At 41.8% G+C, this 44928-nt stretch carries 43 protein-coding genes, 1 pseudogene and 1 other annotated feature; of the genes and pseudogenes, 26 read left to right on the forward strand and 18 right to left on the reverse strand.

Annotated features, from left to right (window positions below; all coding sequences use genetic code 11):
• The 4 genes and pseudogenes from AB5Z52_RS05845 to AB5Z52_RS05860 form a co-directional block, all read right to left on the reverse strand.
• Window positions 1–559, reverse strand: a pseudogene (locus AB5Z52_RS05845) (ISL3-like element ISEfa5 family transposase); the annotation flags it as partial.
• A 143-nt stretch (window positions 560–702) separates the two neighbouring features.
• Window positions 703–1278: a class I SAM-dependent methyltransferase gene (locus AB5Z52_RS05850; RefSeq protein ID WP_005472914.1), complete on the reverse strand. Its 576-nt coding sequence runs from the start codon at window positions 1276–1278 to the stop codon at window positions 703–705.
• Window positions 1253–2236, reverse strand: coding sequence for a TIGR01212 family radical SAM protein (locus AB5Z52_RS05855; RefSeq protein WP_003128408.1), 984 nt, complete (start codon window positions 2234–2236; stop codon window positions 1253–1255). The genes AB5Z52_RS05850 and AB5Z52_RS05855 overlap by 26 nt, the downstream gene beginning before the upstream one ends.
• A 24-nt stretch (window positions 2237–2260) precedes the next feature.
• Window positions 2261–2911 (reverse strand): phosphatase PAP2 family protein, encoded by a 651-nt coding sequence (locus tag AB5Z52_RS05860; protein ID WP_003128409.1) that lies wholly within the window; start codon window positions 2909–2911, stop codon window positions 2261–2263.
• Window positions 2912–3172: 261 nt separating this feature from the next.
• Here AB5Z52_RS05860 and AB5Z52_RS05865 point away from each other — a divergent pair, with 261 nt between their 5' ends.
• Window positions 3173–4843: a LysM peptidoglycan-binding domain-containing protein gene (locus tag AB5Z52_RS05865; protein WP_005472912.1), complete on the forward strand. Its 1671-nt coding sequence runs from the start codon at window positions 3173–3175 to the stop codon at window positions 4841–4843.
• A 44-nt stretch (window positions 4844–4887) separates the two neighbouring features.
• Window positions 4888–5114 (forward strand) — a binding site (T-box leader).
• Between the two features lie 88 nt (window positions 5115–5202).
• Window positions 5203–7617 carry a leucine--tRNA ligase gene (gene leuS, locus AB5Z52_RS05870; protein ID WP_003128411.1) on the forward strand — a complete coding sequence of 805 codons (2415 nt, stop codon included), beginning with the start codon at window positions 5203–5205 and terminating at the stop codon, window positions 7615–7617.
• Window positions 7618–7972: 355 nt separating this feature from the next.
• Here leuS and AB5Z52_RS05875 read toward each other — a convergent pair whose 3' ends face one another.
• A complete protein-coding gene (locus AB5Z52_RS05875; RefSeq protein WP_003128412.1) occupies window positions 7973–8203 on the reverse strand; it encodes a hypothetical protein in 231 nt (76 codons plus the stop codon).
• Between the two features lie 230 nt (window positions 8204–8433).
• On the opposite strand from AB5Z52_RS05875, the gene AB5Z52_RS05880 reads away from it, so the two are divergent.
• Window positions 8434–8733, forward strand: coding sequence for a DUF5960 family protein (locus AB5Z52_RS05880; RefSeq protein WP_005472910.1), 300 nt, complete (start codon window positions 8434–8436; stop codon window positions 8731–8733).
• 140 nt (window positions 8734–8873) lie between these two features.
• Here the strand turns inward: AB5Z52_RS05880 and murE are convergent, their stop codons facing one another.
• On the reverse strand, window positions 8874–10388 hold the full coding sequence (murE, locus tag AB5Z52_RS05885; protein WP_003128415.1) for a UDP-N-acetylmuramyl-tripeptide synthetase: 1515 nt from the start codon (window positions 10386–10388) through the stop codon (window positions 8874–8876).
• Between the two features lie 196 nt (window positions 10389–10584).
• Between murE and AB5Z52_RS05890 the strand changes: the two genes are divergently transcribed.
• Window positions 10585–12231 (forward strand): polysaccharide biosynthesis protein, encoded by a 1647-nt coding sequence (locus AB5Z52_RS05890; protein ID WP_003128416.1) that lies wholly within the window; start codon window positions 10585–10587, stop codon window positions 12229–12231.
• 90 nt (window positions 12232–12321) lie between these two features.
• Window positions 12322–13047, forward strand: a complete 726-nt coding sequence (locus AB5Z52_RS05895; RefSeq protein ID WP_003128417.1) for a pseudouridine synthase — start codon at window positions 12322–12324, stop codon at window positions 13045–13047.
• A 92-nt stretch (window positions 13048–13139) separates the two neighbouring features.
• On the opposite strand, the gene AB5Z52_RS05900 is transcribed toward AB5Z52_RS05895, so the two are convergent.
• A complete protein-coding gene (locus tag AB5Z52_RS05900) occupies window positions 13140–13991 on the reverse strand; it encodes an RluA family pseudouridine synthase (RefSeq protein ID WP_003128418.1) in 852 nt (283 codons plus the stop codon).
• A gap of 193 nt (window positions 13992–14184) precedes the next feature.
• Between AB5Z52_RS05900 and AB5Z52_RS05905 the strand changes: the two genes are divergently transcribed.
• The 5 genes from AB5Z52_RS05905 to AB5Z52_RS05925 all read left to right on the forward strand — a co-directional run bounded on the left by AB5Z52_RS05905 (window position 14185) and on the right by AB5Z52_RS05925 (window position 21831).
• Window positions 14185–16341: a PBP1A family penicillin-binding protein gene (locus AB5Z52_RS05905; RefSeq protein WP_003128419.1), complete on the forward strand. Its 2157-nt coding sequence runs from the start codon at window positions 14185–14187 to the stop codon at window positions 16339–16341.
• Between the two features lie 70 nt (window positions 16342–16411).
• Window positions 16412–16753, forward strand: coding sequence for a YlbF family regulator (locus AB5Z52_RS05910; RefSeq protein ID WP_003128420.1), 342 nt, complete (start codon window positions 16412–16414; stop codon window positions 16751–16753).
• Between the two features lie 260 nt (window positions 16754–17013).
• Window positions 17014–18201, forward strand: coding sequence for a DNA repair exonuclease (locus AB5Z52_RS05915; protein ID WP_003128421.1), 1188 nt, complete (start codon window positions 17014–17016; stop codon window positions 18199–18201).
• The gene (locus AB5Z52_RS05920; protein WP_005472902.1) at window positions 18198–20858 is read left to right on the forward strand and encodes an AAA family ATPase; all 2661 of its coding nucleotides are present in this window, start codon (window positions 18198–18200) and stop codon (window positions 20856–20858) included. The genes AB5Z52_RS05915 and AB5Z52_RS05920 overlap by 4 nt, the downstream gene beginning before the upstream one ends.
• A gap of 28 nt (window positions 20859–20886) precedes the next feature.
• Window positions 20887–21831, forward strand: coding sequence for a 3'-5' exoribonuclease YhaM family protein (locus AB5Z52_RS05925; RefSeq protein WP_003128424.1), 945 nt, complete (start codon window positions 20887–20889; stop codon window positions 21829–21831).
• A 38-nt stretch (window positions 21832–21869) separates the two neighbouring features.
• Here AB5Z52_RS05925 and AB5Z52_RS05930 read toward each other — a convergent pair whose 3' ends face one another.
• The 3 genes from AB5Z52_RS05930 to AB5Z52_RS05940 form a co-directional block, all read right to left on the reverse strand.
• Entirely contained in the window at window positions 21870–22898 is a 1029-nt protein-coding gene (locus AB5Z52_RS05930) for a peptidylprolyl isomerase (protein WP_003128425.1), read from the reverse strand.
• A gap of 127 nt (window positions 22899–23025) precedes the next feature.
• The gene (locus AB5Z52_RS05935) at window positions 23026–23391 is read right to left on the reverse strand and encodes a YtxH domain-containing protein (protein WP_021149029.1); all 366 of its coding nucleotides are present in this window, start codon (window positions 23389–23391) and stop codon (window positions 23026–23028) included.
• Complete coding sequence (locus AB5Z52_RS05940; RefSeq protein ID WP_005472896.1) at window positions 23392–23817, reverse strand: HIT family protein; 426 nt, start codon at window positions 23815–23817, stop codon at window positions 23392–23394. It lies immediately after the preceding gene.
• Window positions 23818–24013: 196 nt separating this feature from the next.
• Here AB5Z52_RS05940 and AB5Z52_RS05945 point away from each other — a divergent pair, with 196 nt between their 5' ends.
• The 14 genes from AB5Z52_RS05945 (at window position 24014) to AB5Z52_RS06010 (ending at window position 34303) form a co-directional block, all read left to right on the forward strand.
• Entirely contained in the window at window positions 24014–24493 is a 480-nt protein-coding gene (locus AB5Z52_RS05945) for a hypothetical protein (protein WP_003128429.1), read from the forward strand.
• Between the two features lie 74 nt (window positions 24494–24567).
• The gene (locus AB5Z52_RS05950; RefSeq protein ID WP_368243106.1) at window positions 24568–25302 is read left to right on the forward strand and encodes an ABC transporter ATP-binding protein; all 735 of its coding nucleotides are present in this window, start codon (window positions 24568–24570) and stop codon (window positions 25300–25302) included.
• The gene (locus AB5Z52_RS05955; protein ID WP_029487323.1) at window positions 25299–26510 is read left to right on the forward strand and encodes an ABC transporter permease; all 1212 of its coding nucleotides are present in this window, start codon (window positions 25299–25301) and stop codon (window positions 26508–26510) included. The genes AB5Z52_RS05950 and AB5Z52_RS05955 overlap by 4 nt, the downstream gene beginning before the upstream one ends.
• Before the next feature lie 104 nt (window positions 26511–26614).
• Window positions 26615–27394, forward strand: a complete 780-nt coding sequence (locus AB5Z52_RS05960) for a phosphotransferase family protein (RefSeq protein WP_003128432.1) — start codon at window positions 26615–26617, stop codon at window positions 27392–27394.
• Between the two features lie 53 nt (window positions 27395–27447).
• Window positions 27448–28110 carry a tRNA (guanosine(46)-N7)-methyltransferase TrmB gene (trmB, locus tag AB5Z52_RS05965; RefSeq protein WP_003128433.1) on the forward strand — a complete coding sequence of 221 codons (663 nt, stop codon included), beginning with the start codon at window positions 27448–27450 and terminating at the stop codon, window positions 28108–28110.
• A gap of 111 nt (window positions 28111–28221) precedes the next feature.
• Window positions 28222–29163, forward strand: a complete 942-nt coding sequence (gene comGA, locus AB5Z52_RS05970) for a competence type IV pilus ATPase ComGA (protein WP_005472888.1) — start codon at window positions 28222–28224, stop codon at window positions 29161–29163.
• Window positions 29138–30169 (forward strand): competence type IV pilus assembly protein ComGB, encoded by a 1032-nt coding sequence (gene comGB / locus AB5Z52_RS05975; RefSeq protein WP_005472886.1) that lies wholly within the window; start codon window positions 29138–29140, stop codon window positions 30167–30169. The genes comGA and comGB overlap by 26 nt, the downstream gene beginning before the upstream one ends.
• Window positions 30166–30441: a competence type IV pilus major pilin ComGC gene (gene comGC, locus AB5Z52_RS05980; protein ID WP_029487321.1), complete on the forward strand. Its 276-nt coding sequence runs from the start codon at window positions 30166–30168 to the stop codon at window positions 30439–30441. The genes comGB and comGC overlap by 4 nt, the downstream gene beginning before the upstream one ends.
• Complete coding sequence (gene comGD / locus AB5Z52_RS05985) at window positions 30410–30889, forward strand: competence type IV pilus minor pilin ComGD (RefSeq protein WP_003128438.1); 480 nt, start codon at window positions 30410–30412, stop codon at window positions 30887–30889. Before comGC ends, comGD begins: the two co-directional genes overlap by 32 nt.
• Window positions 30890–30899: 10 nt before the next feature.
• A complete protein-coding gene (locus AB5Z52_RS05990) occupies window positions 30900–31181 on the forward strand; it encodes a hypothetical protein (RefSeq protein WP_005472881.1) in 282 nt (93 codons plus the stop codon).
• The gene (gene comGF, locus AB5Z52_RS05995) at window positions 31171–31584 is read left to right on the forward strand and encodes a competence type IV pilus minor pilin ComGF (RefSeq protein WP_003128440.1); all 414 of its coding nucleotides are present in this window, start codon (window positions 31171–31173) and stop codon (window positions 31582–31584) included. The genes AB5Z52_RS05990 and comGF overlap by 11 nt, the downstream gene beginning before the upstream one ends.
• A complete protein-coding gene (gene comGG, locus AB5Z52_RS06000; protein WP_029487318.1) occupies window positions 31559–31912 on the forward strand; it encodes a competence type IV pilus minor pilin ComGG in 354 nt (117 codons plus the stop codon). Before comGF ends, comGG begins: the two co-directional genes overlap by 26 nt.
• A 174-nt stretch (window positions 31913–32086) precedes the next feature.
• Window positions 32087–33094 (forward strand): class I SAM-dependent methyltransferase, encoded by a 1008-nt coding sequence (locus tag AB5Z52_RS06005; RefSeq protein WP_003128442.1) that lies wholly within the window; start codon window positions 32087–32089, stop codon window positions 33092–33094.
• Window positions 33095–33118: 24 nt separating this feature from the next.
• Complete coding sequence (locus AB5Z52_RS06010; protein WP_003128443.1) at window positions 33119–34303, forward strand: acetate/propionate family kinase; 1185 nt, start codon at window positions 33119–33121, stop codon at window positions 34301–34303.
• A 213-nt stretch (window positions 34304–34516) separates the two neighbouring features.
• On the opposite strand, the gene AB5Z52_RS06015 is transcribed toward AB5Z52_RS06010, so the two are convergent.
• From AB5Z52_RS06015 to AB5Z52_RS06035, 5 genes are read right to left on the reverse strand one after another with little or no spacing between them, the layout of a single operon-like run.
• Window positions 34517–34828, reverse strand: coding sequence for a DUF1048 domain-containing protein (locus AB5Z52_RS06015; RefSeq protein ID WP_005472877.1), 312 nt, complete (start codon window positions 34826–34828; stop codon window positions 34517–34519).
• 9 nt (window positions 34829–34837) lie between these two features.
• Complete coding sequence (locus AB5Z52_RS06020; RefSeq protein WP_161667420.1) at window positions 34838–35179, reverse strand: DUF1048 domain-containing protein; 342 nt, start codon at window positions 35177–35179, stop codon at window positions 34838–34840.
• Window positions 35180–35189: 10 nt separating this feature from the next.
• A complete protein-coding gene (locus AB5Z52_RS06025; RefSeq protein ID WP_005472875.1) occupies window positions 35190–35969 on the reverse strand; it encodes an ABC transporter permease in 780 nt (259 codons plus the stop codon).
• Window positions 35970–35972: 3 nt separating this feature from the next.
• Window positions 35973–36875, reverse strand: a complete 903-nt coding sequence (locus AB5Z52_RS06030; protein WP_021149041.1) for an ABC transporter ATP-binding protein — start codon at window positions 36873–36875, stop codon at window positions 35973–35975.
• A gap of 9 nt (window positions 36876–36884) precedes the next feature.
• The gene (locus tag AB5Z52_RS06035) at window positions 36885–37226 is read right to left on the reverse strand and encodes a PadR family transcriptional regulator (RefSeq protein ID WP_005472869.1); all 342 of its coding nucleotides are present in this window, start codon (window positions 37224–37226) and stop codon (window positions 36885–36887) included.
• A 991-nt stretch (window positions 37227–38217) separates the two neighbouring features.
• Between AB5Z52_RS06035 and AB5Z52_RS06040 the strand changes: the two genes are divergently transcribed.
• Both AB5Z52_RS06040 and AB5Z52_RS06045 read left to right on the forward strand, forming a co-directional pair.
• A complete protein-coding gene (locus AB5Z52_RS06040) occupies window positions 38218–39678 on the forward strand; it encodes a peptide MFS transporter (RefSeq protein WP_003128449.1) in 1461 nt (486 codons plus the stop codon).
• A gap of 99 nt (window positions 39679–39777) precedes the next feature.
• Window positions 39778–40635 carry a radical SAM protein gene (locus tag AB5Z52_RS06045; protein ID WP_003128450.1) on the forward strand — a complete coding sequence of 286 codons (858 nt, stop codon included), beginning with the start codon at window positions 39778–39780 and terminating at the stop codon, window positions 40633–40635.
• A 172-nt stretch (window positions 40636–40807) separates the two neighbouring features.
• Here AB5Z52_RS06045 and abc-f read toward each other — a convergent pair whose 3' ends face one another.
• The 3 genes from abc-f to AB5Z52_RS06060 form a co-directional block, all read right to left on the reverse strand.
• Window positions 40808–42391 carry a ribosomal protection-like ABC-F family protein gene (gene abc-f, locus AB5Z52_RS06050; protein ID WP_021149043.1) on the reverse strand — a complete coding sequence of 528 codons (1584 nt, stop codon included), beginning with the start codon at window positions 42389–42391 and terminating at the stop codon, window positions 40808–40810.
• A gap of 104 nt (window positions 42392–42495) precedes the next feature.
• Entirely contained in the window at window positions 42496–42624 is a 129-nt protein-coding gene (locus tag AB5Z52_RS06055) for a hypothetical protein (RefSeq protein ID WP_005472862.1), read from the reverse strand.
• 59 nt (window positions 42625–42683) lie between these two features.
• Window positions 42684–44690: a KUP/HAK/KT family potassium transporter gene (locus AB5Z52_RS06060; protein WP_288551396.1), complete on the reverse strand. Its 2007-nt coding sequence runs from the start codon at window positions 44688–44690 to the stop codon at window positions 42684–42686.
• Between the last annotated feature and the right edge of the window lie 238 nt (window positions 44691–44928).

The following is a 44928-nucleotide window of genomic DNA, read 5'->3' on the forward strand; positions in this document are numbered from 1 at the left end:
CGCAAATAAAGCTCATTTTATCTTCTATGGAAGCGTGCGAACGAAATTCATCAACCATCAATACTCTGGGGAGAATCCTCTTAGATTGCTTTGGTAAGTAGCTTTTAAACTCTTTCAACGTACGAATAACGGTGGTCAAAGATACCTGACAATTTTTCGCAATAAAAGATAAAGATACTTTTTCAGTCAGTAAAGAAGCAATTTTATATCTGACATGATTCGCGATTGAATGTCTGGGTTGAACAAAATAACTTTGAGCCGTCCAATGGGTTCGACAGTTTTTACAGGTATAGCGCTGCTTTTTTAAGCGCATAACCAAAGGCATGTGATTGTATTGTTCAAAGCGGACAATCGTTTCCTTCTTCCCATTTTTCACTACAATTACTTTCCCGTTTCCATCTACCACAGTAGAACCACAATTTCTACAGGTATGGGGAGCAGGTGAGAAAACAGCATCGACGATCAACGTCTTTTTCTTCTGAAAGGTCTCGTAAGAGACCTCTGTAATCATCAAATCTTTCTCTATTAATCGCAGCATTTTTTTGATAGAATCATTCATATAGCATATCGTCCTCTCAGTTGTTTATTTTGTCGTGATTTAATCATACTAGAGAACGATATGTTTTTTAATACCTAAAATAAAAATGGGGCTGAAGAATCAATTCTGATTCATCAGTCCCATAAATTATAGAGCCAGAATAGTCAACGGTTCTCTGATGTTTTTTTTCGTTCGATACAAAACAGGACTGGTGGTTGGTTGCGCTGATTGATGAATTGATAGGACAGCACGTTAAATTGCGCTTGTGGTAATTGACGACAAAAGCGATGAACAGCTTCTAACTCTTCAGGTCCGCCTTCGTGGCCATAATAGCATACAAGGATGATCCGACCGCAAGGAACAATACGTTGGATCAATGCTTGCAGTGCCTGTTCGGTCGTCTCAGGTAAAGTAATGATTTTTTTATCGCTCTTTGGTAAGTAACCTAGATTGAAAATAGCTGCATGAACGGCATCAGGGACGTAATCCGCTACTGTTTCATGTCCTTGGTGGATCAGTTCAACTTGCGGCAGGAGTCCTTTTGCTAACAAGCGTTCTTTTGTTGTTGTTACTGCTTGTTCCTGAATATCAAAGGCATAGACTTTGCCTTCAGGTCCGACTAGTGTTGCCAACAGCTCGGTATCATGGCCATTTCCCATGGTGGCATCAACTACGGTCTGTCCCGGTTTGACGACTTCTTGTAAAAGGGTGTGGCTATAACGCATGGCTGTTTGTAGCATAGATAGCCTCTTTTCTAACATCAAATTTTCCTTGATAGGAGTCGCGGCGCAACATTTCTTTATCGATCTCATTCAAGACTTCCCATTTTTTGAGACTCCACATAGGTCCAATCAAAGCATCCCAAGGAGCGTCACCTGTCAGACGATGAATGATGATCTCCGCAGGAATCATTTCTAGTTGGTCGCAAATCAAAGAGACATAAGTCTCTCTTTGCATCAATTGCAGCTTGCCTTCATGATAGTCCCGGAGCATGCGGGTATTTCGCATCAAATGCAAGAGATGGAGTTTGATCCCTTGAATATCTGAGTCCAAGATTGTTTTCCGCACATTTTCCCGCATCATTTCTAATGTTTCACCAGGGAGTCCATTGATCAAATGGGTACAAACCTGAATGCCATGTTTTCTCAATTTAGCGACACCATCAAGATATGTTTGATAATCATGCGCACGGTTGATTGCGTTGCTGGTGGTTTCAAAGGTTGTTTGTAACCCTAACTCCACCCACAAATAAAAGCGTTGGTTCAATTCAGCTAGATAGTCTACCACATCGTCTGGAAGACAGTCAGGACGTGTACCGATAGAAACACCAACGACACCTGGCATGGTCAAAACTTGTTCAAACCGCTCTCGAATGACTGCAGCTGGGGCATGGGTATTGGTGAAATTTTGGAAATAAACGATGTACTTATCGACATGAGGCCATTTTTTGTGCATCACATCGATTTCTTTATGAAATTGAACGGGCAGCGGGGCTTCAGGTGCAACGATCATGTCGCCTGAACCAGATACGCTGCAAAAGGTACAACCACCTTTTGCAACAGTACCATCTCGATTGGGACAGTCGAAGCCAGCATCGATCGGTACTTTAAATATTTTTTCACCAAATTCCTGACGCAATGCATAATTCCAAGAATGGTAACGTTTATGCTGATTTTCGGCATAGGGGAATGAATTCATGGATTTTACCTTCTTTTCTTTTTTCTAAGATTGTTTTTGTTGGAAACGCCAGACAAAACGCTTTTCTAAATAGTACGGATAGGTCAGTAACAGCCAAGAGAGTCCCACACAAAATCCGCCGAGTACGTCGCTAGGAAAGTGAACACCTAGATAGATCCGACTGATACCGATCAGAAAAATCAGTAAGCCAAGCAAGATTCTCATACCCCAGCGTAACGCTTGTGACTGGAAAAAGACAGGAATCAGCAAAAGTAAGGTTCCATAAAATACCATGCTGCCAGTGGAGTGTCCGCTAGGAAAACTAGAGCTTGTCTCCAACACTAAATGTTCCAGTGTAGGTCTTTCTCGCATAAAGAATAATTTAATCAACGGATTGAAGACCGCTGAGATGCCAATCGTACCGAAACTGAGCCACAGTGCTTCGGAATAGAAGCGATTGATAAGCAACACGACCAATACAACAATGAAAAGCAGTCCAATCGTTACTGGATTAGCAAACTTGGTCACCCATAGGAAAAAGTCAGTCAAAAAAGGATAACCGCTACGGATCAAACGAGTGCTACTTTCATCGAAAGGATTCAGCCAAGTTGGATAGAATTTGACAACATAGCCTAAAAAGGCAAAAAGCAGCAAAAAACAGCTGCCGGCGAATTGATAATACAGTTTTTTGTTCATAAAAAAATCCTCATTTCTACAGGCAAACATAGTGAGTCTATTATACCATTTATCTTGGAGGGACAAAAGACAGTGGTGCAGGGGTGTTTCTTGAGGGACAATATTGTATAACAAGAAATTATCGCTTACTTCTTCTTTCGAATAATGTACGTTAGATTACAAAGAGTTTACAGTTTGGCGAAAAGAAGGAAATAACTTTTATAAAATCTTAAGAAATTGTATACTAAACGTAGGAAAAAAATAGAAGACGGAGGAACGTTCATGAACATGAGTTTATCGCGCAAAGAGCGTCGCAGAGAAGGACAGTCCAGTGAATTTTATCAAACGATGAGAAAAAGTGCCGCTGTTGTAGGGACAACCATAACCGCTTGCTCAGTAGTAGCGCCTTTGCTGACTCCAGTTCAAGCGGATGCCGTAGAAAATACTGTGGTGAGAAGTAACTTTGCTGCACCTAATACAGCAGCATTCATTACAGAAATCGCAACTTATGCACAGCCTGTTGCCCAAGCAAATGATCTTTATGCTTCAGTCATGATCGCACAAGCCATTCTTGAAAGCGGCTGGGGAAGAAGTGCCCTGTCCCAATCACCTAACCATAATCTTTTTGGAATCAAGGGCAGTCATAATGGTCAGACAGTCTATATGAATACAGCAGAGTATTTAAACAATCAATGGTTGACTATGAAAGAACCCTTCAAAAAATACCCTTCTTACAAAGAATCTTTTGAAGACAACGCACGAACATTAAGAAATGTTTCGCTAGGAAACGGTAATTATTATTATGCAGGTGCTTGGAAGAGCAATACGTCTTCTTACCGTGATGCAACCCAATGGTTGACGGGGCGTTACGCAACAGCTCCCAACTATGCTTCTTCATTGAATACGGTGATACAGCAGTATGGCTTGACTAAATATGATACACCAGCTTCAGGCAATGCCGGTGGTGGAGCAACGGTCAGTACGCCTAATACCGCTACAAATCCTGTCAGCAAGCCAGCAGCGACATCGTCAGTTTCTTCTGGTAGTCAAGGCTATACAGTTGCGTCAGGGGATTCTGTCTGGGGAATCGCTAATAAATTCGGCATCACAATGGATCAGCTATGTAGCTGGAACAATATTCGCAATAATTTTATCTACCCAGGACAAAAACTGACGATCAATGGTGGTACTGCCAAACAAACGACGAATACAGGGACCATATCTACCACGACAGCAAGTGCTGGTAGTTATACTGTTGCTTCAGGGGACTCGGTTTGGAGTGTGGCGAACAAGCATAGTATCACGATGGACCAATTGCGCAACTGGAACAATATCAAAAATGACTTTATTTATCCTGGTCAACACTTAGTCGTAAAAAATGATACTGGGTCAAAAAGTCAGGCCAACAAGACTACAGCAATAAGTTCTGTAACCAATGCCGGTAGTTATACCGTTGCTTCAGGGGACTCGGTTTGGAGTGTGGCGAATAAGCATGGCATCACGATGGATCAATTGCGCAGCTGGAACAATATCAAAAATGACTTTATTTATCCTGGTCAACGCTTAGTCGTAAAAAATTCTGGAAATAAACAGACAAGTAGCCCGACCACAGCTTCTACGAGCATTTCTTCATCAGCTGGCAGTCAAAAGTATACCGTTGCTTCAGGGGACTCGGTTTGGTCGATTGCTAATAAATTTGGTATCACGATGGACCAATTCCGCAGTTGGAACAATATCAAAAATGATTACGTCTATCCTGGTCAAAGCGTACGGGTCAGCGGTACGGCAACGGCTGCGAATCAGACGGCAAGTACGAGCAACTATACCGTAGTATCTGGCGATTCTGTCTGGGGAATTGCGGATAAATTTGGTATTTCCAGAGATCAATTTATTCAATGGAATAACATTAAAGACAACTTTGTTTATCCTGGCCAAAGCGTTCGCGTAAAATAGATTGCTATTCCGCTGTTTTTTTGATAGGATAAGTGCAAAGAATCTTTCACATTTGAGAAGGAATAGTAGAAACGTGTTGGAATCAAGAGAGTGCATGGCTGGTGGAAATGCACAGAAGACCTTTCGAACTCGCCTTCAAGTGATATTTGACTGAAATGAGTGTTTCTCAGAACCGCTCAAAGTAGGCAGATACGGCGATGGTCGTTAACACATCGAGGTCTGTTTCATAACAGATAAAATTAGGTGGTACCACGTTTATAACGTCCTATAAAAATCAATAGTGATTTTTATAGGACTTTTTTTTAAGTTCTGCTGATTTTTGATCAAGTCAGAGCACCAATTTTTAGGAGGCGTCCATAGTGAACTACAATCACAAAGAAATTGAAAAAAAATGGCAAAAATATTGGGCTAAGAAAAATGAGTTCAATACCCACGATCAACCGGATAAACCAAAGTTTTATGCGTTAGACATGTTCCCATACCCTTCTGGACAAGGATTGCACGTAGGGCATCCAGAAGGATATACAGCGACGGATATTCTAAGCCGCTTCAAGCGCAGCCAAGGATTCAACGTTCTTCATCCCATGGGTTGGGATGCTTTTGGGTTGCCTGCTGAACAATATGCATTGGATACCGGGAATGATCCGGCCGAGTTTACGAAAAAAAATATTGAAACATTCCGTCGTCAAATCAATTCACTGGGGTTTAGTTACGATTGGAATCGTGAGATCAACACGACAGATCCTGAGTACTATAAATGGACGCAATGGATTTTTACCAAACTTTATGAAAAAGGATTGGCTTATGAAGCCGAGGTTCCTGTCAATTGGGTTCCAGAGTTAGGAACGGTTATAGCCAATGAAGAAGTGATCGATGGCAAAAGTGAACGCGGCGGCTACGATGTTATTCGCAAACCTATGCGTCAGTGGATGTTGAAGATCACGGCTTATGCGGATCGCTTGCTAGATGATCTAGAAGAAGTTGATTGGCCTGAGAGCATCAAAGAAATGCAGCGGAATTGGATCGGTCGTTCTGTGGGTGCCAATGTCACCTTCAAAGTAGCGGGTAGCGATGCAGCATTCACCGTCTTTACGACACGACCAGATACATTGTTCGGTGCCACTTATACGGTTTTGGCTCCTGAACATGAGTTGGTACAAGCCATCACTACACCGGAGCAAAAAGCAGCGGTTGAGGCATATGTTGCAGAAACAGCGAAGAAGTCCGATTTGAATCGGACCGATTTGTCTAAAGAAAAGACGGGTGTCTTCACAGGGGCCTATGCGGTCAATCCAGCGAATGGGAAAGAAGTGCCAATTTGGATTGCTGACTATGTGTTGGCTTCATATGGTACTGGTGCGATCATGGCTGTGCCAGCTCATGACGAACGTGACCATGAATTTGCAAAAGCTTTTGGGTTAGAAATCATTCCTGTTCTGGCTGGAGGAGACGTTGAAGAAGCTGCTTATACTGAAGACGGTCCTCATATCAATTCAGAGTTTCTGGATGGTCTAGATAAAGAAGCAGCAATTGAAAAAATGAACCACTGGTTAGAAGAACAAGGAGTCGGTAAAAAAGAAATCAGCTACCGTCTGCGAGACTGGCTGTTTTCTCGGCAGCGTTACTGGGGTGAGCCTATCCCGATCATTCATTGGGAAGACGGTACTACAACCACTCTTCCGGAAGATCAATTGCCACTACGCTTGCCAAAAACCGATAATATCAAGCCAAGTGGTACAGGTGAATCGCCATTGGCGAATGTCAGCGAGTGGGTCAATGTCGTTGATCCAGAAACAGGCATGAAGGGACGTCGTGAAACGAATACGATGCCACAATGGGCGGGGAGCTCTTGGTACTTCTTGCGGTTTATCGACCCTCACAATAAAAATCGCTTAGCCGATTTTGACAAATTGAAACGCTGGTTACCAGTAGATATCTATATCGGTGGGGCAGAACATGCGGTGCTTCATTTACTTTATGCTCGTTTCTGGCATAAGTTCCTTTATGATCTTGGTGTCGTACCGACAAAAGAACCATTCCAGAAATTATTCAATCAAGGGATGATCCTTGGGGAAAACAATGAAAAAATGTCGAAGTCTCGCGGAAACGTCGTAAATCCGGATGATGTCATCGAACAATACGGAGCAGATACACTGCGCATGTATGAAATGTTCATGGGTCCATTAGATGCATCGATCGCATGGAATGAAAACGGCTTGGAAGGCAGCCGTAAATTCCTAGACCGCGTCTGGCGTTTGATCGTGGATGAAAATGGCAAAATGCGTGATCGAATTACTACATTCAATGATGGCAAACTAAGTAAAGTTTACAACCAAACAGTTAAAAAAGTTACCGAAGATTTTGAACAGCTTCATTTCAACACGGCTATTTCACAGCTGATGGTCTTTGTGAACGAAGCATATAAGTCCGATGCACTACCATATGAATATGTTGCTGGATTTGTCCAATTGTTGGCACCGATTGCCCCTCATATCGGTGAAGAACTATGGGCAATTCTCGGAAATAAAGAGGGCATCTCTTATGTGCCATGGCCAACTTATGATGAAAGTGCGCTAGTCGAAGATGAAATCGAAGTGGTATTCCAAGTGAACGGCAAAGTTCGTGCAAAAGCCAAAGTTCCTGCGGATGCAGACAAAGCGACGCTCGAACAGTTAGCTCAATCAAATGAACTGGTAAAAGAACAATTGAATGGAAAAACGATTCGCAAAATCATCGTTGTACCAAATAAATTAGTCAATATCGTCGCTAATTAATTGAAAAGAGGGACTGTGCCATAAGTCTCCTACAAGTAAAACTATCCGAACATTAACTATTATTGCTCCTGCGGTGCAGGGACTCCTCGTCGCAAAAGTCAGAGGAATCTATCCTAGCAATAGACTATTATTCGGTTTAACTTGTTGGATGATGACTTATGGCACAGTCCCTCTAAACATGTCTAAACGGTCGGAGCAGATGCAACTCCGAGAAATAAGTCGAAATACCCAAAAATTTGAAAAGCAATTTCTGTGTATTCCTCCTTATTTCTCGGAGTTTAACACTTCTGTCCCCGCTTTTTTTGTACAAAAAAGCAGCGGTTCAGCTGATGCAAACATCAACTGCCGCTGCATACTATTTTTTGCGAATAATGCCGTAAAACAATACAGCTGTAGCCACTAATGGAATGAAGATCACCAATAGAAAGCCATTTGGATATGTTGCGCGAGTGAAGATTTCTGTGGAAGTATCATTTGTGCCGATCAAGTGGTTTGCTACTAAAAATTGTCCGACCAATGCGATCATTGCTAGAAAACCTACTGTTGCCCCTGTTCCAAAGAAGATTTTTTTCTTTGTGCTGTTCATTGCGTCTGCCCCTTTAATATTCTCTATGTCCCATTATACAAAAAATGAAAAAGTCTTCAATGCGATTTTGTCAAATCATTGATTCGTAATACACTTGAAATGAATTTGACATATTTTTCTAGTCAGCTGACTCTTTCTAAGTGAAACGGCAATCAAATCATTCGCTGAACTAAGAGGGGTCTCGTATAATAGAATTAACGCAAATGAAAGCGCAGAAAGAAGGAATAAAAATGGACTATCAATCTTTTGAAGGTCAAGAGGCTTTTTTCAATGATTATCAACGAGTAGCAAAAGCAGGTTACCAAGAAGAAGAAGTGATCGATGACGTGCTGGAACAGCTGAATCAGCAATTGACTGCGGACCAGCTAATTTACCGAGTGGAAGCGGAAAAAACGAAAGACGGCGAAGTCTTTCTGTTTCCTTTCAGCAAATTCATGTATACCGAAGATTTGGACGCAGCAATCTCGACAGAATTTCGCTATGATGGTGCTCCTTATGTCTATGAAACCTATGAGGATGAACAACCATAATTTTCAGCAAGGTATTTAAATCAAGAACTTTTTAAGAGGCATTTGCATAGACACAAAAATAAACACCCAAAGGATGACCCGCTTGATGCTGTCATTCTTTGGGTGTTTGTTGTTAACGGATAGGTGAGGCAATGAAAAAATCAAAGCAAACGCTGAGCGATCTGCAAATCACCTTCATAAGGTTCTTTTTGACCATTGACTTTCAAATATTGCTCAGCGCCTTTACCAGCTAGAATCACGATATCTTGACTAGCGGCTTCAGCAACCGCTGATTGGACCGCAAGGCTGCGGTCCATCTGTTCTTCAATAATGACAGTAGGTGCAGTGATCGCAGCGGCTATCTCGGCAGCGATAGCACGAGGATCCTCAAAGTTAGGGTCATCAGAAGTTAAATAGACTTTATCTGCATACTCAGAAAGCGCTCGACCCATGTCAGGACGTCGTGATTCTGCTTTGCCGCCGGCACTGCCGGTCACAAAAATCAGCCGTCCTTTTGGCCGCAATGTATGGGCTAGCTCACTCAGTGACTTAAAGCTTAAGTAGTTGTGGGCATAATCAACGATGATTAATGCGCCATTTTGTTTTTCCAGAACGATCATTCGTCCTGGAATCGTTACATTAGGCAAGACAGATTGTGCTTCTTCTTGGGTAGCTCCCGCAAGACAAGCAGCAACGATTGCAGCAGTAGCATTGTCGTGATTGAATTCTCCTAGCAAAGCCAACTGATAGTCGCCATTCACAAGAAGAATATCTTTTTCAGAATGGATGCGGAATGATTTAGGATCGCCCGATTCCGCTGGTAATACTTGATAATCTCCATCGCATTGGCCATAGGTGATCAATGGTACTTGATGAGCAGCACAAGTTTCTTTTAATAGTTCAAAATAATCGCTTTGTCGGTTAATGATCATTTGTTTACTATTGTGGATCAACTCGCGTTTGCAGAAAAGATAATCATCAAAGTCCGGATGTTCTACTGGACCGATATGATCGGGCGAAATATTTAGAAAGATTCCAATTTCATAAGTGATCCCAGAGACACGTTTGGTTTTATAAGCTTGGGAAGAGACTTCCATTACTAGATGTGTCATACCATTAGCGACTGCTTCGGCCATCATAGCATACAAGTCTAACGTTTCCGGAGTCGTCAAAACTGCTTCCTGATAGTTCTTTCCGTCAACAGTATTTTCTTCAGAGGAGAAAAAAGCTACTTTCTGATTGGTTGTTTTGGCTAAAATCTCCCGCACAAAATAAGCACAGCTCGTTTTGCCTTTTGTTCCTGTGATTCCAATTTTAAACAGCTGATCTTGCGGATTGTTGTAAAAAGCCTGGGCAATACAAGCCATGGCTGCTCGGATATCTGTAACGATGATGCCATAGGCGGAACAATTTTCATAAGGGTGTTCCGAAACATAACATTGAAGACCCTGAGCAACGGCACTTTCCAAATAGCTTTCTTTGAACGCGGCACCTTTACAGAAGAATAGCGTATTTGCGTCTGTCTGACGCGAATCATAACTTAATGAGGTAAAGATCAAGTCGTTCATTTCTTGTGGAACGGTATAATGCCATTCTTGGCCGATAAACTCTTTTAATAGATTTGCTTCGATCAACAACCCGCGGATCTGATGGGGGGTAATGGTAAGTAGTGACATCTTGGTTCTCCTCGTTTCAAAAAGTTTAGTTTATTATAGCATATTCAGGCAAATCGAATGGAAGACAGCATGCGATTGGTCGTTCTTCTTCAATAATGTGAAGAAACTTTAATATGTTGCAAAAATAGATTGCTCGAAGTCCTTTTTCGAATTAAAATGAAGGGGATATGTTTGTAGAAAGTTGGAGAGAACTGCCATGGATAATCATACGCAATCTGCGTCAAAACAATTAACAACACAAGAAAAAATGGCTCAAGGATCGGCTTGGATGACACTGGGAAACATTGGTTCTCGGTTGCTCGGTGCGATCTATATTTTGCCGTGGTACTACTGGATGGGAGCCAACGGAGATAAAGCAAATGCATTGTTTGGAATGGGTTACAATGTCTATGCTTTGTTTTTGATGATTTCTACTGCAGGAATTCCAGCAGCGATTGCGAAACAGATTTCCTACTACAACTCAAGAGAAGAGTATCGTACAAGTCAGCGCTTGTTCCTGAGAGCTTTACAGTTGATGGCAGGATTTGGGGTAGTAACTGCTGGTATCATGTACATAGCCGCTCCTTGGCTGGCAACCGCATCTGGTGGCGGAGAAGAATTGATTCCAACGATGCGCTCCTTAAGCGTGGCACTTTTGGTCTTTCCATGTATGAGTGTGATGCGAGGATATTTCCAAGGAAATCAAGACATGAAACCATTCGCGATTTCTCAGATCGTTGAACAGATCGCGCGAGTCTTCTATATGCTGTTGGCAACGTTTATTATCATGCGGGTGGTAGAAGGCGACTATACAGCTGCTGTGACTCAATCAACGTTTGCTGCCTTTATCGGCGTTTTAGCAAGTGTTCTGGTTTTGGTTTATTATTTCCAGAAGCAGCGGGTTCGGATGGATGTTTTGCTGGACATGAGCAAAGAAGAAACAGAGATCCAAACCAAAGAATTGGTTTTATCCACCATCAAAGAAGCGATTCCTTTTATTATTGTTGGTTCTGGGATCACAATTTTTAAACTAGTGGATCAGTATACCTTTGTTCGAATTATGAAAGGATTTACACAATATTCCAATGATCAGCTCTTAGACATGATGGCAATCTTTGGCAGCAATCCAGACAAGCTGACAATGGTCGTGATCGGCTTAGCAACGTCGATGGCATCTACAGGGTTGCCTTTAATCAGTGAAGCAGTAGCGAAAAAGAATCAAGGAAATTTAGCTAAATTGATCAGTAATAACCTCCAGTTGTATTCCTTTGTCATGCTGCCTGCTACGTTTGGAATGATCGTATTGGCGTATCCATTGTATACATTGTTTTATCGACCGGATACATTAGGGGCAAGCGTCCTCGTTGCTGCTTGTATCTCTGGCTTAATCCTGGGCTTGTTCATGCTGACTTCTAGCATGCTGCAAGGGATGTACCATAACACAGAAGCGGTTATCTTCTTCTTTATTGGTTTGTTGCTAAAATTTATTTTGCAGTATCCGGCCATCTGGCTGTTCCAAGTTTATGGTCCTTTAGTCTCTACAACATTGGCACTTGGTGTGACTTGCTGGCTGAATATTAGAAAAATGTTGACTAAAGGCCACTTCAATGCCAAGTTGACCTTTAGAAGAACGGTTTTGATTTTCCTGATGACTCTCATTATGTTAGTGATCGCGCTGATTGCTCGGCAATTGTTTGGTCTGGTCTTAAGTTCGGATCGCAAAGTCCAAGCCTTTATTCTTTCTCTACTGGTTGCAGCAGTCGGTGGCGGGGCCTATATTTATATGGCATTGAAAATCCGCTTAGCAGAAAAACTACTGGGCTCATCAATGATTCGTTTGCGTAAGAAATTGCGAATCAAATAACCCAATAAACCTGATTAGCCGCTGAGATCGCATGGATCGATCAGGCGGTTTTTTCAGTAAAAAAGATCGCAAAGAGAGAGGCGAGAAAACATGCGACTAGATAAATTCTTAGCAGATATGGGGTATGGCTCACGAAAAGAAGTGAAGCAAGCAATCAAGAAAGGCGTTGTTGCGGTCAATGGTCAACAAGTCAAAAGTGATAAATTCCAAGTAGCTGAACAAGAGGATCAGGTTTCGTTTGCAGGAGAACTGGTACGTTACCAGAAAGATTTCTATTATTTATTGAACAAACCGGCTGGTGTGATTTCTGCAACGACCGATCCGGAAAAGACAGTCTTGGATTTGTTTGCGGCGGAAGATTATCGCCGGGATCTTTTTCCAGTCGGTCGTTTGGATAAAGACACCGAAGGACTACTGCTAATTACGAATGATGGCCAGCTAGCTCATCGGTTATTGTCACCCAAAAAACACGTCGAAAAAGAGTATTATGCAGAAGTTCGAGGGATCATGACCGAAGAGGATCGTCACCAATTTCTCCAAGGAATCGAACTGGATGGGGAAACTCTCATGCCGGCACAGCTGACGATTTTAAAGGTAGACGAGCAGGCCGAGACATCCACGATTACCTTGATTTTGCATGAAGGGAAGTTTCACCAAGTAAAACGAATGGTGCAGGCAGTGGGAAAAGAAGTGACTTATCTCAAGCGTACTCGAATGGGCGGGTTACAGCTGCCGAAAGATTTGGCATTAGGAGAGTATCGCTCAGTGACAGAAAAAGAGCTGGCACAGCTTTCTGCTGAACCAGCGGAAGATTGAATTGTTGCAGCGAATGAAGCCTGACGGCTGTGCCCAGTATGTGGAATGAGACTAGAGGCAATGTCTCTGCTGCTTCAGAAACATTCTGTCCATCACCAGAGCCCAGGCAGCGCTTTGATCTGCAGTGACTCTTGTGAGAATGGATGGGTCAAATAAAGTTCATAGGCATGCAGCTCAAGGCGAGCTGCAGTTTTTTTCTGATAAAGAGGGTCTCCGACGATAGGATGTCCAATGCTAGCAAGGTGGACACGAATCTGATGCGTACGTCCTGTATCTAATACACAATAGATCGAAGTCGTTTGGGCATTGCGAGCGGCAATCTCAACGTGTGTCACCGCAGATAAGCCATTGCGTGGGTCAATGACTCGTTTGCGACGGTCGTGGCGATCGCGTCCGATTTTTTTGCGAATGGTTTGGTTTTGATCCAATTGTCCCCAGACTGTTGCTTGGTAGCGACGATAAATTTGCTTACTTTCAAGCATTCGTCCCAAAATAGGCAAGACTAAGGGGTTTTTAGCAAATAAAATGACGCCGCTGGTCTCTTTATCTAATCGGTGAACGACATAGGGTCTTGTCTCTGGTGAAAGATATGCAGCCAGATCATTCATAAGTGTGTCGGTTTCATTTGGTTGGTTGGGGTGGGTTTTGATACCAGCGGGCTTATTGACAACGATCAGATGTTCATCTTCAAACAACACCGTAATCTTCTCTTTGTTCCCAGAAATCACTGGCTGATACGTGTAATCTGCTTCTTCTAGAAGAAGCGTGAGCTGATCCCCACCTGCTACTTCCTGATGAAAAAGGGCTGTTTCACCGTTGACGCGTACATTTTTGCGGGTTCGCAGTAAATGGCGTACTTTGCGAGGGACGAGCCATTCTTGTTCTAATAATTCCCGAATCGTTGTTCGGGGATGGTCATTAGGTAATGTAATGGTATATTCCATAAAAATCCCTTTCTAAGTTGTGATCTATTTGCTATTATAGCATCTTTAAGATTTTCTTATAAAAAAAACAACAAAAAACAGAAGTTTCGCTGATAGAATTGACGAGCAATCTTTTGTGGATGAAATTTACTGCTAGAGCCGTATTCCAAACGGTTTGATATATGCTACACTTTGTTAAAAGGAGCGTGGAGAAATGGATTTGAAACAAATCCTTCACAAGATAAAAGAATCGATCCAAACTTTCTGGCGTTGGATCAAGCCTTATCTACAGCAATTCCATCAATGGCGCAAACGCATTTGGAAGAAATATCATGTGAATAAAATAGTTATTTTACTGACTTTAGTGGGTATTTTAGTGATGAGCGGTTACTTGTTTTATATCGCCAAGAATACCAAAGTTAGTGAATTAGAATCAGGATTGAAAGAGTCCACTGTGATCTACGATGCTAAAGGAGAAGAAGCTGGGCAGCTCTATTCTCAAAAGGGCACCTATGTTGATTTAAAAAGCATTTCCCCAGCAGTCGTTCACGCACTGATCTCAACGGAAGACCGGAATTTTTATAATCACCATGGGTTTGATATCAAAGGGATCGCTCGGGCGGCCTTGCGGATGGTAGTCAATCGTAGTGCAGAAGGTGGCGGTGGGAGTACAATTACGCAACAGCTAGCAAAGAATGCCTATCTTTCTCTCGATCAAACCTTTAGTCGAAAAGCCAAAGAACTGTTTCTAGCGATTGAAATCGAAAAAAAATACTCAAAAGATGAAATATTGGAAATGTATTTGAACAGTTCCTATTTCGGTAATGGAGTCTGGGGGATTCAAGATGCTTCGCTCAAATATTTTGGTGTCAATGCTTCAGATTTGACGGTGGGAGAAGCAGCTACCTTAGTAGGTATGCTTAAAGGTCCATCAATTTATAATCCTATCGATCATCCAGAAAATGCGACGAACCGCCGAGATACTGTTCTAGGACTGATGGTGGACAACAAAATGCTGGATCAATCTGTGGCCGATCAAGAAGAGCAAGTTTCAATAGCTAGCCTGTTGTACGATGGCTATGGCAATTCAGAATCTGGCTATAAATATCCTTATTACTTCGATGCAGTGATCGATGAAGCGGAGTCTTACGGACTTGATGCGGATGATGTGATGAATCGTGGATACAAAATCTACACAGCACTGGATCAAAACTATCAGGCACAAATGGAAGCTGCCTATAAAAACGATGCGCTCTTTCCAGAAAATGCGTCTGATGGAACGATGGTCCAATCAGGTTCGGTGGCATTAGATCCGACAACTGGCGGTGTTCAAGCATTGGTAGGGCGACGAGGCGAACATGTTTTTCGCGGGTTCAATTTTGCTACCCAAATGAAACGCTCGCCAGGTTCGACAATCAAACCCATCAGTGTTTATGCACCTGCAATCGAAGCGGGCTATAATCCAGATAGTATTTTGGAAGACAAACCTCAAAGTTATTATGAGGCAAAGAATTACGATGGGACCTATTCCGGTGAAGTGCCGATGTATCAAGCATTGGCTCAAAGTTTAAATCTGCCAGCTGTTTGGACACTTCATGAAATTGGTCTCGACCGCGGATACAAAAAGACTCAGGAATTTGGGCTAACATTGTCAGAATCGGACAAATATTGGGGATTGGCGTTAGGCGGATTGGAAACTGGCGAATCACCGTTGACCATGGCTGCCGCGTATGGTGTCTTTGCTAGCGGAGGCTATTACTACCAACCGCATTTGATCACCAAAATCGTTGATTCAACGGGCGCGGTTATTGTAGATAATACTTCAGTCAAAGGAAAACAAGTCATCTCCAAAGAAACAGCAGACAAGATGACAAGCATGATGCTGGGTACCTTCTCTAATGGAACTGGGGTCAGCGCTAGCCCTTATGGCTTTACGATCGCAGGAAAAACCGGGACAACGGAAACAAACTTTGATTTATCAAAAGTCAATGATCAGTGGATCGTTGGGTATACACCTGATCTCGTAATCTCCACCTGGCTGGGCTTTGAACAAACGAGTGCCGAACACTATTTGACTGGAACCAGCGGGCAAGTCGTCGGCAAGATATTTAAAGCGGAAGCCGAAAGTCTGTTGCCTTACAGCCAAGGAAGTCAGTTCCAAGTAGCAGATGCCTATATGACTGGTGGGAAACTGATGGCAGCAGATGAAGTGCCAGATCCAAATGAATCAACGGACAACGATGACTGGAAAAAATCAGTTGACGAGTTTGCCGAAAATGCCAAAGAAGGATTAAAAGATTTTGGTGAGCGTGTCAAACAAGGAACCAAAGAGCTTTTTGGTAATCTATGGAATACGATCAATGGTAATTGATGTTAGCTTCTACTGCATGTGCATCCGAACAGTATGTTATAATAAGAAAAAAACAAAGTGAGGGAACAGTATGGCAAATATTTATGACACAGCGAATCAATTAGAACGAGAATTACGAGAATCCGAACAGTTTCAAGATTTAAAAGCCTCGTTTGATCGTTTGAAAGAAAACCAAGAAGCGTATAGCTTATTCAAGGAGTTCCAAGGCTTGCAACAAGCTTTGCAACAAAAAATGATGGCAGGCCAAGAAATGACAGAAGAAGAAGCACAGCAAGCACAAGAACTCTCTCAAAAAATTCAGCAAGATCCAATCGTTTCGGAATTGATGCAAAAAGAGCAAGCATTTAGTCTGGTGGCCAATGATTTGAATCGAATCATCATGGGCCCTGTGCGGGACTTATACGAAGCCTAAGCGCTAGCCTGCTGACTTACCGCAGCACAAAAGAGTCCAAGAGGGGTTCTCAAACAGAGGCCTCGGACTTGTGCCAATTCTATGCCAATTTACAGTGCTTTAGATAGCGTTAGAGGCTAATTTGAGCGGACAACATTCGAAGGATCGGGGACTTCCTCGACCCTTCGAATTTTTTGTTCAAAAAGGCGAACAAATTTTCGTGTTTTGCTGACGAAAAAACAAAGAAATGTTATGATAGAAGCAAAAGGGGGAAAGGTATCATGCGTTTTTTACATAGTGCTGACTTGCATATTGATCGTTCTTTCGAAGGGATCCGCATGTTATCGGATAACGTCAAAGAGCAGCTTCCACTGATCAATCGAAAAATAATCAAAAAACTGGTTGATACGGCACTGGAGCATGAAGTGGATTTTGTTCTCTTGGCGGGGGATACCTTCCACCAAGCCCGTCCAAGTCTGCGGATCCAGCATGACTTTTTTCAAGAGATTTCCCGACTTGCGTCAGCAGAGATCCCTGTCTATATGATCTTTGGTAACCATGATTACTATGATCCGCAGCGTTATTGGTTTGATTTTCCTGAGAATGTTGTGCTGTTTCCCAGTGAGACGGTTGAAACGATCAAAGGCGTAACCAGAAATGGTGAGACCTATGCTATCAGTGGCTTTAGTTATCAGCAGCCTTGGATTACACAGAACAAGATCAGGGAATTTCCTAATCGCCAAGCGGTTGATTTCCATATCGGTATGTACCACGGGGATAGTGCGGGGGAACATTATGCACCATTTTCTGTGAGTGAAATGAAGCAGAAAGGCTATGATTATTGGGCACTAGGTCATATTCATGTTCCTAAGATCCTTTCAGAAGAGCCTGCGATCGTTTATCCAGGGACCCCACAAGGCAAAACGCAAAAAGAACAAGATACAGGCGTTGTTTTAGCCACTTTGAGTTCCCATGGTACCGAGATCCAGACGGTCGACGTAGCAGAAATCACATGGGCACAACAAGAAGTCTCATTAGCAGCTTGTAAGGATCAGCGTTCGATTTTGCAAACGATTTTGAAGGAGGTCAACACGAATCAGCCACGACTGATCAAATTAGTGCTGACAGATACGGATCAGTTATCTTCAGATTGGTTTTCTGAAACCGAAAAAAATGAAATGATCGCCTATTTGAACGAGCAGCTGTCAAGAGACGTATTACAGACAATTTATGCAATCGAAGTCTACAAAACAGAGACAGACAAAATTCCATTAGCGATCCCGGCGTCCTATGTTGATCAATTACTAGCTATTTATCAAGACCCGTCTATTTTTGCTGAAGGACTGAATGATTTGCTTCGTCATCCGTTGCTTTATCGCGGGATTGATCAAGGTGCCTTTCAAGAAGAGGTCTTACAGCAGACGAAACACTTGCTGGAGAATGATTTCCAGTGGGAGGAAGAAGTATGAGAATCTTAAAAGCAGAAATCACTGGGTTTGGCCGTTACCATGATCAAGTGATTGAATTTTCCCAAGGAAATCAATTGCTTTTTGGCAACAATGAAATTGGCAAGTCGACATTGTATCAGTTTATTGCGGCTATGCTGTTTGGTTTTCCTAAAAGAACAGCTAAGAAAAAGGATTATACCCCCAAAAATGGGGCCGCTTATGGAGGCAGATTGTGGCTAGTTGTCGAACCTTACGGGGAAGTGATGATCGAACGTTACCGTCAAATCGATCGAGGAAGAGCCAAAGTCCATTTCAACGGGCAGACCGGCGACGAGGAAATGCTGGCACAGTTGCTGCAACCCTTGAATCAGACGTTGTTTTTCGATGTATTTACTTTTCAGCAAGAACAACTTGCCCAAATTGACAAGCTGCAAGAAAATGAATTGCATCAAGCACTGATTTCTTTGGGAATCAGTGGGAGTCAAAAGATGCTGCAACAAGTGGCTCGCTATGAAGCAATCAATCAACAAAATTATAAACCGCGGGGACAAAAACTCCCTTTGAACCAAGCGTTGAAACGTTTGGAGAAACTACAGGAGAAAATTGCCCAAAAAGAAAGCGAAGAACATCGCTTGCAACAGCAGTATCAGCAGATTTCACAGATTCAAAAAGAATTGCGGCAATTAGAAGAACAGCAGCAAGTGCAAAGCGATGCTTATCAAGCTGTTCAACAACAGATCAGCCATTGGCCATTGTATGAAGAATGGCAACAGCTATCAAGCCAGCCAGCTGCAGTAGCAGAAAAAGACGCTCAGGAAATCAGCAGATTTTATCAGACCTATCAGCACTTAACAGAAGATATTCATCAAAAAGAAGCAGAACTTGATCGTTTGGAACAAGGGCAAGCTTCAGATAAATATTTCTTTTATCTGGACAACGAACATTTGATCACTCAGATCCTTCAGAAACAAGTTGAGATGGCCCGATTGATGGATCGGCAGGAACAGGCGCTAGAAAAGGAACAACAAGCACGAATGGCGTTGAACCAGCTGATCAATAGACGGCAATGGTCAAAAGAATCACCACCACTGCAGACAGAACAAATCCAGGAACAATTAATGAATCTGGAGCAAAGCGACTACCAGTTAGAGGAAGCAAACAAGCGCTTAGAGTGGTTAGAAGAGAAGGAAAATCATCTTCAACATGCTTTATCACGGTTGGAACAGGCGCACCCAGGATTGATGGGAGAGCAAAAAATGGCTATTCCTATGGTGCCATTAGTAGGTGGTTTGGTTGCTTGTGTTGCAGCATTCTTTTTACCGTCTCCTTGGCGCTGGTTGTGTATAGCGGCTGGCACCGTTGGTATTGGACTAGCAATTTGGGAGGCAATGAAACAACGTCCTCATAAACAAGGTGACAGCAAAAAACAATGGCAAGAGTTATTGTTGCAAACGGATCTGGTTGCCTCAGAGATCGCAGATCTGACAGAAGCCAATAATTTACAAAAACAACAGAATGAACGATGGCGTCAGGCGCTGCAACCTTTTTTTGGCACGGAACCTTATCACAGATGGTCGGTCTTCTTGCTGCAGTACCAAGAGGATGTTACTAATTATCAGTTGCATGCTCATCAGCTTCGCGAAGCCAAAGAACAACTGCAAGAGGTCACAGAACAGCTTCAGCCTTATCAAGCGATGTTTACACCTTTTGCTGATTGGTTGCCCCTGCAAAATAAGACAATACTGGAGCAGGCTCAGCTATTGCATGAATTCAATGAAGAGATGCAGGCTGTTAAATTGGCGCGTTTACAGCAGCCCAGCACGTTGTTGGCGCAGCAACTTGCTCGCAAAAAGGCGGAGCGGGCTGAATTGTTGAAGGCTTCTCAAGAGATTCTCTCACAAGTTGGCATTGATCAGCCAGCAGAAATCAGTCTTTGGCTCAAACAATGGGAGACGCATCAGCGGGCGGCAAAGCGGGAAGCCGAATTAGCAGTCATGCTGGATCCGATTTTCCCGGAACCAATCACACAAGAAGAATTGCTGGAAAAGAAAACGCAAGTGGCACAAAAGCAAAAAGAGCTGCACCAGCTTAGTCGACAAAAGGCAGAGCAAAGGCAACGGCTTGAACTAGAAGTAGCCGCCAGCCAAAAAAGCGGTACGTTGAGCCAGCTCTATCAGGAAGAAAGCGAACTGCGGGCAAAAATCGAGGAATTGGCTCTTGCTTGGAGCAGTCGACAATTAGCTGCTTCGGTATTGTCCGATTTGACGACTGAATTGTCTGAGCAACAATTGCCGCAATTACTAGAAAAAGCTTCGATATATTTCAGATTGCTTTCCAATGACCGCTATCACCAAGTAACACTGCATGAGGGGCAATTAGTTGCCAGCAATGCTAGCGATAGTTACTCGATCATCGATCTATCAACAGGAACAAAAGATCAGCTGATCATGGCGATCCGCTTCGGTTATCTTGCGTTGCAACAAAATCATCCTCTTAGTCCCATCATTATCGATGATGGCTGGTTGCATTATGATAGTGCACGAAAAGAACGGTTAGCGGAATTATTCGCTGAGTTTGGCCAATATTACCAAGTAATTTGTTTGTCTTCTGACCAAGAAATGGTAAGCTATTATCATAAATACCAGCAATCCGTACAAGAACTTAGTCAAAGGATGTGAGAAATTTGGCTATGCGCCAAATGTTAACATGAAAAAAATTCGAGAATTGACCGTAGATGAGACGTTTCAACTGTTTTTGTTGATTAAAAATGCGGATGTTCGTATCGCAAAAAATGGCAAAAAGTTTATCGCGTTTACTTTTCAAGATACTTCTGGAACAATCGACGGAAAGTTTTGGGATGCTTCTGAGGAAGAAATCAATCGCTTCGAGGCTGGTAAGGTCGTTTTATTAGATGGAAAGCGAGAAGTTTATCAAGGAAATCCCCAAGTCAAGATTTTGCATCTGCGTCTGGCAAAACCAGAAGAACCTCATGACCCGAGCCAGTACATGGAAAGAGCCCCTCTGAAAAAAGAAGACATGGAAGAGGAAATTAATCAGACATTGTTTGAAATCACCAATCCTCATTGGAATCGTATCGTTCGTTTTTTGCTGAATAAATACAAGAAAGAATTTTTTGATTTTCCAGCAGCTAAACGGAATCACCATGCCTTTGCTAGTGGATTGGCTTACCATACAACGACCATGTTGCGAATCGGAAAATCTTTGATCAAAGAGTATCCGGAAATCAATGCACCGCTTTTGTATGCAGGAATTATCCTGCATGATTTAGGAAAAGTGATTGAATTGACGGGACCAATGACCACAGAGTATACATTAGCTGGAAATCTGGTTGGACATTTAGTGCTAGTAGATGAAGAAATCACCCAAGCGTGTATTGCTCTGAAATTTGATGATAAACAAGAAGATATCGTTGTGCTGCGGCACATGGTTTTGGCTCATCATGGATTGTTGGAATATGGCTCACCAGTTCGCCCAAGAATTATGGAGGCGGAGATCCTGCATCAAATCGATAACATCGATGCTTCTATGCAAATGATGTTGTCATCTATTCGCTTAACGGAACCAGGAGAATACACTGAGCGGATTTTTGGGATGGATAATCGTAGTTTTTATGTGCCGAAAGATGTATAAATAAAAAAAGATTGGCTTTTGCCAATCTTTTTTTTCTGTTATTTTTCAGAGGAATCTGTAGCAGATGAACTAGTTGTTTCAGTTGATTCTTTTGTAGAATCAGTTGCATTCTCTTTGTTATCTGATGCATCTGTAGCAGAAGAATCAGTTGAATCTTTTGTTTCTGCTGCAGAAACATAGTCAGAAAGAATATCAGCTAGATCTTCATCTTTCATTTTCACATTGGCAGCTTTCAGTTCTTTACCAATCGTTTTTGCCACGAATGTAGAATCGTTCAATAGCGTGTTTTGTGCGATTTCTGTGATTTGATCTTTGTATTTATCCATGTCGTTGCCTTTGTCTTGGTTTTTGACCATTTTGACAATGTAATAGCTTGTTGTATAAGTAGAAGCATCCGTAGCAGAAATGACCTCTGAAATTTCACCATCTTTTAATGCAAAGGCAGCTGTTTGTACTTCAGCTGGCACAGTTGTTGAGGTTGAGTCGAATTTGACTGTACCGCCATCTTCTGCAGTCGCTGTGTCTGTTGATTTTTCTTTTGCTAATTTACTAAAGTCAGCACCATCTTTTTGAGCTTCTTTTAATACATCTTTTGCATCATCTTCACTAGTCAATTTGATCAATTGTGCTTCAACTTCTGGATGGAAAGAATCCCAAGCTGCTTTCAGCTCATCATCACCAATATCCATGTTCGCTTTTAGCCCTTCTTGTAATGCTAATTGCTGTCTGATTTGTTCACGATAGCTTTTTTTAGTAAGTCCAGAAGCTTCCAATGCAGACTCAAATTTATCACTGTCGCCATATTGTTTCGCAGTTTGATCGTATTGCTTGTCGATCATTTTCTCTGTAACATCATCCCCATATTTTTGATCGAAGACTTTTAAGACGATCAATTGGCGGATAAGACTTTGGTTATTCTGATCTGTTTTTGCTTGTTCGTAAAAATCTTCAACCGTGATTTTACCGCCTTTCATGGTTGCAATCTCATTACTTGAACTTCCGGAACAAGCAGCTAATGTCAAAACGCTCAGTGCACTGACTGCTGCTAAAATCAATTTTTTCTTCATTCGTTTAAGCACTCCTATTTTCTAAATATTTCAAAGAATCACAGCTAATACTATACCACACTCTTTTTTTAATTGGGAAGAAAACAAATGATGTTTCAAACAAAATTCATAGATTCTCCAATATTTGCTACTTATTTTCTTCTTGGGGAACTGATTTGGCTTGTATCGTCGTGACATGTTGGTTCAAACGATCCACGTGGGTCTTTATCCGCTCGATTCTTGGCTGTGCTTGGAATTTGAATGATTCAAAATCTTTTGTGAAAGACTCTTTGACAACAGGAATCGTTTCGTCAACCGTTTTACGCGTCAATGTGACAGCATCTTTTAAGTTTTTGACACTTTCATTAAACTCAAGAGTCGCTTCCGTGGTCTCATCGACATAACGAAGCATTTGTTCACGGGTTTCTTTACCGCTTTTTGGTGCAAATAGCAGCCCGCCTAAGCCGCCGGCGAGAGAGCCGAATAACAAACCTTTGATAAAGTTACCGATCATTTAGTCCACCAGCTTTCCGATTTTTTCAGCGATCTCTGTTAGCTGTTCCTGTGAGTAATCCTCTGCATGATTACCGAAATGCATCGAGAAATCATCTTTTTCATCGTAACGAGGAATCAAATGAATATGGGAATGAAAAACAGATTGATAAGCCAATTCTTTATTGTTATTGATTATGTTGAGTCCATTGATCTCAGGAAAGGCTTTTTCGATTGCCCGAGCGATTTTAGGAACGCGAGCAAAGACCTCTGCAGCAAGGGCTTCATCATACTCAAAAATATCCGTTACGTGGACTTTCGGAATAACTAATGTATGTCCAGGTGTTACTTGGGAAATATCCAAAAAGGCATAGACTTGATCATCCTCATATACTTTGTAACTAGGGATGTCACGATTGTTGATCTTACAAAAAATACAATTTTCCATTTCATAAACCTCCTTGTTCTTCTAGTCCTACTTTACCATATTCTGCTGATTTCGGCAGTTTTTGTTCTTGAATTCCTTCAAAAGCAGGCCATCGCTTCTTTTCCATGTAAAGTACGGATGTTTGTGGAGAGAAACGCTTGCATTTGTCCGCTTGCACCAATAGACTTAAAAGCAGAAATAGAAAAGGACGGATACGATGAAACCAATCATTAAAGAAACGTTACAGAAAAAAAAGACCAAACGAGAAAAAATCAGCTATCTTGCCTATGCATATAAGGAGTGGCTGATTGCAGGACTAGCAGTCATTCTAGTAGGAGGTTCGCTGATCTATTCGATGACAAGACCAAAAGAAGTTGTTTATACAGTGGCTGTTGTTTCTGAGACCAGTGAACAGCAGCCCACACAATCTGAATTTGAAAAAGCAGCGACGGATTGGGTGAAGCAAAACGTGGCGCCTGATCACGAAATAACAGTTACATTTGTTTCCTATGAAGATCCAGCCGCTGTCCAAGCCTTTACGACCCGTTTAGCTGCCGGAGCAATTCAAGCCGTCATTTTTGATGCGTCCGAAGCAGACATGTGGGTCGAGCGTTTTGGTAGCAGTGAGCTGCCAAAAGAACCATTGCAAGTAGCTGGACACGAGTATGTTGTTCAAATAACTAATAACGGAAAATAGCAGATTTCAAGAAGTAGATGACTGCTCTTTGACCGCTGCTTCATGGTATAATAGTTGATATTGGAGGAACGAAAATGACATTACAAGTAGAAAATGTAACAGGCGGTTATACACAGCTACCTGTTCTAAAAAATATTGATTTTTCGATCGCGGATGGTGAACTTGTGGGGTTGATCGGTTTGAATGGTGCTGGTAAAAGTACCACGATTAAAGAAATCATTGGTCTGCTACAACCTCACACTGGAAAAATCACTATCAACGGACTATCGCTGAAAGAAGATCCGCAAGCGTATCGCAAGCAGATCGGCTACATTCCTGAAACGCCTTCTCTTTATGAAGAATTGACTTTAAAAGAGCATATCGAAGTAACGGCAATGGCCTATGACATCCCCAAAGATGTCGCACTGCAACGGGCGGAGCGGTTATTAAAAACATTTCGCTTGGAAAATAAGTTGGACTGGTTTCCAGCAAATTTTTCTAAGGGAATGAAACAAAAAGTCATGGTTTTGTGTGCTTTTCTAATTGAACCAAGTTTGTACATCATCGATGAGCCTTTTTTGGGCTTAGATCCATTGGCAATCAATGCATTGCTTGAATTGATGAATGAGATGAAACAAACCGGGGTATCGATTTTAATGTCGACCCATATCTTGGCTACAGCTGAGAAATATTGTGACAAGTTTATCCTGCTTCACAATGGCGAGATTCGAGCCCAAGGAACGCTGTCGCAATTACAAAGCCAATTTGGGGCTGAAGGAGCTTCCCTCGATGAGTTGTACTTAGCATTGACAAAGGAGAGTCAGCTATGAAGGGGTTCTTCTCACAACGCTTGCAACGACACCAGAAACAGATGAGTCGCTATTTGCGTTATGTTTTCAATGATCATTTTGCGATCCTCATCACATTTCTAATGGGTGGACTGGGTCTATATTATTCGAATTTTTTAAAAACGCTCCCTCGGCCGTTCCCTCAGGGGGGGATCGTATTGCTATTGATCTGGTTGGCACTTTTGTCAGTCGGCAAGTTGGCAACATTGGTGAAACCAGCAGATTTGATTTTTCTTTTAGCTAAAGAAAAGCAGATGGCGGACTATCTTGCTCAAGCACTGCGCTATTCAATGTGGCTGCCTTTTGGGGTCTCCTTTTTAGTCGTTGGTGCGACGATGCCTTTAGTCGTAGTAGTTACTGAACAAACGTTTGCGAGCTTTTTCTTTTATTTAGGGACGATTTGGTTATTAAAAGTTACGGATCTCTGGTTACAGCGTTTGTCTCTTTATCAAGGACAAGAACAGCGTAACAACCAGCGTGTTCTGTGGGTGATTGCTGCAGTAAGCAGCCTTTTAGCTAGTCTGTATGTTGCACCTTGGGTTGGATTGCTCTTAGCTGTTCTACAAGCTGCTTGGTTCAACCTTCAGTGTCGTCCGACAGGTCTTCTATTAGGTTGGGATCGCATGATCCACATGGAAGAAACGAGACTTCATCGCATTTATCGGTTTATCAACTTATTCACAGATGTACCTCAAATCACAGCAGCAGCCAAACGCCGCAAGTATTTAGATGGTCTGTTGAATAGGATTCCTTTTGGACAGGAACAGACTTATCGCTATCTATATGCTCGCCGCTTTTTGCGAGGGGAACAATATAGCGGGCTTTTTTTCCGTTTGACACTGATTGGTGTATTAGTGCTTTTCTTTGTTCAAGAATGGTGGCTTAGTCTAGGGTTAGGATGTATGTTTCTTTATTTGATCGGTTTTCAGCTACTGCCGATGTATAATGAGTTTCAGTACATGATTTTGACTCATTTATATCCAATCGAGGAAGGGCAAAAACAGACAGCCATTAATTGGCTATTGCTTAGATTATTAGGCGGAGCTGCTTTCATTTTTGGTGTAGTCGGCTTGTTCCGAGCGGCAATTCTTTGGCAAGGAGTGCTAGTGCTGTTGGGCTTTTTGTTATTTACAGGACTCTTTTTGGTTTTCTATGTACCTGCCCGCTTGAAAAAAATGCAAAGTCAATAAAGATGGCTGGACGTTACTCGAAAAAACCGAACGCATATGCGCTTGACGTTGACTCTTTAGGAAGCTAGAATAAGAGATACTGTGAAATAAGGAGAGAAGCTAGGATGGATATTCGCTTGGATCAAGATTGGCGCCTGAGACCAATCAAAGGCGACACCGGCAAAGCCTACATTGGCTTGAAGGACAATGATAAAGTCTTTATCAAACGAAATACGACCCCGATGCTTGCGGCACTCTCCAAAGAGGGGATTACTCCTAAACTTGTGTGGACCAAGCGTACCGGCAATGGCGATACGTTGTCTGCTCAAGAGTGGCTAGATGGACGTGTATTGGACCCCGAAGAGATCGGTCAAAGAAATGATGTGATCGATGTATTGTATCATTTGCACCATTCCAAAACATTAGCGAAGATGCTGAGCAAAATCGGTGGTCAAGTGATGACACCAGAAAAAATGTTAGTTGAATATGAAGAAAACTTACCTAAAGCGGTTGTTCAAAATCGCTTTATTGCTATTGTTTATCGTTATTTAAGAGAGAATATTCCAGAATTTCAGGAACAAAAGGCCTCCGTCGTTCATGGGGATGTCAATTACCGTAATTGGCTTGTTTGCCAAAACTATCTGTATTTGGTTGATTGGGATTCGATCATGTTTGCGGATCCCGCAATGGATATCGGTACGATCTTAGGGCATTATGTTCCATTATCCAGCTGGCCGCATTGGCTAGTGCGTTACGGGATTCATGGCAGCAGTGAAGTGATCGAGAAAATTTATTGGTATGCTTTATTAAGTATGCTTCAGGAAGTAAAGAAGTACTACCAACGCGGGGATTATAAAGCAATGAATGCAGAGATTCTGCAATTAAAAAGAATTTATAGTGAATGAGAAGATGGAGCGAAGCAACAAGTTCCATCTTGTTTTTTCGGAAAGGAAACAACATGAGAGTAAGAAAACGTGCGGGAGCAGAAGAATTAGTCCAAGCGCATCCCGAATTTGTAGTAGCTGAACCGACAGCGTGGAAAGGCCGTTGGAAGGAACGATTTGGCAATGATCACCCATTGCATATTGAAATCGGTATGGGAAAAGGCCGTTTCATTACCGAAATGGCTAAAGCACATCCGGAAATTAATTATATTGGCATCGAAATGCAAATCAGTGTGGTTTCCATTGCACTGGATAAACTGATCGAACAAGATATCCCTAATGTGCAGCTGCTGCACGTTGACGGTTCCGCATTGACGAATTATTTTGCGGATCATGAAGTCGATCAAATCTATTTGAATTTTTCAGATCCTTGGCCAAAAAAGAAGCATGAGAAACGCCGACTAACATCGAAAGCTTTTTTGGCAGTCGATGAACAAATTTTACGTCCGAATGGTGAAATTCATTTCAAAACGGACAATCAAGGCTTATTTGAATATTCACTCGCCAGCTTTTCACAATATGGTATGGTTTTAAAACAAGTATGGTTGGATCTTCATCAAAGTGACTATGAAGGAAATATCATGACCGAGTATGAAGAGAAGTTTTCCAGCCGCGGTCAAAGAATCTACCGGGTAGAAGCCCAATTTGTGGCACCAGAAGATACGACCAAAAGTTAAATAAGCGAGTCTTAGCGTTCAGACTGTAGCACAAGGCAGAAAATGTCTTTGTTCTACAGTTTTTTTGTATAGAAAAGTAAAAGCTGCGTATCTCTTTTTAGGAGGGTGACAATGGACATTTGTACATTTTCAGATGAGTTGGTGGAGTATGCGAAGGTGCAAAAAATGCAAGATCTATCCATACTGCCAACAGTCGAAGGGATGACTCTGATTTTCAGCAAAAGTTACTATCGGCAAATGTATCGCAAAGTTACTACAGAAGACGCGCAACAATTGATCACTCGATTCAAATTTCTGGGCGGTATGGAAGTAGGAGAAAAACGAAGAGCGCAATTAGGGGCTATCAGCTATCCTTTGGCAGATGGAGAGCAGCGTATCCGGGTTTCGACTGTTGGGGATTTTCAAGGTCAAGAAAGTTTAGTTCTACGTTTTTTGCACCCTTTAGGTAAGTTCCATCGATTCTTTATGAATGAACAATATGAAACGATCGCAGATGCATGCCGCTATCGAGGGCTCTATCTCTTTTCTGGTCCTACTGGATCGGGGAAATCCACACTGATGTATCGCTTAGCTTCAGCTGCAGCAGGTCAGGTGATCACGATCGAAGACCCGGTTGAGATCGTTGAGCCTCGTTTTTTACAGTTGCAGACCAATCCAATGATCGGCCAGGATTATGATGAGCTGATTCGTTTGTCGTTGCGGCATCGACCTGAGCTATTGCTGATTGGTGAGATCCGCAACAAAGAGACGGCCAAGGCTGCGATCCGTGCGGCACTGACAGGACATCGGGTTTTTGCGACGATCCATGCACGGGGATTAACGGAAACAATTGCGCGATTGCAAGAGCTGACAGAGGAAGCAGCTGTGATCGACCAATGCCTCCAAGGAATCATTTATCAGCGCTTACTGCCAGATCTTCACGGAGTCCCTCACGCATTGATGGCCTACACCTTTTATGAACCCCACAAATCCTCAATGACTTGGGATCAAGCACTAACAAGGATCAGAGAAAAGGAGCAGATCACCCATGAGGTTTTTGACAAGGAAAAGTAAACGGCTTTCCCGCAAACAGACCCACGCCTTATTAGCCACATTTACGGTTTTATTAGAGAGTGGTTTCTCATTACAAGAGAGTTTGCTTGTTCTACTTCGCAGTGGCCAATTTGATCCGAATACAGTAAAAGATATTGATCAGCGACTGAAACAAGGTCAACGACTCAGACAGGCCTTTTCTTTGCTGCATTTATCTGAAGCCGAACAAAATCAGCTGGACTTGGCAGAGACCCATGGCAATCTGGTGGATACGTTGCAGCGAATGGTCGCTTACCAGATCCTTTTGGAAAAACAAAATCAGACATTACAAAAAGTGTTGGCGTATCCCCTTCTATTGCTGGTATTTGTCTTTACCGCTCTCTTTGCCATGCGTCGGTTTCTATTGCCTCAACTTCTGGCCTCCGGTATGATCGATGCGAATCATTGGGGCATTCTCTTTATTACGGCAGCACCATGGATCGGTGCGGTCATTGTAGGCGGATTGGGAGGTTTCGTTCTTGTTGTAAGAGGAATCTTTGCCAAGCAGACAGCGTTGAAGCGAGCCACTTTTTTGAGTCGATTGCCTTTTTTGGGAGACTTGTATCGCTGCTATCAAACTAGTTATTTTGCATTAGAGTGGGGAAAATTGTTTCAGCAAGGCTTGGAAATTCGTCAGATCATTATGTGCATGCAACAAACAAGTACAGCAACATTAGTACAAGAACTAGCTGTTCAATTAGAGCTGTGCTTGGCAAGTGGCGGATTGTTGCCGGACAAATTAAAGGACTATGTATTTTTGACGCCAGAGTTTTCATTGATTGTGTTCCAGGGCGAAATGCGTGGGAAATTAGGAGAAGAATTGTTTGTTTATAGTCAGCTTTTGACAGATCGGCTTTTCCAACAAATCGAGAAGAAAATCCAGTGGATTCAACCAGTCATTTTTTTATTAGTGGCCCTTCTGATCGTGGGTGTTTATGCTGCAATGTTTTTGCCGATTTACGGCAATATTCAAGGAGTGATCGAATGAGAAAATTGAAGCATCAAGGGTTCACATTGGTGGAGATGCTGATTGTACTGTTAGTGATCAGTATTTTGATTTTATTGTTTGTACCAAACTTATCCGCACAACGTACAGTGATAGATGAGAAAGGAAATGCGGCAATCGTCAAAGTCGTAGAAACCCAGATTGAGTTGTTCCAGCTTAATGAGAATCGAACACCTACTCGACAAGAATTACTAGCTGGAAATTATGTAACGGAGGAGCAGTATGCGATTTACCTTGCCCATCGGAACGAATAGCAGTTTTTTTACTTGGCGGGGATTTACAATGGTGGAGAGTTTGATTGTCCTCTTAGTCGTTTCGATTTTCATCTTTCTTCCGCTAATAGCTATCGACCGTTACCAAGCATATTTTGAAGTGTGGGGGTTTTGTGCTCGTTTGGAAAAAGGATTGGCAGTAGCACAACAAACAGCGATTATTGATGCTCGCGAAACGAAAGTCGCTTATTCTGATTCACCAGTTCCTACGATATATTTTCATTCGACGATCACAGGTGAAATCAAAATGGAGCCACTTGAAGTACCCTCGCAGCTCGCAGTACGTGTTTTTCCTGTACTTACATTCACCAGTCAATCTGGCAATTATACGCGGATGGAAACATTACGGTTTGAATGGATGGACCAAGAAAAAAAGATTACCTACAAATTTCTTTTTGGAAGTGGACGATATGATAAGATCATCGAATAAAGGATATATCATGCTAGAAAGTATCATTGGCTTTGGTTTGCTGACGACGAGTGTCTTCCTTTTTCTGACTGTCCAGACCCATATTTTACAGCAAAGTGCACAGTTACAGGCCCAGGTGGCTGCTATTCGGGTATTGTATGAAGAAGTCCAATGCCAAGCATTTGAACAGGAAGTCGTTTATTCGACACAACGTACAGAGTCGTATCAGTTGTCTTTCGGTTTCAAGCGTGACCGAAGCTATGGACGGATTGTAAGAGGTCCTCTTATCATGGAGATCAACTATGAAGAGTAAGGGTTTTACTTTGTTGGAATGTTTGCTGTCTTTAATGATCTTAGGACTCAGTGTGTTGTTGATCAACGGAATCATTCGCCAGATGCCTCAAGTTAATCAACAGCTTTTTGCTCGCAAAGACCAAGAATGGCAGATATTTTTGATTCAGTTAGAAAGGGAGCTTCAAACGTGTACGTATGTTTCAGTGAGTCCGTATACACTTTTTTTAAAAAGCAGCAAAGAAAATGTAGTCACGATCGATCGAATCAATGGGAAAGTCCGTAAAAGAGACAATAATGGCTACCATCCGTTATTGACGGAAGTATCATTGATTTACTTTGAAAAAAAGGCATCCTCGATCCAGTTTACAGTGACTTTCGAGAATGGAGAGGTGAGAATTGGTCAATGGCAGATTCCTGCATAAGGGCGGTATCTTTTTGTCAGCAATGATGCTGATTCATTTGCTGAGCCTTATGTTGCTAACGGTTTTAGAAAATACTCGGACAACTACTGATTTCTATATTAAGACTCTTCACATGTATGAGGCACGAATCATGAAAGAACTTTTTTTGGCGGATTATCAGCGGTTAACCTATGCCGAGCAGGGCAGTGTCAACTACAATGTAGGGAGGGTCATTTACGAACAAAAAGAAGAGCTGTTGTTGATTCAATGTGTCGTCAATCAGCGCACCATCCGTTTTACCGAAATTTTGTCAGGTGATTTGGAAAAAATAGCAACAGATCTTGAGTAACTATAATACAGAAAAAGGCACAGACATACTGTGTCTTTTTTCTGTATAAAAGAGTTGAAAAGTATGTTTGTCTCTTCACAAATTATTCTGAAAGATAGCGATTGATTATTTTGGCTGAATCAGCTAAAATTAAACAGGTATGTATGTTGTTATAGTTTTGAAAAGAGGTGCAAGATGTCCCCAGAAAAAATGGAAGAGTCTTTTCATTTATCGCTAGAAGCGATTCAAGTGCTCCAAAACGCATTAGAAACATCTTATTTGGATGCATATATCGAGACGATCGAGAATTTTATTGATCAGTATCGCGTACGGGTGATCGACGGAGTACCTAGTGAAGCGGATGCTCAACGGTTGGAAGCGATTTATAAAAAATTAGAGCAGATACCCTTAACAGCAGAAGAACGGCGTAAACTTGCTCAACTACTTCTGTTAAAGGGCGGACAAACCGAACATCTGCAGCCTAATCATCAGCTGACACCAGATAGTATCGGTTTTTTGTTTGTGTATTTGATCGAGCAATTGACACCAGCGAAGCAACAAACCAAGATTCTGGACCTTTCGGTTGGAATGGGGAATCTTGTCTTAACGCTCTTGCTCAATTTGCAGTTAGCGCAAAGAGATGTGCAAGCAACAGGTGTTGACATTGATGAAACATTACTGAGTGTTGCTGCAGCTACAAGCGAATGGACTCAAGCCCCGCTGCATTTGTTTCATCAAGACGGGTTGCAAGAATTGTTAATCGACCCAATGGACATTGCTGTCAGTGATTTGCCAGTCGGCTATTATCCACAAGATGAAAAAGCAGCATCGTTTCTTACTTCAGCTCCCGAAGGCGAAGGACATAGCTTTGCCCACCATTTATTGATGGAACAAGCAATGAACTATGTGAAAGAAGATGGCTATGGACTATTCTTAGCTCCGGCTAATTTCATGGAAACTGAACAAAGCGATTATTTGAAGAAATGGCTCAATGAAAAAGTTTATCTGCAAGGAATCATTCAATTGCCAGACGAGCTTTTCAAAAATGAGCGATCAAGAAAAAGTATTGTGCTGATTCAAAATCATGGTGCAACGAGCAAGCAAGCACCAGTGTTACTTGCTAAACTCGCATCTCTCAAGGAACCAAAAAACATCAAGAAATTTTTCGAACAATTTGAAGCTTGGAAAGCATCAAATTTGTAATATAAATCGGATAAGGAGAAAATTATGTCTAAAACAATTGCAATCAATGCTGGAAGTTCAAGTCTAAAATGGCAGTTATATCAAATGCCAGAAGAAACGGTGGTCGCTAAAGGGATCGTTGAACGTATCGGATTAAAAGATTCGATTTTTACCATCAAATATGGGGAAGATCAAAAATTCGAACAAATCATCGACATCAATGATCATGAAGTCGCAGTAAAAATGCTTTTGGATCAATTGATCGAATTGAACATCTTAGGTTCATATGATGAAATCACTGGTGTTGGTCACCGTGTCGTTCATGGAGGAGAAGACTTCCCGGATTCTGTTGTGATCACAGATGAAGTGATGGAACGCATTGAAGCATTGGCAGAGTTTGCACCATTGCATAATCCAGCCAACTTGATGGGGATCACTGCTTTCAAGAAGATCTTACCAGATATCATTAGTGTTGCTGTTTTCGATACTTCTTTCCACGCAACCATGCCAAAACACAACTACTTGTACAGTCTGCCATTGGCTTACTACAACGACTATAAAGTTCGTAAATATGGTTTCCATGGTACAAGCCACCGTTATGTGTCAGAACGTGCGGCTGAAATGTTAGGCAAACCGATTGAAGATTTGAAAATCATTACTTGTCATTTAGGAAATGGCGCATCGATCACTGCAGTTGATGGTGGAAAATCTGTTGATACATCAATGGGCTTCACACCACTTGCAGGAGTGACGATGGGTACTCGTTCTGGTGATATCGACCCAGCTGTATTGCCTTATTTAATGGAAAAATTAGACCTATCGATCGATGAAATGATCGATGTTTTGAACAAAAAATCTGGTTTGTTAGGACTTTCCGGTATTTCTAGCGATATGCGGGATCTTGAAGCTAATTATGACAAAGAAGAAGTAAAAGTTGCGTATGATGTCTTTACTGACCGCATTCGTAAATATATCGGTGGCTATGTAACAACAATGAACGGTGTTGATGCAATCGTCTTTACTGCTGGTATCGGTGAGAACGATGCCCATGTCCGCAGTGAGGTTATCAAAGGAATGACTTGGTTTGGTTGTGAACTTGATGAAGAACAAAATGCCAAACGCGGCGAAGAGTTAGTCATTTCTACAGAAGATTCTAAAGTGAAAGTCTTGTTGATTCCAACAGACGAAGAATTAATGATTGCTCGCGACGTGGAACGTTTGCGCGGTTAATTGTCGGAGATCAATTGGAACAAATGAGTTTCATTATTTGAATAAAAAAAGTGTTAAGCCTTGGCTTAACACTTTTTTGTTTTGAACAGCTGTACACCTTGGATACCAATGAATAATGCTTGAAAGTTGCAAATTTGGTTAGCGCTATTCTTATTTTTCTTTATATTTTCAGAAAATCCAACGGTGGAACTCAAAACTTATCTAGCCATTTTCTCATAGCTTTTTTGACTTTGGTTCCATTTCGTTGTCAGAGGTTGCTTGGTTTACCAGCAATCCGTCCGCAAAGGCGGCCACGTCTTCGCCAGTTACTTGAAGAACACTTTTTTCTTGTTGCGCATTGTCTTCAAACAAATCCAACAGATCAACGAGTGGTTGGAAATCGCTGGCAAGATTTACTGGATCAACTTTCATAAAGTACTTTTGGATTTCTTTATAGACGATTCGATAATCATTCGGCAACTGATTTGCCCGTTTTTGCAGAGCACGCCATTCTTTTTTACCTTCTAATGCTTCTTTTATTCCCATCTTCATCCCTCACTTTAGTTTTTTGGTCACTTGATTCAAGTGTTCTCGCAATTTGTCTCGCTCATTTTTGGCACCAGCTGCTTCAGCGATTTCTGAGATGAAGGTAGTCATATTTTCACCGATCACGCTATTGATCGGCAGTTTTTCTGCGGCACTTTCTTCAAAAAGACCGACGATCCCTTCCAAGATAGGGTACAGATTTCTTCCAGAAAAATCACTGTAGCTCCAGATCTTTTGATTGTGTTCGCGCCACGCATCTTGGTAGCCAGCGGGTAACTTATCAATACGAAGTTGAAATTCTTTTTGTTGCTTATTCATGTCGTTATCTGTTATTTTGTCATAAAAGTTCATGGTGGGCCTCCTAATTAATAAATAGTTGTTTGTAGCGTTTCATTGACAGAAAAGAGAAAAAACTTAGTAATATGGCTAGCCACAAAAGGGTCAAGAGGCTGCTTTGGGAACCAAAAGAGAATGTACCAGCAAGCAAATTCTTTGTCGTTTCGATAATGGGCGTCATTGGCTGGTTCTCAGCAAATAGGCGCACAGGTTTTGCCATTCCAGCGACTGGCACAAAGGCTGGACTGATAAAAAGCAGGAAGATCAAAATATACGAAAAGGCTCCTGCTCCAGCATAATCTTTTGCTGTTAACGAGAAGGGGATAGCTAGCACAGTGAGACTAACGGCAAAAAGTACGATCAAAAGGGTGAAAAGCAGGAAGTCACCAATCGTTGCTTGTGGTCGATAACCCAATACTAGTCCGATCAGCAGTACAGAAAGTACAGAAATAAGCATAAAAATTGTTGAGGCGACAATGTGCGATCCTAGAATCACCCAACGTTTCATTGGCATAGATAATAATCGCGTCAGGAATCCTTTTGTTTTATCATTGTTGATCCTCAAAGCAGTGTAAGCCGATCCCATTGCCATAGATATCAGCAAAAATCCTGGCATAACGTAGCTAAGATAATCTGAAGGCTCTCCTGCAGTGCCCCCGACTAAAATATTGCCACCAATGACATAAACGAAAAAAAGTAAGATGAAAATAGGCATAACGATACTTGTAATGATCGTATCGACACTTGTTAAATTTTGTCTAACGATGCGGTTCGTTAATGTGAAAAGTTGCTTGATTGTCTTCATTTTTTAGTCCTCCTTTCCAGTAGCATCCAAGAATATTTCTTCCAAACTAAGTTCAATCGGAGCAGTTGTTAGAATGTCAATATCATTTTGCAAGAGTTTCATCATCGACTCTTTTAAATCATTTCTAGCAAGAATAATGGTGTCATTTTCAACCATATAGTGAATCGCAGATTCGTTTAGAAGAGAAGTCGCTTGATCGATCACTTTTTTTGGAACGATGACTTTGTGCAGATCTCTTGCTTGCTTTTTCAATTCTTGTGGTGTGCCAATCAATGAAATCTTCCCATCGTTGATAAAAGCGATTCGATCAGCTAAACGGTCTGCTTCATCAAGGTATTGAGTTGTCAGAAAGATCGTCTTTCCTTCTGCTTTAAGTTGAAGGATTAGTTGCCAAATCTCTAATCTGTTTTTTGGATCCACACCAGTAGTTGGCTCATCAAGAAACAAAATTTCTTTGTCAGGAAGCAGAGAGACTGCAATATCTAGTCGTCGCTTCATTCCTCCAGAATAGGTAGCGACTTTTTTATAGAGAAAATCTGCTAAATGAAGTCGTTCTGATATGGTATCTATTTTCCTGCGAAGATGAGGGATGTCCAACAGCGTGCCAATTAATTTCAAATTTTCAAAACCGGTAAATTCATCATCTAGTGTGATCGATTGACTATTCAAGCTGATGACATCCCGCACTTGATCGGAGTCATTTCGTAGGTCTAACCCTAAAATTGTTGCATTGCCGGATGTAGGGCTAGCGAGTGTAGTTAGAATATTGATCAGTGTTGACTTTCCAGCACCATTTTCTCCAAGTAAAGTAAAGATTTCGCCTCTTTTGATTTCAAGAGTAATTCCTTTTAATACGTCAAGATCACCATAGGTTTTTGTAAGATGATCCACAGTGATGGCTTTCATAGTTATCCCTCATTCCTGATTGAAAAGTGTCTCGTGCTTGATTTTATCTAGCTGATCTACAAGAAACGTCCATTTACTCCAGAAATCTTGGAGGTAAATTTCCCCATTTGCGTTCAAACGATAAAACTTCCTTGCCGGTCCAAGGTCAGATTTCCTTTTTTCAACAGTTACCAATTCTTTTTTTTCTAAACGGAGTAAGACCGTATAGACGGTGCCTTCGACGATATCTTGAAACCCTAATTCGATCAGTGTATTCGTGATTTCATAGCCATAAGTCTCTTTGCTGTTATGGATGACTTGAAGCACGACACCTTCTAGCACACCTTTTAGTAATTCAGTCATTCCTTTCACATCGCTCATCCTCTCAAAAACCATTTGTCTCAATACCTAGTATTACTCAGTACTGCTACATAATAATACTTAGTAGATGGACTGTCAACTATTAAGTATCATTAAGCAGAGATGCAAAAAAAGTAACACCTTGAAAAAAGCTTCCCGCTTAGTGGCGAATGGTACTCAGGAGACTGGATCCTGTTAAACTGAGCTTTATTGTGGGCTGCTCTGCAACTTCTTCGTTCGAATCTAAGTTTGCAGCTAATCATCGAAGACAGTGATTAGCTGCTGCTCGCCGTTGTTATCACTCTTAAGAACAAGTTCAACAAGATAGGCTCTGATTTGATGAATTGTGTTCAGTAAAGAGAAATAGGACTTCGGTACCGATCATGGTGTGAATCATTGACATGAAATGTTAGACATCGATTGAGAAGGGAGCAAAAAAAATCGAGATTTATTGGGCTCTGTTATGAAACTAAGGATTGTTTCGTTAGGGAATGCCGCTGATACATAGGCGCCCAATGCACTTGATTTGACTGAGACAGTAAGCAAGCCTAGACTAAAAGAGGAAAGCTCACAATTGCTGCTCTTTATGCCCAGTCGGTGGAAATGTTCTGCCAGATGTTGAGAGAGGCTGTGTCCTGCTAAATAACAAAGAACATTGAATAAAAAATCGTCTGATTCAGCATATAAGTGTATGAATAAACATTGATGTGATGAATCAGGTTATTTTTATTAACAAATTCTTGAATCTAGAATAAAAAAACGGTAAAAATAATTTTAATCGATAAAAAATGTTATTTAATTAACGTACAATTTTTTAGGTTGTTAGATCAGTGATTTCCTAGTATCTAGTAAAAAACTCTCATTTTCGACTCAGCATATCGCCATTTTACAAAACATAATCTAAGCAAAATAACCTTGTAAAGGAAGCCAAACGGGAATAAACTGGCATTTGTGAATTTTCAGAAAAATTTCTAAATTTGTTTTTTATAAGGAGCCAGTAAGTATGGAAAAAGAAAAGACTTTCCTAGGACAGCCGCGAGGGTTGTCGACACTATTTTTCACTGAGATGTGGGAACGATTCAGCTACTATGGCATGCGGGCCATCTTAGTTTACTTTATGTATGATGCTGTAACAAATGGTGGCTTAGGCCTGCCTAAATCAACGGCTGTAGCGATCATGTCAATCTACGGTTCACTCGTTTATATGTCTAGTATCGTTGGCGGATGGATCTCTGACCGCTTATTAGGATCGAACAAATCCGTTTTTTATGGCGGGATCCTTATTATGTTTGGACATATTGTTCTGGCAGCGCCTCTTGGTATTGCTGCACTATTTGTTTCTATGATGTTGATCGTTATTGGAACAGGTTTGTTGAAGTCCAATGTGTCAGGGATGGTCGGCCACTTATATTCGAAAGAAGATGTGCGCCGAGATGCAGGATTTTCAATCTTTTATATGGGGATCAATATTGGTGGACTTTTAGCACCGATCATTGTGGGTATTTTAGGACAAAACGTCAATTACCATTTAGGTTTTTCAATAGCAGCTATCGGAATGTTCATTGGTTTGGTGCAATATTATGTTCAAGGGAAGACAACGTTGAAAGATGTTGCAACGACACCAACTAATCCATTATCTGCGCAAGAGAAAAAAATCTTTTTCCGTAACGTTATCATCGTACTAGTGCTTGTAGCAGTGGTTTTCGGCGGTGCAGCTGCGATGGGCTATCTGACCGTTGATTTCTTTATCAATTGCATCAGTATCTTAGGAATATTTTTGCCGATCTACTACTTTACTAAAATGTTGCGTTCTCGTGATGTGACACCGGATGAAAAGAAAAAAGTTTTAGCGTATATTCCTTTGTTCTTATCTGCAATCGTTTTTTGGTCCCTAGAAGAACAAGGGTCATCAATATTGGCACTTTTTGCGGCCGATCGGACACAAGATACGTTGTTTGGGATCACGATTCCGGCGAGTCTTTATCAAACACTAAATCCATTGTTTGTCGTGCTGTTGACACCGGTATTTGTTTGGTTGTGGACGAAACTTGGCAATAAACAACCTAGAACGGAAGTGAAATTTGCAATTGGTTTGATTTTAGCAGGTTTGTCTTTTGTCTTGTTGATGTTCCCAAGTATGCTGTTCGGAGTCAATCAACGGGTAAGCCCATTGTGGCTAGTCTTTAGTTTCTTTATCATGATTGCTGGCGAAATGTGTCTGTCACCAGTTGGATTGTCTGTAACGACCAAATTAGCACCAAAAGCCTTCGAAGCGCAAACTCTTGCTATTTGGCTATTAGCAGATGCTTCTTCGCAAGCGATCAATGCTCAAATTGCTCGTTTCTATACACCGCAAACAGAAGGGGCTTATTATGGCATTGTCGGTGGTGTTGCAGTAGTCGTAGGGATTATTCTTTACATGGCAAGAAAACCGATTCGTAAGCTGATTGGGAATATTCACTAATCAACGGACTTGATCTTGAAAAAGATCAAGTCTTTTTTTGCACTTTTAGTCAAGTTATGAGAAAATAAATAGGAACATATGTTCCGTAGGAGGGGTTAAATGCACACGCGACGCTATAAAACGATTCTTTCACCAAACAATACAATGAATCTCTATCGAGGGTGTACACATGACTGTATTTATTGTGATAGTCGCAGCAGCTGCTATCAGATGGCGCATCGGTTTGAAGATATCGAGATCAAAGAAGCAGCAATAACGATTTTGGACCAGCAATTAAAGAAGCGCCGACAGCCTTGCATGATCGTTACCGGTGCTATGTCAGATCCTTACGTTCATGCAGAACAGCGTTTGAGACAAACGAGGCAAGCACTGGAAGTAATCAAAAAGAACGGTTTTGGTGTCGCGCTTTTGACCAAATCAACGCGTGTGTTGGAAGATTTGGATTTGCTGATAGAAATCAACCAGCAAACGAAAGCAGTTGTTCAAATGACTCTGACGACTTATGATGAAGCACTATGTAAAAAATTAGAACGACAAGTCGCTACCACTTATCATCGTTTTTTGGCGCTTAAGAGGTTTCAAGCAGCAGGGATTCCTACTGTTGTTTGGTTATCACCTATTCTTCCTTTTATCAATGACAGCGAGGAGAATCTGTTGTGGGTTTTGGACTACTGTCGCCAAGCGGGAGTGAAAGGCATCATCTGTTTTGGATTTGGGGTGACGATGCGGGAAGAAAATCGCGCATACTTTTATCAGCAACTAGACCGTGATTTTCCTGGTATGAAGGAAAAGTATCAGCAAGCTTTTGGCGATCGGTATGTTTGCGACAGTCCGAATCAGCAAAAGCTAATGGCTATTTTTTGTGCATTCTGCCAAACCTATCAAATCCTTTATCGACCAGAAGAAGTCTTTGCCTATATCCATCGTTTTGAAGACCAGCAGTTGACACTCTTTTAATTCGCGTCTTTTAAACAAATGAAATAGCCGCAAGGACTGAGAGTGTTCCAGTGTACGAGCAACACCTCGTCACCCTGTCACGAGGTGTGCCAGTTCTCTTATCCTGCGGCTATTTTTATTTGATTTTTCTGATATGCGATTCCTTATGGTGAAAAAAACGAACGTGGTCTTCTTAAAGAGCCTGCCAGTCGATGGGCTGCCGCATGACCTGCTGGTCGCGGATCAACAGCATGTCTTGGAAAGTTTGTTTTAGAAAATAGCGGTCATGGCTCACAGCAATTAACGTACCACCAAAGCGCTGAATCAATTCTTCAATTTCTTCACGAGCATAGATATCCAAATGATTGGTAGGCTCATCTAATAGCAGGACGTTGATTTTTTTATGAAAAAGTTTCAGCAGATAAAGGCGAATCTTCTCACCGCCAGAAAGATCCTGAATGCGTTTTGAGACATCATCCTGATAAAAACCGATTTGTGCCAGTTGTTGTCGTGCAGATTGTTCATTGCCTATGAACTGATAGGCAAAGGATAGGACCCGCATAGCGGGATTAGAAAATGAGAGCTTTTGAGGCAGATACCCGATCTGCAGATTACTGCCGGATTTGATCGTTCCCGCGTCAAGCGCCAAAGTACCTAACAAAAGCTGAATCAAGGTCGTCTTACCGGTGCCATTTTCACCAATGATCGCTAAGCGCTCACCACGGTAAATCGAGAAACTACTGTCTTCAAAGAGTAGCCGATCAGCCATGACTTTACCGATATTTCGGGCGATAAAGACTTCTCTGCCTGTTCGATCACTTTGATTGACTGTGCGTATCCTTTTTTTAGGAGGCAGCGGGGGCTTAACGAGAGTGATCTTCGCTAAACGCTTTTCAATTTCTTTGGCTTTACGGAAAAAGTCCTCATTGTCCCCTTCATTCCCCCATTGGCGATAACGGCGAATCATCGCTTTAAGCCGCTGGCATTCTTTTTGCTGCAGCTCATAGTTCTTAGTCAGTTCTGCGATTCGAGCTTGTTTCAATGAACGATATTGGCTATAGTTTCCAGGATAAGAAATCAATTGACCATCTTCGATCTCACAGATCCTAGTCGTCACTTTGTCCAGAAAAGCGCGGTCATGAGAGATGACGATATACGCTTTTTTCGTATTGATAAGATAGTTTTCCAGCCAATGAAGACTAGCTAAATCAAGATGATTCGTGGGCTCATCCAGTAAAAGCAAGTCATGCTCTGTCAACAGCAATCTTGCTAGTTCTACTTTGACTCGCTCCCCACCACTTAACGCCTGCAAAGAAGTTTCTTGCAACTGCGCTATTCCCAATCCTCTTAAACTAGCAAGAATCCGGTCTTCTAACAGATAGCCACCGAGTTCTTCAAATTGTAGCTGTAATTGTCCATAGCGGTCCAATAATTTCGATAAGTCAGCGTCAGGATCGCTCATCTGTTGTTCACAACGTCGCATCTTGCGACTTATCTCTTGCAGTCGGGGGGAAGAGGTTTGTAAATACGTCAGCACCGTTTCTGAAGAGGGCGAAAATTCTTGTGCCAAATGACCAATAGAAAGACTTTTACGTCGGCTGATCGTTCCAGTATCATTTTTCTCGGTCCCGAGTAATAAATCTAATAATGTTGTCTTACCAGAGCCATTGATGCCGATTAAACCAATCTTTTCACCGGGATCAATTTGGAAAGTTAATTGTTCAAATAGCGGGGTACCGCCAAAATTTTTACTGATTTTATTTGCTTGAATTAGCATGATCTCACTCCTTGAGACCACTCAAAAAGGCCATGGAAATCCATGGCCTGCGTTATTTTTATCTGATGTTGTTCGAGATAAACACCTTGAGATGGCCATTGATTTTACGAATATTCAACTGTTTTAGACAGACTCGTCCCTAAAACGGTTTTTGTAAAACCAATTGCATGGCTAAATGCGATATGGTAACGCTGATAATTGACGTTACATGTTATTTTAGTCATGCGCATCATGGTGTTTCCTCCTTTTGCTTATTTGCCAATAGTGTACCGCAAGTGACCTTACTTTGCAATTAGTCAGTTAGTTTTTTCTTGACTGGAACAATTTCAGAAAGGTTACTTGCCTTCGGTTGCCCAATCACTAATGGAACGGTCTCATGGACCACGTCACTGTAAGTGAGTCCAAACCAACGTTCCGGAGAAATAGTATGCCGTTTGATAAAGAGTTTGGTTAACATTACTTGCCGCTCCCATCGGGTTAATGAGGTGACATTCGACAACTCTTCTTCGATCAGAACAAACTGGAAGTCGCCAACTTGACGTCCCGGGGTCAATGAGTATTTTTGCGGCTGTTTTGGTAAGCGACCATCCTTCATCAATTCTTGAATGATTTGTCGGATGTAGACATTGACTTCTTGAGAAACCCGAAAACCTAAGTAGAGTTTCAATTTTACGATGAAATCTGTCTCAGCCATCGAGACTTCGTACTGTTTTGTATAAGGTTCATCTGTGACTTCCACATTCACAAACCAATAAACTTTGGCGCGTTTCGGCCGTTTATCAAGGATCGAATAAATAAACTGACGGCCAATCGTATTTCCTTGCAGTTTAGGAACTAAAAAGACGACATTGGTCTGAGAAAATGGCAATGTCTCATCATTCCGCAATTCCTGTAGTTGGGGAATGTATTCGGTCAAGTCAACTTCTTCGGCAGCTTGTTCTTGAATGTGGTTGCCCCATTCCCAAATGAGCATGATGGCGATAATCAAAGCGGCCATCAAAACCGCAACGAACCCACCGTGGAAAAATTTTGCGGCACTCGAGATGAAGAAGATGCCTTCGATAGCTGCAAAAAATAAGGTAATAAATGGAGCGATAAATCGCGCTTTTTTGAATTGACGCAAAAAGAAATATAACAAGACTGTGGTCATCAGCATAGTTACTGTAATCGCTAAACCATAAGCGGCCTCCATTCGCGTGGATGTCCGGAATAAGAGAACGACACCGGAACAAGCGATCCACAGCATCAGGTTAAGCGCGGGGATATACATTTGTCCGATGGAAGAACCAGGATACATGATCTGCATCCGCGGCAACAAACGCAACTTGATTGCTTCCGAAACTAACGTGAAAGATCCGGAAAGTAAAGCTTGGGAGGCAATGATTGCAGCCAACGCAGAAAAGCCGACGCCAAAAACGGTCCAACCTTGAGGCAAAGCCTGGAAAAAAGGGTTTAGGTTTTCAATCTGTTGATAGGCAGGATCTTGATAAACCTTTAATAACCAAGCAGCTTGACCTAAGTAATTAAGCATCAAACAGATTTTGATGTAAGGCCAGCTGGCATAAATATTCTTTTTGCCCACATGTCCTAAATCGGAATATAGTGCTTCAGCACCAGTGGTTGCCAGAAAGATATTCCCGAGAATGAACAGACCTGAGGTGTTATCAGGGCTAAACAGCAGCCCGATGGCATAACGAGGATCCAACGCACGAATGACAGACAGATCACCGGAAAAGTTGATCAAACCGACGATCCCCAAAAAAGTAAACCAACCAAGCATGATCGGTCCAAATGCTTTCCCAACGAATTCTGTCCCAAAGCGTTGCAGGCTAAAAAGAACGAAAAGGATCGTTAATGTAATCCAAACAATAATGGATTGATCATTCCCAAAATGATCATAAAACATCGGAATGCCCCGCAACCCTTCAATGGCTGTCGTGACAGTGACGGCAGGAGTTAGTACACCATCTGCCAATAACGCAGCGCCACCAATGATTGCCGGAATGATCAAGTAGCGGCTTTGCTTACGAACAAGTGTGTATAAGGAAAAAATTCCGCCCTCACCGTGATTATCCGCGTTCAAAGCGATTAAGACGTACTTAATCGTGGTAAGCAGAGTCAGAGTCCAAAAAACGAGGGAGACACTTCCCAATACAAAGTCCGGGGAGAATGTTTTCAACCCGCCGTTGTCTTCAACGATTGCTTTCATCACATAGAGTGGGCTGGTCCCGATATCTCCATAGACCACACCCATGGCGACCAAAAGGCCTCCCGCGGTTAATTTTTTCATTTTACTCATAGATTTTCCCTCCAAATTGAACTGCAAAAAAGACCCAAGAGGCCCTTTGCCACTTAGGTCTTGCAAGAAACATCATAGACCAGCGGATTCCCGCTTGCTGTTGATCTATGATCATGGAAAAACCCATGTGCTACTCCCCTAAATTGCTATAATTATCTTTGTTTTGCTGATTCCTGTCAACTTTTTTCATTTAAAATGTAAATAAACATTTTAAATTTTATGTTTATTCACGTAAAAT

The sequence above is a fragment of the Enterococcus sp. RTP21361st1_A6_RTP21361_211029 genome (assembly GCF_040910045.1).
GTDB classification, from domain to species: domain Bacteria; phylum Bacillota; class Bacilli; order Lactobacillales; family Enterococcaceae; genus Enterococcus_D; species Enterococcus_D gallinarum.

What these genes read in the sequence shown, in the direction of transcription:
- AB5Z52_RS05850 (WP_005472914.1), bottom strand. Translation starts at nt 1,278, where the DNA reads ATGCTACAAACAGCCATGCGTTATAGCCACACCCTTTTACAAGAAGTC.
- AB5Z52_RS05855 (WP_003128408.1), bottom strand. Translation starts at nt 2,236, where the DNA reads ATGAATTCATTCCCCTATGCCGAAAATCAGCATAAACGTTACCATTCT.
- AB5Z52_RS05860 (WP_003128409.1), bottom strand. Translation starts at nt 2,911, where the DNA reads ATGAACAAAAAACTGTATTATCAATTCGCCGGCAGCTGTTTTTTGCTG.
- AB5Z52_RS05865 (WP_005472912.1), top strand. Translation starts at nt 3,173, where the DNA reads ATGAACATGAGTTTATCGCGCAAAGAGCGTCGCAGAGAAGGACAGTCC.
- AB5Z52_RS05875 (WP_003128412.1), bottom strand. Translation starts at nt 8,203, where the DNA reads ATGAACAGCACAAAGAAAAAAATCTTCTTTGGAACAGGGGCAACAGTA.
- AB5Z52_RS05880 (WP_005472910.1), top strand. Translation starts at nt 8,434, where the DNA reads ATGGACTATCAATCTTTTGAAGGTCAAGAGGCTTTTTTCAATGATTAT.
- murE (WP_003128415.1), bottom strand. Translation starts at nt 10,388, where the DNA reads ATGTCACTACTTACCATTACCCCCCATCAGATCCGCGGGTTGTTGATC.
- AB5Z52_RS05890 (WP_003128416.1), top strand. Translation starts at nt 10,585, where the DNA reads ATGGATAATCATACGCAATCTGCGTCAAAACAATTAACAACACAAGAA.
- AB5Z52_RS05895 (WP_003128417.1), top strand. Translation starts at nt 12,322, where the DNA reads ATGCGACTAGATAAATTCTTAGCAGATATGGGGTATGGCTCACGAAAA.
- AB5Z52_RS05900 (WP_003128418.1), bottom strand. Translation starts at nt 13,991, where the DNA reads ATGGAATATACCATTACATTACCTAATGACCATCCCCGAACAACGATT.
- AB5Z52_RS05905 (WP_003128419.1), top strand. Translation starts at nt 14,185, where the DNA reads ATGGATTTGAAACAAATCCTTCACAAGATAAAAGAATCGATCCAAACT.
- AB5Z52_RS05910 (WP_003128420.1), top strand. Translation starts at nt 16,412, where the DNA reads ATGGCAAATATTTATGACACAGCGAATCAATTAGAACGAGAATTACGA.
- AB5Z52_RS05915 (WP_003128421.1), top strand. Translation starts at nt 17,014, where the DNA reads ATGCGTTTTTTACATAGTGCTGACTTGCATATTGATCGTTCTTTCGAA.
- AB5Z52_RS05920 (WP_005472902.1), top strand. Translation starts at nt 18,198, where the DNA reads ATGAGAATCTTAAAAGCAGAAATCACTGGGTTTGGCCGTTACCATGAT.
- AB5Z52_RS05925 (WP_003128424.1), top strand. Translation starts at nt 20,887, where the DNA reads ATGAAAAAAATTCGAGAATTGACCGTAGATGAGACGTTTCAACTGTTT.
- AB5Z52_RS05930 (WP_003128425.1), bottom strand. Translation starts at nt 22,898, where the DNA reads ATGAAGAAAAAATTGATTTTAGCAGCAGTCAGTGCACTGAGCGTTTTG.
- AB5Z52_RS05935 (WP_021149029.1), bottom strand. Translation starts at nt 23,391, where the DNA reads ATGATCGGTAACTTTATCAAAGGTTTGTTATTCGGCTCTCTCGCCGGC.
- AB5Z52_RS05940 (WP_005472896.1), bottom strand. Translation starts at nt 23,817, where the DNA reads ATGGAAAATTGTATTTTTTGTAAGATCAACAATCGTGACATCCCTAGT.
- AB5Z52_RS05945 (WP_003128429.1), top strand. Translation starts at nt 24,014, where the DNA reads ATGAAACCAATCATTAAAGAAACGTTACAGAAAAAAAAGACCAAACGA.
- AB5Z52_RS05950 (WP_368243106.1), top strand. Translation starts at nt 24,568, where the DNA reads ATGACATTACAAGTAGAAAATGTAACAGGCGGTTATACACAGCTACCT.
- AB5Z52_RS05955 (WP_029487323.1), top strand. Translation starts at nt 25,299, where the DNA reads ATGAAGGGGTTCTTCTCACAACGCTTGCAACGACACCAGAAACAGATG.
- AB5Z52_RS05960 (WP_003128432.1), top strand. Translation starts at nt 26,615, where the DNA reads ATGGATATTCGCTTGGATCAAGATTGGCGCCTGAGACCAATCAAAGGC.
- trmB (WP_003128433.1), top strand. Translation starts at nt 27,448, where the DNA reads ATGAGAGTAAGAAAACGTGCGGGAGCAGAAGAATTAGTCCAAGCGCAT.
- comGA (WP_005472888.1), top strand. Translation starts at nt 28,222, where the DNA reads ATGGACATTTGTACATTTTCAGATGAGTTGGTGGAGTATGCGAAGGTG.
- comGB (WP_005472886.1), top strand. Translation starts at nt 29,138, where the DNA reads ATGAGGTTTTTGACAAGGAAAAGTAAACGGCTTTCCCGCAAACAGACC.
- comGC (WP_029487321.1), top strand. Translation starts at nt 30,166, where the DNA reads ATGAGAAAATTGAAGCATCAAGGGTTCACATTGGTGGAGATGCTGATT.
- comGD (WP_003128438.1), top strand. Translation starts at nt 30,410, where the DNA reads ATGCGATTTACCTTGCCCATCGGAACGAATAGCAGTTTTTTTACTTGG.
- AB5Z52_RS05990 (WP_005472881.1), top strand. Translation starts at nt 30,900, where the DNA reads ATGCTAGAAAGTATCATTGGCTTTGGTTTGCTGACGACGAGTGTCTTC.
- comGF (WP_003128440.1), top strand. Translation starts at nt 31,171, where the DNA reads ATGAAGAGTAAGGGTTTTACTTTGTTGGAATGTTTGCTGTCTTTAATG.
- AB5Z52_RS06005 (WP_003128442.1), top strand. Translation starts at nt 32,087, where the DNA reads ATGTCCCCAGAAAAAATGGAAGAGTCTTTTCATTTATCGCTAGAAGCG.
- AB5Z52_RS06010 (WP_003128443.1), top strand. Translation starts at nt 33,119, where the DNA reads ATGTCTAAAACAATTGCAATCAATGCTGGAAGTTCAAGTCTAAAATGG.
- AB5Z52_RS06015 (WP_005472877.1), bottom strand. Translation starts at nt 34,828, where the DNA reads ATGGGAATAAAAGAAGCATTAGAAGGTAAAAAAGAATGGCGTGCTCTG.
- AB5Z52_RS06020 (WP_161667420.1), bottom strand. Translation starts at nt 35,179, where the DNA reads ATGAACTTTTATGACAAAATAACAGATAACGACATGAATAAGCAACAA.
- AB5Z52_RS06025 (WP_005472875.1), bottom strand. Translation starts at nt 35,969, where the DNA reads ATGAAGACAATCAAGCAACTTTTCACATTAACGAACCGCATCGTTAGA.
- AB5Z52_RS06030 (WP_021149041.1), bottom strand. Translation starts at nt 36,875, where the DNA reads ATGAAAGCCATCACTGTGGATCATCTTACAAAAACCTATGGTGATCTT.
- AB5Z52_RS06040 (WP_003128449.1), top strand. Translation starts at nt 38,218, where the DNA reads ATGGAAAAAGAAAAGACTTTCCTAGGACAGCCGCGAGGGTTGTCGACA.
- AB5Z52_RS06045 (WP_003128450.1), top strand. Translation starts at nt 39,778, where the DNA reads ATGCACACGCGACGCTATAAAACGATTCTTTCACCAAACAATACAATG.
- abc-f (WP_021149043.1), bottom strand. Translation starts at nt 42,391, where the DNA reads ATGCTAATTCAAGCAAATAAAATCAGTAAAAATTTTGGCGGTACCCCG.
- AB5Z52_RS06055 (WP_005472862.1), bottom strand. Translation starts at nt 42,624, where the DNA reads ATGATGCGCATGACTAAAATAACATGTAACGTCAATTATCAGCGTTAC.
- AB5Z52_RS06060 (WP_288551396.1), bottom strand. Translation starts at nt 44,690, where the DNA reads ATGAGTAAAATGAAAAAATTAACCGCGGGAGGCCTTTTGGTCGCCATG.